Genomic DNA, 47,859 nt, shown 5'->3' on the forward strand with positions numbered 1-47,859 from the left:
CCTCGGAGTCGTCGGCCCACAGGTGCCCCCAGGGGCCGCGGCGCACATGGGCGGCCTGCAGGCCCGCGGACTTGGCGGGGAACAGATCGTTCTGCGGGTGGTCCCCCACGTACAGCACCTCGTGCGCCTCGCACCCGGCGGCGCCCACGACCTGGGCGAAGAACGCCTCCTCGGGCTTGGCGACGCCCCACTCGCCCGAGGTGGCGACGGCGTCCGCCGGCAGGTCGAGATCGCGCAGCAACTCCGCGGCCCGCGCGGTCTGGTTCCCCGCGACGAGGACCCGGATCCCGATCGCCTGAATAGCGCCCAGCGCCGGGCGGACGTCCGGGTACAGGTCCGCCTCGTCCAGTTGCTCGCCCCGCCCGGCTGCCTCCATCGCCGCCCGAGCGGCGTCCACGTCGATCCCGGGCCGGATCAGCCGCAGCGCGTCCGCGCTGTCGCGCCCCTGCGCCACCACCGCGCCGACGAGGGCCGACACGGTGTGTCTCGGCGTCCGCAGCCAGTCGGCCCAGGTCGCCCAGTAGCGGTCGTCGCGGGTCAGGGTCTCGCCGATGTCGAACGCCACAGCACGGATCATGACCAGCAGCGTACAGACACGGCACAGGCCGCCAGGGCCCCCGGCTCCGGCGGGGCGTACTGAGCCCCGAACGCGGACGCCGACCGGCACGGCGACCGGATTTCCGCCTGCCGCACGGTTCCTGACGGCGCGTCACCGAGTGACGTTGACCACTCGGCAACCGTTCGATCACAACGAATTCACGTTCGACATCTACCCGCGTAGCGCCTCATGCAGTGTCATGGACACGACCTCAGTGATCCCCTCTGAGCCTCACGTCCCGGGAGACACTCATGCGCACCATCGCTCGCATACCGGCCGCGGCCGGTTCGGCTCTCGCCCTCGCGTTCAGCGGCCTCGTCCTCGGCGTCAGCGCCGGCACCGCCCAGGCCAGCACCTGTTCCCACGCGTACCTGCCGCTGCCGGACGCCAGTTGTACGCCGGGGGCGTACAACTCAGCGGTCACGCAGTCGACGATCAACAGCACGATCTGCGTCTCGGGCTGGACGTCCACCGTCCGCCCGCCCACGTCGTACACCAACCCGCTCAAGGCGCAGGGCATCATCGACTACGGCTACTCCGACACCAACATGGCGGACTACGAGGAGGACCACCTGGTGCCCCTCGAACTGGGTGGCGCCCCCCGCGACCCCAACAACCTCTGGCCGGAACCGCACTACGGTACGCAGACCTCGTCCACGAAGGACGGGGTCGAGACCAAGCTCAAGAACGCGGTCTGCAAGGGCACCATCACCCTGTCCGCCGCCCGCAGCGCCATCAAGAACAACTGGACGACCGCGCTCCAGGTCACCGGAATCGGCTGACGAACCGCCCGGCGTCCGGCCGCCCCGGGACCGCGGTCCCGGGGCGGCCGCCGCCCGCGTTCAGCAGTCCTTGCCGTTCTGGCGGCGCCACGGGCCGGTGATGGCCAGCATGATGCCCGGCGTCTGGATGTTGGCGAACAGCGTCCCGCCGTCGGGCGAGAACGTCACCCCGGTGAACTCGCTGTACTCCGGCTCCGCCTCGGTGCCGATATTCAGCTCGTTGCGCGCCAGCGGGTACGTGCGGCCGTCGTCCACGGCGCCGAACAGGTGCTGGAGGCCGTTGCCGTCCTCGGCGATGATCAGGCCGCCGTGGGGAGAGACGGTGATGTTGTCCGGGCCGTCGAACGCGCCGTCCTTCTCCGGCTCGGCGTTGACACCGAGCAGCACCTTCAGCGTCAGCGTCCGCCGCGACGGGTCGTAGAACCACACCGCGCCGTCGTGCTGCACCGGGCTCTCCTCGCGGGCGAAGGACGACACCACGTACGTGCCGCCGTCCGCCCACCACATGCCCTCGAGCTTGCGCGCGCGGGTCACCTGGCCCTCGGTGAACTGCTTGCGCACCGACGTGGTCCGCGCGTCGCGGTCCGGCACGTCCACCCAGTCCACGCCGTAGACGGTGCCGATCCTGGTCGCGCGCGACAGGTCGTCGACGAACCGGCCCCCTGAGTCGAAGCAGCGGAACGCCTGCAGCACACCGGCGTTGTCGTCGAGGGTCGCCAGCCGGCCGCGGCCGTGGTGGAAGCCGTGGGGCGGAGTCCAGCGGTACAGCAGGCCGTTGGGTCCCGCGGCGTCCTCCGTCAGGTACAGGTGGCCGCGCTTGGGGTCGACGACGACGGCCTCGTGCGCGTACCGGCCGAGCGCCTTGACCGGGCGGGGGTGACGGTTGGCGCGGCGGTCGTGCGGGTCCACCTCGAAGACGTAACCGTGGTCCTTGGTCATGCCGTTGGAACCGGCCCTGTCCTCGGTCTCCTCGCACGTCAGCCAGGTGCCCCACGGGGTGGCGCCGCCCGCGCAGTTGGTCGAGGTGCCGGCGATGCCGACCCACTCGCTGACGGTGTCCGCGTGGTGGCGGTCCTGCCAGTGCCGGGGCACCTCGACGACCGTGCAGCCGCCCGCGGCCGCCGGGTCGTACACCAGGTCCTCGGCCAGCGGCACGGGGTACGGCCACTTGGCGCGCGGGCCGCCCAGCTCGTGGTTGTTGACCAGCAGCGTGGCGCCGCGCTCGCCGGCGAAGGCGGCGGTGCCGTCGTGGTTGGACGGGGTGAACTCGCCGGAGTCCAGGGTGGTGGTGCCGGTGCGGGTGACGATGCGGTACGAGAACCCGGCGGGCAGCGCCAGCAGGCCGGCCGGGTCGTCGATCAGCGGCCCGTACCCGGGCGCGTGCGGCTCGGAGTGGCGGTCGTCCTCGCCGCGGCTCACGGCCAGCGCGCCGGGTGCGGTGGCCAGCACGTCGACGGCACCGGCAAGGGCGACGCCGGCGCCGGTGAGGGCGGAACGGTGAACGAAGTCTCTGCGGCTGAGCGGCACGGTGGCTCCTTGGCTGGGGCGGATTTCCCGTGGCAACGCTGACGCCGGTGGGCCAACCCCCGGTGAACGTTCGGCGTCGCCGCCACGACAACCCCAAGAATCCGTAAAGCCCAAGTCAAGCCCACCCCATGCCACAGGTGGACGAACGGCACGTGATTCCGGAGCGCGAGGTCCCCCAGGCTCCGCCCGGGAGGTGCCCCCGGCGCCACAGGCTCAGCCGACCAGCCGACGGCAAAGCGCCCGGGGGCACCCCGGAAGCCGAGGGCGCCCCCGCAGGACCAGAAGCGGAGCTTCAGGAAGAGGAAGCCCCGGCCCGCGAGCGGGCCTTGAAGGCCGCTTTGCGCGCCTCCTTCGCCACCCCCCGCTCCGGATGCAACCTCCCCATCGCCTCCAGCACGTCCGCCGTCGCGGGGTGCTCCACCCGCCAGGCCGCCTCGAAGAACCCCTCGTGCCGCGCCACGAGATCCCGCACCAGCTCCTGGAGCAGCTCCGGCTCGTCGTCCCCGGCGAGCTGCGCCGCCACCGTGTCGATGGTCAGCCAGAACACCATCGCCGCATCGGGCGCGGGCACGTCCGGCACACCGCGCTCGGTGAGCCACACCCGGGCGAGCCCGCCGAGTTCACGGTCGTCCAGCACGTCGCGCACCGCGGGCTCGGCGGCGGAGCCGAGCAGCGCCAGCGCCTGCTGGCTCATCAGCCGGCGGCGCGGCGCCTCCGCGTCGTCGCCGCGGCTCGCGGCCAGCAACTCACCTGCCGCGTCGGCCTGGTCGCGACCGGCCAGCCACGTCTCCGCCTCGGTGCGCGCCGCGTGGTCCGGGTATCCGCCCAGCGCCGCGAGCAGTTCGGCGGCGGGCCGCTCCCGGAGGTCGCCGAGCGCGGGCGCGTACGCACCCGAGTCGTTGAGCCGCTCGCGCATGCCGTGGACCCCGAGCGGGGTGAGACGGACCATGCCGTAGCGGGAGATCTCGTCGGCGTCGAGGTCCTCCGGGCCGGCGCCGGCGGCCTCGCCCTCGCCCTCCTCCTCGATCAGCGCCTCGTCGACCGGCTGGTAGTCCAGCAGTCCGGTCGGGGCGAGCAGCCGGAAGTGGTCGTCCAGCCGCATCATGACCTCGGTGACCTCCTCCAGCACCGCGTCGCTGGGCTGCTCCATCTCGTCGGGCACGACGAGCGACGCGGCCAGCACCGGCAGCGGCACCGCCCCGGCCTCGGGGGCCTGGTCGGCGCCCGGGTCCATGGCCATCAGCGCGTAGAGGTTGGCCAGCGCGGTGTCGATGAACTCGGCCTCCTCCTCCGGGTCCCACTCCATTTCGTCCAGCACCAGCCGGTCGCCGTCGTCCAGGACCTCGCGCAGGCTCTCGAAGTCCGGGGAGGCGGCCTCGGCCAGGGCGGACTCGGCGGCCGCCAGCCACAGGTCGAGGACGTCGTTCGGGTCGCCCTTGCCGATGCGGGTCAGCGCCTCGCCCGGGACGGCCCGCCCGGCGACCTCACCGGTCTGGGTGGCCTCCGCGGCATCCTCGGGGATCTCCAGGCTCAGCAGCCCGGTGTCGACGGCGACGCCCCACGCCTGCGCGGTCCGCGCCAGACCTTCGTCCGCCTCGTCCGTGCCCTCCTCGCCGGTCAGCCCCAACTCGGCGGCGGCCAGAGCCAGATCGTCGTCGAGCAGTTCTCCCATGGCGTCGACGTCGCGGTGCGGGGCGGCCCACCGGGCCAGCCGCACCGCCCGGTCCAGCAGCGGCACGGCCAGTGCCAGTCGGGCCAGGTCGTCCGCGGGCAGCAGCCGTACGGGCGGCAGGACGAGAGGACTTGCGGACATCGGGCGGGCTCCCATTCGGCGTTCTTCTGGTGGAGGTCTCGCGGGGAGACCTCGACGGCGGTCCCGGGACGCCGGGGCGCGGCGGTGTGCGGGCGCACAGCCGCGGCCGGGTCGCGCCGGTGAGGGCGCGGAGGCGCCGCGTTGCTCCCAGCGTATTGCCTGAACGGGTCGGGCCGGTCGCGCCCGCGCATACAGGACACGGCGGGGCGCTGTATTCCGGCCGCCCGCGGCCCCACGGCCCGACCGCCGACCGCACGCGGAACGCGGTGAGCGCCCGGGCGACGCGGCCGCGCGACGCGCCCGCGGGGGTCAGCGCACCCCGTCCCACAGGGCGCGTTCGGCCGGCAGCGGGTCGTCCACGAGGCGTGGCACCGCGGGGTCGGGACCGCCGAAGTGCAGGGTCGCGCGCCGCTCGGCGGTGTAGGCGGGCCAGCCGGGGTCGCCGGTGGTGGCGAAGGCGACCCACGCGCCGTGCATGGCGTCGGCGAGGGCCTGCGGGGCGGGGGCGGGACCGAGCAGGGTGCCCGCGCCGCTGATGCCGAGGTTGTCGAAGACGAACGGGAGCTCGCTGCCGTGGCAGGCGCCGAGTTTCCCCTCGTAGGCGGACGAGCGCCAGCCGAACTCGTAGACGTGCGCCCGCCGCACGGACTCGGCCAGCCGCACCGCGGGAATGCGGAAGAACCAGTCGGTGAGGAGGGCGGAGATCAGGTCCCCCGGGCCCGCGCCCGGTCGGGCGGCCGCGTACACCGGCAGGGCGGTGTCCGGATCGAGGCCGTAGACGGCGGCGACCTGACGCAGCCGTGCCTCGCCGACCGCGTCGACGGCCCCGGTGGGGACGGTGAACAGCCGGTACTCCTCGGTGGTGCTGCCGACGAGCAGCGGGACCTCGGGGTCGGTGGCCGCCGCCATGGCCGCCGGGTCGTCCGCGACGGGCGCGAACGGGATCATGGTGCGGACGGCCTCGCCCCAGACCGCGGGGTCGGGGTGGGCGGCGAGGTCGGCGCGCAGCGCGGTCTGCGCCTGCCCCAGCCGGTCCGGCGGCACCGCGGCGAACGCCTCCGCCGTCGGCTCGATGCCGAGGGTCCCGGCGAAGTGGGCGGCGATACGGCGGGCCGTGCCGGGCCGCACGGTCAGGCCGTGCGCGCCGCTCTGCAGGATCGCCCGGTGGAACAGGCCGCGGGCGGCGGGCTCCGCGAGCAGGTACGCGATGCTCATCGCGCCCGCCGACTCGCCGAAGACGGTGACGCGGCCGGGGTCGCCGCCGAACGCCGCGATGTTGTCGCGGACCCACCGCAGCGCGGCGATCTGGTCGAGCACGCCGCGGTTGTCCGGGGCGCCGTCCAGGGCGAGGTAACCGTCGGTGCCCAGGCGGTAGTTGGCGGAGACGAGGACGACGCCGTCGCGGGCGAAGGCGGCGCCGTCGTACGTCGGGACGGCACTGGAGCCGTTGAGGAACGCGCCACCGTGCAGCCACACCATCACGGGGGCGCGGCCGTCCAGGGACGGCGTCCAGACGTTGAGGTTGAGGCAGTCCTCACCCGGGACGACGGGGTCGGGCAGCAGGACGTCGAACGGCGGCGCGTAGCCGCCCTTGGGGGCGGTGGGGCCGAACGCGGTGGCGTCGCGTACGCCGTCCCAGGCGGGGGCGGGCCGCGGAGCCCGGAAGCGGAGGGGGCCGAAGGGGGGTGCGGCGTAGGGGATGCCGCGGAAGACGGCGAGGCCTTTCGCGGTCTCGGTTCCGCGGATCCGGCCGTGCCGGGTGAAGGTTTCCGGTGCGGCTCCTGCCATGGTGTGCGGCTCCCTTCGCGGTCCGGGTGGGCTCGGCCCCTGGGGTCACTCTGCGGGTGGGGCTCCGCCCCTGGGTTCACTCTGCCCGTGGGGGTGGGGCTCCGCCCCTGGGTTCACTCTGCCCGTGGGGGCTGCACCCGGGCCAGGGTTCGCGGGCGGTTGCCCGCGCCGCGCTTGCGCCCTTGCGGGGTTCGGGCTGCGCCCGCCGCTCCGTACCCGGCCACCGGTCCGCGGTGGTTGCCCGCGCCGTTCCCCGCGCCCCCACGGGACACGAACTGCCCCACCCGCTCCATACCCGGCTCACGGTCCGCCGTGGCCGCCCGCGCCGTTCCCCGCGCCCCTACAGGGCACGAACTGCCCCGTCCGCTCCGTACCCGGCCCACGGTTCGCCGCGCGCCGCTGGGGACCCGGGCGTTGCGAGGCGGGTGGGGCGGGGGGAAGAGTGAGGGGGTGAGCAGATCCGCGGGGGAGGTACGAAGGCTGACCGGCGTCTTTCTGGCGGCGACCGGGACGCGCCAGGCGTTCACCGTTCTGGTGCCGGTGCGGATGCCGCAGGACCCTCCGTGGGCGGCGGGCCCCCTCCCGTTCGGGCCGAACGACGGAGCGGCCGAACGGGAGGCGCGGGAACGGCTGTTCACTCCGTCCGCGGCCCGCGTGCTGTACGGCCGCCGCTGGCATCTCCAAGCCGTCCGGGAGCAGGGCCCGTTACGCCTCGACGCCATGGAACTGCTGCGCACCCCCACCGCCCGCTCCCCCGAACAGGTGCTGGCCGCCCTGCACTTCACCGTCCTCGACGCACCGATGCTGCCGCTGCTGCGGGCGTTCAGTGGTCGGCGCCAGTCCCCGGACCCCGATCCGCTGACGGGCGACGTCGCCCCGACGGCCCTGCTCGCGGGGGTCGCCGACACCACCGCGCCCTCGGCGCCGTTCGCCCTCGCGCGCCCCTACACGGTGGCGTTCCTGACGCCGGACGCGCGCCTGGTCGAGGCGCTGCGGGACCCGGACACCGGGGAGCTTCCGGCGACGGCCGACTGGCTGCTGCAGTCGCTGGCGTCGCGCGCCGCGCCGTCCGACATCCCGATGGCGCCGGAGTACGTTCCCGATCTCGCCGCCGAGACGCGCCGGGTGTCGGCCGACTGGAGCGCGCTGGTCCTGCGTCAGGGTGCCGCGTTCCTGGGCCACCGCGCGGACACCGGGCCCGGCGACTTCTACGACTACGCCGAGCGCAACGCTCGCGGGGTCTACCTCGACGCCCTCCTGCTGGGCGCGGCGCAGCGCGATCACATCGACGAGCTGACGGACGACCTGTCCGCGGTGTTCGACGGGCCGGGTCCGGCCCGCCGGGTGGCCGCGCTGGAGCAGCGCATCGCCCGGTTCCGCAGCACCTACTGGCGGCAGCACCTGAGCGCCCACGGCCCGGCGAACGAACTGCTGCTGGCGTTCCAGGCGAAGCACCGGCTGCCGGAGCGGTTCGCGGAGATCCTGGCCGAGGCCGCCGACCAGGCGCGGCTGGTTCAGACGCAGGAGAGCCAGCAGATCGCGGGCGCGCTGGGCGTCCTGACCGTTCTGGGCCTGCCGCTCGCCACCGCCCTGTCGATCCTGCAGGTGCTGGGCGACAAGAGTCCCTGGCATCTCGTCGCGGCCCTGGCCGCGGCCTTCGCGGCCACCGGTGCGGCCCTGCTGACGCGTTACGGACGGCTCGTCCTCAACTCGCTGCGGGGCGGCCTCCGCTGACCGCGCCCGCGCCGTCAGCGTGCACGGCTAGCCCCGCTGGACCCGTCCCATCCGGGTCAGCGCCTCCCGAAGAATGTCCGGCGACGTACCGAAGTTGAGGCGGACGCAGCCCGCGCCGCCGCTGCCGAAGACATGGCCGGAGCTGAGCGCGACGCGCGCATCGTCGAGAAACATCCGCGCCGGGCCCGCGAGTTCGCTGACGACGCCGGGACCGGCGGCCGGGCCGCCGTCGTGCAGGCCGAGCGCCGTGCAGTCCAGCCAGGCCAGATACGTCCCCTCCGGCGGGATGTACCGCACGTAGGGCAGGTGTTCCTCGATCAGCGAACCCAGCAGGGTCCGGTTCGCGGCCAGGCCCACGAGGAGGTCGTCGAGCCAGCCGGTGGCGTCGCGGAACGCCGCGGTGTGGGTGAGGATCCCGACGTGGCTGGGGCCGTGGCCCACCTCTTCCGGCATCCGGGCGAGGTCGTCGGCCGCCTCGGTGCCGGCCACCGCTACGGCGGCCTTCAGGCCGGCGAGGTTCCAGGCCTTGGACGCGGACAGCAGGGCGAAGCCGTTCTCAGCGCCGGGGACGCTGAGGAACGGGGTGAAGCGGGCGCCGGCCATCACCAGCGGCGCGTGGATCTCGTCGGAGACGACCCGCACGCCGTGGGTGCGGGCGAGCGCGGCGACCGTCTCGAGTTCGGCGCGGGTGTGGACGACCCCGGTCGGGTTGTGCGGGTTGCTCATCAGGAACACCGCGCGCCGGCCGCGCCGCCGGGCCTGACGGAAGGCCTCCTCCAGAGCGTCGGGGTCCATGCGCAGGCGGGGGCCGAGCGGCGCCTCGACGACGTCCCGGCCGCTGTGCGCGACGAACGCGTAGAACGGCGGATAGACCGGTGAGCAGACGACGACGGCGTCCCCCGGGTCGGTGATCAGCCGGAGGATCTCGACGATGCCCATCATCACGTCGGGGACGATGGTGGTGCGCTCCACGTGCAGGCCGTCCCACCCCCAGCGGTCGGCGGCGAACGCGGAGATCGCCTCGGCGTAGGCGGTGCCGTACGGGTAGCCGGTGTCGCCGAGGTCCGCGACGCGGTGCAGGGCCTCGGCGACGGCGGGTGCCAGCGGGACGTCCATCTCGGCCACCCAGAGCGGGAGGACGTCCGCCGGGTGCTCGTGCCACTTCATGCTGCTGCGCCGGCGCAACTCCTCCAGGGACAGGCGCACGAGCGGATCCGTCCGCCCGCCGCCGTCGGCCGCTGCCGCGGACGCCTGGTTGCCGGGTTCACTCATGCGGTACTCCCCTGTCCGATGGATGGGCCCGATGGATGGGCCCGATGGATGGGTCCGGTGGATGCGCCCGGTGGCTCCCGACAGAACATCTGCCCGCTCTGTCGGCTCCGCCACCAACTCGGCGGCGCCCGGCCCGTTCCCGGGAGTACTGTGTGAGTTCCCGTCGGGGACTCACTGGGGATGCCCCGGAGGCACGAAGGGCGGTGCGCGCGATGCAGGAGATCGCGGGACAGGAGTCCGAGGAGCGGGAGAGCGCGGGGAGCGGGACCACCGGGCCGGACACCACGGCGACCGGGCCGGACGTCCGGGCGCGGGACATGCCAACGCGGGAGATGGCGGCGCGGGACACCGCGGGGCGCGACTTCGCCGTACGGGAGATCACCAGCGAGGCCGAACTGGACGACCTGATCGGCGAGCCCCACCCCCGCGACGCCCACAAGGTGCGCCACGCCCTGGACGCGCTGGACCGCGAGTGGCTCGCGGCGGCGCCGTTCTGCCTGGTGGCCACCGCGGACGGCACGGGCATGTGCGACGTGTCGCCGAAGGGCGACCCGGCGGGCTTCGTCCTGGTGCTGGACGACCGGACCCTGGTGATCCCGGACCGGCCGGGCAACCGGCGCGCGGACGGGTTCCGCAACGTCCTGGCCAACCCGCACGTGGGGCTGATCTTCCTCGTCCCCGGCCGCGGCGACACGCTCCGGGTCAACGGCCGTGCGCGGCTGCTGCGCGACGCCGGCTTCTTCGACCGGCTGACGGTGCGGGGCCACCGGCCCGAGGTCGCCCTCCTCGTCGAGGTCGAGGAGGTGTTCTCGCACTGCTCCAAGGCGTTCCTGCGCAGCGCGTTGTGGAAGCCCGACACCTGGCGGCCGGACGCGGCGCCGTCCCGGGCACGGATGGCCGCGGGACAGGAACGCCGGGGCCAGTCCGTCGAGGAGCTGGAGGTCTACTACGGCGCCGGCTACGGCACCCGCCTCTACGGCTGACCCCGCCGCGGACCGGACCACGCGGACGGGCGCCGCCGACGGCACCCGCCCGCGCGAGGCGGTCAGTTGTGGCTGTGCAGGACGGCGTTGAGGCCGCCCCAGGAGCCGGTGCGCTGGAGCACCTCGACCTTGCCCGTGGTGGAGTTGCGGCGGAACAGCACGTTGTCGGCGCCGGACAGCTCGACGGCCTTGACGATCTCGCCGTCGGGCAGGGTGACGCGGGTGCCCGCGGTCACGTACAGGCCGGCCTCGACCACGCAGTCGTCGCCGAGCGCGATGCCCAGGCCGGACTCCGCGCCGAGCAGGCAGCGCTCGCCGACCGAGACGATCTGGGTGCCGCCCCCGGACAGCGTGCCCATGATGGACGCGCCGCCGCCCACGTCGGAGCCGTCGCCGATGACGACACCCTGCGAGATGCGGCCCTCGACCATGGAGGTGCCCAGCGTGCCGGCGTTGAAGTTGCAGAAGCCCTCGTGCATCACGGTGGTGCCGGCGGACAGGTACGCGCCGAGCCGGACCCGGTCCGCGTCGGCGATGCGGACACCCGCGGGGGCGACGTAGTCCGTCATGCGCGGGAACTTGTCCACGCCGTAGACGGACAGGTGCAGGCCCTCCGCGCGGGCGGCCAGCCGGGCCTGCTCGATCCGCGGGACCGGCACCGGGCCGATCGAGGTCCAGGCGACGTTGGCCAGCAGCCCGAAGACACCCTCCAGGTTCTGGGTGTTGGGGCGGGCCAGCCGGTGGCTCAGCAGGTGCAGCCGCAGGTACACGTCGTGGGTGTCGAGCGGCTTGTCGTCCGTCGAGGCGATGGCGGTGCGGACGGCGATGACCTCCACGCCGCGGCGCGGGTCGGGGCCGACGGCCTTGGGGGCCGCGCTGCCCAGGGCCGCCGCGGCCTCGTCCGCGGTGAGCCGCGTGGTGCCCGCGGGTCCCGGCTCGTCGGAGAGCTCGGGGGCGGGGTACCAGGTGTCGAGTACGGTGCCGTCGTCGGCGACGGTGGCCAGGCCGACGCCGATGGCGCCACGGGCGCGGTTCTCAGTCATGACAGCACGCTAACGCGTGGGGCACGCGCCCACCCAACCGGCTCACCATGCGAAATCCGCCTCCCGCGCCTTGGCCACATCCCGCACGCGGACGGGTCGCGTCCGGCTCGCGTCATCGGCGGACGGCTGCCGCGGGGCTGGGCTCGGCGTGGGGCAGGGGCGCGCGGCGACGCGCGGTGCGGGTGGCGGACAGGCCGAGCGACGCGGCGAGGGCGAGCGCGGCGCAGACCGGCCACAACGCAGCGGGTGCGGCGGCGTACAGGGCGGAGCCCAGCGGGGGCGCCAGCACCGTGCCCGCCACCGACGCACCCGCGTACAGGCTCTGGAACCGGCCCTCCATGCCCGGCGGGCTGTGGTCGGCGACGTAGGCGGTGGCCGGGGTCTTGTAGAGGATCTCACCGGCGGTCAGCAGCACCATCAGCGCGAGGGCGGTCGCGGTCGAGGCGCCGAGGACAAGGGCGCCGTAGCCGAGGCCGACCAGGCCCAGCCCGGTGGCGATGATCCGCAGCGGGGCCGCGCGGCGCAGGGCGAGAGTCACCGGGATCTCCAGGCAGAGGATGACCCCGCCGTTGACGGCGAGCAGGGCGCCGTAGAAGGCGGCCGGGAACCCGTGGTCGCTCAGGTAGACCGGCAGGGTGCTGTACTGCTGGCGGTACACCGTGTCGGTGACGACGACCGCCGCCAGCAGGGCGAGAACGGCGGGCCGGGCCCGCAGCTCCGCGAACAGCCGCCCGGGGGCGGTCAGGGTCCGGGTGTCCCCCGCGCCGGGACCGGCGACGCCCGTCCCGGGCCTGGCTGCGTCGGAGGCCGCGCCCACGGGTTCGGCCCCGCCCGCCGACGGACCGGCCGCGCCGGCGAACGGACCGGCCGCACCCGCCACAGCACCGTCGGCACTGGTGGCCGCCGCCCCCGCCTCCCCCGCCGCGGCCGCGGCCGGACGCCCCGCCCCGCGGCCGCCGCCCTGCCCGGGCAGGATCCGCGCGGCGTACGCGGCGAAGCCCAGCGTGCCGGCGCCGTCGAGGACGAACAGCCAGCCGTAGGAGAGACGGGCGGCGAGCAGGGCGCCGAGCGGCGGGCCCAGCGTGAAGCCGGCGTTCGCGGCGAACCGCATCACCGCGTAGGCCTGGCGCCGGGCGCCCTCGGGGACCGAGACGGCGACCAGCGCGGAGTTGGAGGCGCGGACCGCGCCCGCCGCGTACTGGGCGACGGGCAGCACCAGCAGCAGTCCGGCGACCGGCAGCAGCGGCAGGCAGATCAGGCCGGTGCCGCTGACGGCCGCGGCGGCCACCAGGGTGCGGCGGTGACCGTGGCGGTCGCCGAACCAGCCGCCGGTGAAGTTGCCCGCCACCAGGCCCGCGCCGCCGGCACCGGCGACCAGGCCGGCCTGGGCGACGGGCAGGCCGCGCGGCCCGGTCAGGTACAGCACGAGGTAGACGAACGTGTACGAGACGACCATGTTCGCGAAGGAGCCGGCCGCGAGCAGCCGGACGGCCTTCGGTACCGCGCCCAGCCCCCGTCGCATGGCCCACCCCCGAGCGAGTCCGTTCCTTTTCGGAACTGACAATCCCAGCCGCCGGGGGTTATCGTCAACCGCACAGCGACGAGGCAGGAATGACATGACACACCGCAGCGGGCCCGCCGACCCGCACTGCGCCATCGCCGCCGCGCTCGACGTCGTGGGCGACGCGTGGACGCTGCTGATCGTGCGCGATGTCGCCCGCGGGGTGCGGCGGTTCGACGCGCTTCAGGCCGAACTCGGCGTCTCCCGCAAGGTGCTGGCCGAGCGGCTGAAAGCACTGGTGGCCGACGGCGTGCTGACCCGTGAGCCGTACCAGCAGCGCCCGACGCGCCACGACTACCTGCTGACACCGCGGGGCCGCGCCCTGCTGCCGGTGCTGGTCGGGCTGCAGGACTGGGGGGACGGCTGGGTGCTGGGCGACGGCACGACGACCGCGACCGCCGACCCCGGCTCCCAGGAGGCGGCGCGCGTACGGGAGTTGCCGGGGATCCGGCTGCCGGAGATGCTGCTGCCGAGCGCGGCGGGCCCGCTGGACCCGGTGAGCGCGGAGCAGCCGTTCACGGTCCTGTACTGCTTCCCGGGCGCCTACGCCCGGCCCGAGTCGTACCCGCCGGGCTGGTCCGCCATCCCGGGCGCGCCCGGCTGCACGCTGGAGTCGTGCACCTTCCGCGACCGGCTCACGGAGTTCACGGACGCGGGCGCGGCGGTGCACGGCGTGAGCACCCAACGACCGGACGAACAGGCGGAGTTCGCGACGAAGGAGAAGCTGGGGTTCCCGCTGCTCTCCGACGACGGCCTGGTGCTGGGCGCGGCCCTGCGGCTGCCCACCTTCCGGGCCGGCGGTGCGGCCCGCCTCAAGCGCCTGACCCTGGTCCTCGACCGGGAGCGCACCGTGCGGGCGGCGTTCTACCCGGTCACCGACATCGAGCAGAGCATCACCGCGGCCCTCCACGCCGTCCGGGACGCGGCCGCCTGACACCCGCGCCCGCGCCTGCCAGGACCGGGACGGCTCAGTGCCGCGCCTCCGGCGGCTGCTCGTCCCAGGCCGCCGCCTGCCCGGGTCCCGCGCCCAGTACGGCGCACCGCAACCAGTGCTCCCCCGGCGGGAGTTCGGCGGTGAGCAGCGGCAGCAGGGTGCGCCGGGCGAGCACATTGGTGCCGGGGAGCGGCTCGACGACCGTGCCGGTGCGGGCGCCGTCGAGGTCGCGCAGCCCGGTCAGGTCGCCGGCCGCGGAGACCGCCACCGCGAACCCCTCACCCTCGGAACGGGTCCGGGGTTCGCCGTCGCGGTCGACCGCGAAGCCGCCCTCGGCGGTGTGCAGGGTCCGGCCGGTGCGGATGCGGTGCGTGCGCAGGTGCCAGGGGGCGGCGGCGCTGATCCAGCTCGTGATCTCCACGTCCGGCCAGGGATGCCAGGTGCTCCACACCGTCCCGTCCGGAGCGGCCCCGACGTCGGTGCCGTGCTCCCGCACCCGGAAGTGCACCGGTTCGCCCGCGTCGTCGCTGACCGCCAGCACGGAGTCGTACGCGCCCTGGACCAGGCCGAGTTCACCCGCGGGCAGGCTGAAGCCGAATCGGGTGGAGTACGCGAACTTGGCGTACTTCGCCGATCCGCCCCGCGCCCAGGTGTTGTGCTGGCGTCCGCCGAGGAGGGTGACGTCGCCGCCGGAACGCAGGAGCACGGCCCCGGCGTGCGGCTGGACGAGGGTGTCGGGCAGGGGTGCCGGAGGCCGCTCCTCCGCGGTCCAGAACGGGTGCGTCTCCGGCAGGGCCAGCGGCAGGAACGCCTTCATCGCCCAGTACGGCGACCCGGGACCGTTGTACTGCTCGGCGACGGCGGGCTGCGGATAGGCGTAGCCGATGGACAGCAGTCCGCCGGGCGCGGTGTCGCCGGTGCGGTCCTGCCACCACCGCAGGTGCCGCAGCAGCAGGCCCTTGACCTCGCCGTACGGCAGGACGTCGACGTCCGCGTACGGCAGCGCGCCCCAGAACGCGCCCTGGGCGAAGCGGTAGGTGAGGCTGCGGCCGAACGGCACGGCGGCCCCGTCATCGGCGAACCAGTGCCGGAAGCCGAGCGCGAACTCGGCGGCGCGCTCCCGGAAGCGGGCGGCGCGGCCCGGGTCCTCCGCACCGGCCAGCGCGGCGTAGAGCAGGCCGTAGAAGTGCATCGCCCACGGGATGTAGTAGTCGCGCTGGGCGGTGTCGCCGTCGGCGTACCAGCCGTCGCCCAGGGCGTAGCCCTCGATGCGGTCGAGGCGGGCGTGCCGCAGTTCTCGCTCGTGCGCGAAGCCGACGCGGTCGAGGCCCAGGCTGACCAGGACCGGGAAGAAGTTCCAGTTGTTGGCGGCGGTGGTCCGGTGCAGGGCGCTCGCCAGCCATGCCCCCGCCCGGTCGCGTTCGGCGCCGCTGAGCGGGTCCCACAGGCGCTCGGGGACCAGGGCGAGGGCGAAGCCGATGGCGGCCATCTCGACCAGCCGCTGGTCGACGTCGCCGGGGCTGCCCCAGTAGTCGGGATGGCCGGGGTCGGTGCCGGCGGCCAGCCCGCGGGCCCACAGGTCCCAGTGGGCGAACTCCCCGCCGCCCGCGCCGAGCGGCGCCAGGCCCCACAGCGGGCGGGCGTACCCCTCCAGGTCGGCGGCCGCGTCGTCGTGGTGGGCGATGTTGACGCCGAGCCGGATGCGGGCGCCGCTCGCGCCGGCGTACGGCACCAGCGGCTCCACCAGGTCGCGCACCTGGCGCCGCAGGTCCTCGCGTGCCGTCGCCGGTTGTCCGTGCGCGTCCTGGGCCATGCCGGCCGCCTCCCCTGTCCGGGCTCCCGAGCGGAGTTGCGACAACTTTCGCAACTCGATCCCGGCAGCGTCAACGGCCCGCGCGAAGCACGCAGCCCTCAGCCCTCAGCACGCAGCACGCAGCACGCAGCACGCAGAGCACGGCCGCACCCCGTACGGCCGCGCGGGCACGCGAAAGCCGGCGGCCACCGCGTGACACGCGGTGGCCGCCGGCTGTCGGCTGTCGGCCCGGGCGAGCGCCAGAGAGGCGAACGCCAGGGATCAGACGTTGAACCCGAGGGCCCGCAGCTGCTCGCGGCCGTCGTCGGTGATCTTGTCCGGGCCCCACGGCGGCATCCAGACCCAGTTGATCTTCAGGTCGTTGACGATGCCCTCGGTGGCGGTCTTGGCCTGCTCCTCGATCACGTCGGTGAGCGGGCAGGCAGCCGAGGTCAGCGTCATGTCCAGCGTGGCGACGTTGCCGTCGTCGACGTGGATGCCGTAGATCAGGCCCAGGTTCACCACGTCAATGCCGAGTTCGGGGTCCACGACGTCGTACAGGGCCTCGCGGATCTCTTCCTCGGAGGCCGGCGAGAGGGCCGTTGCCTGGTTCTCAGCGGACTCGGTCATGCGGCGGTCTCCTTACTTTCCCGCAGCGCCGGACAGCGCCTGTGCGGTCGCGTCTTTCCACGCCATCCAGCTCAGCAGCGCGCACTTGACGCGTGCCGGGTACTTGGAGACGCCGGCGAACGCCACGGCGTCCTCCAGCACCTCCTCCATCGCGTCGTCCGGCTCGATCTGCCCCTTGGACTGCATCAGCTCCAGGAACGTCTCCTGGATCTTCTGCGCCTCGCCGACGTCCTTGCCCACCAGCAGGTCGTTGAGCACCGACGCGCTGGCCTGGCTGATGGAACAGCCCTGGCTCTTGTAGGACACGTCGCCGATCACGGTCCCGTCCATCCGCACCCGCAGGGTGATCTCGTCACCGCACGTCGGATTGACGTGGTGCACCTCGGCCTGGCCGTCGCGCAGACCGCGCCCGTGCGGGTGCTTGTAGTGGTCCAGGATCACGTCCTGGTACATCGAGTCGAGCTTCACAGCAGCACCACCATCAACCGAAGAAGTTCCGGACCTGCTCCAGACCCTCGACCAGGGCGTCGACCTCGGCCGGGGTGGAGTACAGATAGAACGACGCCCGCGTGGTCGCAGGAATTCCGTACCGCAGGCAGACCGGCCGGGCGCAGTGGTGGCCCACCCGGACCGCGATGCCCTGCTCGTCGAGCACCTGGCCCACGTCGTGCGGGTGGATGTCGCCCAGCGTGAAGGAGATCGCGGCGCCGCGGTCCTCGCCCGTGGCCGGGCCGACGATCTGCAGCGTCGGGACCTCGAGCAGCCGGCGGACGGCGTACTCGGTGATGGCGTGCTCGTGCGCGGCGATGTTCTCCATGCCGATCGCGGTCAGGTAGTCCACCGCCGCGCCCAGGCCCACGGCCTGCGCGATCGGCGGGGTGCCAGCCTCGAACTTGTGCGGCGCCGGGGCGTAGGTGGAGGAGTGCATCGAGACGGTCTCGATCATCTCGCCGCCGCCGAGGAAGGGCGGCAGGTCCTCCAGCAGCTCCTGGCGGCCCCACAGCACGCCGATGCCGGTCGGGCCGAGCATCTTGTGGCCGGTGAAGGCCACAAAGTCGGCGCCGAGCGCCTGCACGTCCAGCACCATGTGCGGCGCGGCCTGCGAGGCGTCGATCAGCACCAGCGCCCCGACGTCCTGGGCGCGGCGCACGATCGCCTCGACCGGGTTCACCGTGCCCAGGATGTTGGAGACCAGCACGAAGGAGACGATCTTCGTCTTCTCGGTGATGACCTGCTCGATGTCGGACAGGTCGAGCCGGCCGTCGTCGGTCAGGCCGAACCACTTCAGCTTCGCGCCGGTGCGCTGCGAGAGCAGCTGCCACGGCACGATGTTGGAGTGGTGCTCCATCTCCGTGATGACGATCTCGGTGTCGCGGTCCACGCGGTAGGGCTCGTCGGCCCAGCCCAGCATGTTGGCCACGAGGTTCAGCGACTCCGAGGCGTTCTTGGTGAAGATGACCTCGTCACGGCTCGGCGCGTTGATGAACGCCGCGACCTTGTCGCGGGCGCCCTCGTAGAGCGCGGTGGCCTCCTCGGCGAGCACGTGCACACCGCGGTGGACGTTCGCGTTGTGCCGCTCGTAGTACGCGTTCACGGCGTCGAGCACCTGGCGCGGCTTCTGCGAGGTCGCCGCGTTGTCCAGGTACACCAGCTTGCGGTCGTCGTGGACCAGACGGTCCAGCACCGGGAAGTCCTTGCGGATCGTCTCGGTGTCGAGGAGGCCCGGCAGCACCAGGCCGGTGGAGGCAGAGGTCACGCTGCAGCGCCACCCTTCACATAGGACTCGTAGCCCTCTTCCTCCAGCTTGTCGGCCAGCTCGGCGCCACCGGACTCGGCGACCCGGCCGCCGACGAAGACGTGCACGAAGTCGGGCTTGATGTAGCGCAGGATGCGCGTGTAGTGGGTGATCAGCAGGGTGCCGACCTCGCCGGTCTCACGTACGCGGTTGACGCCCTCGGAGACCACGCGCAGCGCGTCGACGTCGAGGCCGGAGTCGGTCTCGTCGAGGATCGCGATGTGCGGCTTGAGCAGTTCGAGCTGGAGGATCTCGTGGCGCTTCTTCTCACCGCCCGAGAAGCCCTCGTTGACGTTGCGCTCGGCGAAGGAGGGGTCCATGTGGAGGCGCTCCATGGTCTCCTTGACCTCCTTCACCCAGGTACGCAGCTTGGGGGCCTCGCCGCGGATCGCGGTGGCCGAGGTGCGAAGGAAGTTGGAGACGGAGACGCCGGGGACCTCGACCGGGTACTGCATGGCGAGGAAGACCCCGGCCCGGGCGCGCTCGTCGACGGTCATGGCGAGGACGTCCTCGCCGTCGAGGGTGACGCTGCCGCTGGTGACGGTGTACTTGGGGTGACCGGCGAGCGAGTACGCGAGGGTCGACTTGCCCGAGCCGTTGGGGCCCATGATGGCGTGCGTCTCGCCCTGCTTCACGGTCAGGTCGACGCCCTTGAGGATCTCCTTCGTGGCGTTGTCGGCCTCGACGGTGACGTGCAGGTCGCGGATTTCAAGCGTGGCCATGGGTGACTCAGGACTCCTGGGTGACGGAGACGAGCACGTCGTCCCCAACGATCTTGACGGGGTAAACGGGGACGGGCCGCGTGGCGGGCAGCCCGGACGGCTTGCCGGTGCGCAGGTCGAAGCTGGAGCCGTGCAGCCAGCACTCGATCTGGCAGTCCTCGACTTCGCCTTCGGACAGCGAGACGTTGGCGTGCGAGCAGATGTCGTTGATCGCGAACACCTCGCCCTCGGCGCGGACGACCGAGACCGGCACGTCGCCGACCTCCACCCTGCGCGGGGTGTCGTCCTCCAGCTCGCTGAGCGCGCAGACGCGGACGAAGCCCGACACCGCGCTCCGCTCGGTACTGGTCATCCGACCGACGCCTCCAGTTCGGCGTCGATGCTGGCCATCAGCCGCTCCTCCAGGTCGGCCAGGCCGATCTGCTGGACGAGTTCGCCGAAGAAGCCGCGGACCACCAGACGGCGGGCGTCCTCGGCGCCGATGCCACGGGACATCAGGTAGAAGAGCTGCTCGTCGTCGAAGCGGCCGGTCGCCGAGGCGTGGCCGGCGCCGACGATCTCGCCGGTCTCGATCTCCAGGTTCGGCACCGAGTCGACCCGCGCGCCGTCGGTGAGGACGAGGTTCCGGTTGAGCTCGTAGGTGTCGGTGCCCTCGGCGGCGGCCCGGATGAGCACGTCGCCGATCCACACCGCGTGCGCGTCCTGGCCCTGCAGCGCGCCCTTGTAGGCGACGTTCGAGCGGCAGTGCGGGGTGTCGTGGTCGATGAAGAGCCGGTGCTCCTGGTGCTGGCCCTTGTCGGTGAAGTACAGGCCGAACAGCTCGGCCTCGCCGCCGGGGGCGCCGTAGATCACCCGCGGGTGCAGCCGGACGACGTCGCCGCCGAAGGTGACGACCACGGACTTGAAGCTGGCGTCCCGGCCGACCAGCGCGGTGTGCTGGGCGACGTGCACGGCGGTGTCGTCCCAGTCCTGGACGGAGACCACGGTGAGCTTGGCGCCGTCGCCGAGGAGGAACTCCACGTTGGCGGCGAGGGTGCCGTCACCGGTGTGGTCGATGACCACCACGGCCTCGGCGAACGCGCCCAGCTCCACGACCTGGTGGCCGTAGACCGTGCCGCCCTCGCCGTGCACCGCGATCCGCACCGGCTCGGTGAGCACCGCGTCCTTGGGGACGCTGATCACCGACGCCTTCTCGAAGGCGCTGAACGCCTGCGCGGCGACCCGGTCGGCCGGCTTGCCGGCCTTGCCGACGCGCGGGTCGGTGCGGTCCACGGTCTCCACGGTGACGCCGTCGGGGGCCGTCACCTCGACCCGCAGGCCGCCGGTCGCCTCGGCGGTGCCGTCGTGCAGGCCGCGCAGCCGCTCCAGCGGGGTGAACCGCCAGTCCTCCTCGCGGCCGTGCGGCACCGGGAAGTCGGCCACGTCGTAGGACGGGGCCGCGCTGACCCGGGCGTCGGTGGGCTGAGCCGGCTGGTCGGCCGGCCGCCCCACCGTGATGGCACCGTCGGTGGTGCTGCCCGCAGGGGTGTTCTCAGCCATGGCGTGTCGTGCTGCTCTCTTTCGGGATACGTCGTGGGTGATCGGAGGGGGGAGACGCGGCGGGGACTAGCCGACGGCGCCTTCCATCTGCAGCTCGATCAGGCGGTTGAGCTCCAGGGCGTACTCCATCGGGAGCTCCTTGGCGATCGGCTCGACGAAGCCGCGCACGATCATCGCCATGGCCTCGAACTCGGTCATGCCGCGGCTCATCAGGTAGAAGAGCTGGTCGTCGGAGACCTTGGAGACGGTCGCCTCGTGGCCCATCGACACGTCGTCCTCGCGGACGTCCACGTAGGGGTAGGTGTCGGAGCGGGAGACGGTGTCGACGAGCAGGGCGTCGCACAGCACGTTGGACTTCGATCCGGCCGCGCCCTCACCGATCTCGATCAGACCGCGGTAGGAGGTCCGGCCGCCGCCGCGCGCCACCGACTTGGAGACGATGTTCGACGACGTGTTCGGCGCCATGTGGACCATCTTGGCGCCGGCGTCCTGGTGCTGGCCCTCGCCGGCGAACGCGATGGAGAGCGTCTCGCCCTTGGCGTGCTCGCCCATCAGGTAGACGGCCGGGTACTTCATGGTGACCTTGGAGCCGATGTTGCCGTCGATCCACTCCATGGTCGCGCCCTCGTACGCCACGGCGCGCTTGGTGACCAGGTTGTAGACGTTGTTCGACCAGTTCTGGATGGTCGTGTAGCGGCAGCGGCCGCCCTTCTTCACGATGATCTCGACGACCGCGGAGTGCAGCGAGTCCGACTTGTAGATCGGCGCGGTGCAGCCCTCGACGTAGTGGACGTAGGCGCCCTCGTCGACGATGATCAGCGTCCGCTCGAACTGGCCCATGTTCTCGGTGTTGATCCGGAAGTAGGCCTGCAGCGGGATCTCGACGTGCACGCCCTTCGGCACGTAGATGAAGGAGCCGCCGGACCACACGGCCGTGTTCAGCGAGGCGAACTTGTTGTCGCCGGCCGGGATGACGGTGCCGAAGTACTCCTGGAACAGCTCGGGGTGCTGCTTGAGCGCGGTGTCGGTGTCCAGGAAGATGACGCCCTGCTCCTCCAGGTCCTCGCGGATCTGGTGGTAGACGACCTCGGACTCGTACTGCGCGGCGACACCGGCGACCAGGCGCTGCTTCTCCGCCTCGGGGATGCCGAGCTTGTCGTACGTGTTCCTGATGTCCTCCGGCAGGTCCTCCCAGGACTCCGCCTGCTTCTCGGTGGACCGCACGAAGTACTTGATGTTGTCGAAGTCGATGCCCGTGAGGTCCGAACCCCAGGTCGGCATCGGCTTCTTGTCGAACAGCCGCAGGCCCTTGAGGCGCAGCTTCAGCATCCAGTCCGGTTCCGACTTCTTCGCGGAGATGTCGCGGACGACGTCCTCGGAGAGGCCGCGCTTGGCGGCGGCCCCGGCGAGGTCGGAGTCGGCCCAGCCGTACTCGTAGTTGCCGATGCCTTCGAGCTCCGGGTGAGTGGTCTCCGTGGGAGCAGTCATGCGGGGTTCCTCCCGGACGTGCTGGCAGTTTCTGGTGCTGGTGCGTGGTCTGGTGCGGGCGCGGCCCGGTGGGGCCGCTCGGCCCGGCCGGCCTTGCCCGGCGGTGCGGGGCCCTCGGTGCCGGCCCGGGGGATGTACGTGGTGCACACCCCGTCGCCGTGGGCGATGGTGGCCAGCCGCTGGACGTGCGTCCCGAGCAGGCGGGAGAAGACCTCGGCCTCCGCCTCGCAAAGCTGCGGGAACTGCTCGGCGGTGTGGGCCACCGGGCAGTGGTGCTGGCAGAGCTGCTCGCCGGCGGGACCGGCGGTGCTCGCGCTGCGCGCCGTAGCAGCGTACCCGTCCTGGGTCAGGGCACTCGCCAGCGCCTGGGCCCGGTCCTGCGGGGCGGCGGCCTCCACGATCGCGCGGTACCGCTCGGCCTGGGCGGCGACCCGGGCGCGGGCGAACGCGGTGACCGCGGCCTGCCCGTCCTCACCGCCGCCGGCCGATTCGGCTATCCAGCGCAGCGCGTCGGCGGCGAGCTGGTCGTACGCCTGGTCGAACGCGTCCCGGCCGCAGTCGGTGAGGACGAAGACCCGGGCGGGGCGGCCACGGCCGCGGTGGCCGTAGACGCGCTGCTCGCGAGCCTCCACCACGTTTTCCGCGGCGAGGGCGTCCAGGTGACGGCGTACCGCCGCCTGGGTGAGTCCGAGGCGCTCGGCGAGGTCGGCGGCGGTGGAGGGCCCGTGGTCCAGGATGGACCGCACGACCCGGTTGCGGGTGCGCCGCTCCCCGGTCGTCTGCTCCTCCGCCGCCCCCTGGGCGGCGCCACCGACGTTTTTCACAAGGCCATTGTTGCGTAATTCGCGGGAGACGGGCAAGCGACCCCCCTCGCCGACACGGTGTGCTGCATCACTAAGGGTCACCTAATTCCGCCCTGCCGCCGATCGCACCGCACGCGCTCCCTAGACTCGTGCGCATGCGAATCGAGCCCGCGGTCGAGGTGACCGGACTGGTCAAGCGGTACGGCACCAGGACCGCGGTCGACGGCATGGACCTGACGGTGCCCCGCGGGTCCGTGACCGCGGTCCTCGGCCCCAACGGCGCCGGCAAGACCACCACCGTCGAGGTGTGCGAGGGCTACCGGCGGCCGGACGGCGGAAGCGTCCGGGTGCTGGGCCTGGACCCGGTGACCCAGGGTGCCGAGCTGCGGCCCAGGATCGGCGTGATGCTGCAGTCCGGGGGCGTCTACCCCGGCGCGCGGGCCGCCGAGATGCTGCGGCACGCGGCCACCCTGTACGCCGACCCGGTGGCCCCGGAGCTGCTGATCGGGCGGCTCGGCCTGGAGGCGTGCGGCCGCACGCCCTACCGGCGGCTGTCCGGCGGGCAGCAGCAGCGGCTGGCGCTGGCCATGGCCGTGGTCGGCCGCCCCGAGCTGGTCTTCCTCGACGAGCCGACCGCCGGCCTGGACCCGCAGGCCCGGCACGCCACCTGGGACCTGGTGCGCGAGCTGCGCGCCGACGGCGTCACCGTCGTGCTCACCACGCACTACATGGACGAGGCCGAGCAGCTCGCCGACAACGTGGTGATCATCGACCGCGGCCGGGCGATCGCCGAGGGCACCCCCGAGGAGCTGTGCCGGGGCGGCGCCGAGAACACCCTGCGCTTCACCGGCCGGCCGGGCCTGGACGTCGCGTCCCTGCTCAACGCGCTGCCCGCGGACGCACTCGCGGCCGAGCTGACCCCCGGCAACTACCGCATCGAGGGCAAGATCGACCCTCAGCTGCTGGCCACCGTCACCTCCTGGTGCGCCCAGCACGGCGTCCTGCCCGACCGGCTGTCGGTGGAGCGCCGCACCCTGGAGGACGTCTTCCTCGAGCTGACCGGCAAGGAGCTGCGCGCATGAGCACTGCGACCACGGACACGGCGTTCGCCCAGGGCGCGTTCACCCCGCGGCCGGGCGCCGCGCCGCTGCCGCGGATGATCCGGGCGCAGGCGCTGCTGGAGACCAGGATGCTGCTGCGCAACGGCGAGCAGCTGCTGCTCACCGTGGTGATCCCGGCACTGCTGCTGGTGCTGTTCAGCGCGGTCGACATCGTGGACACCGGGGCGGGCAGGTCGGTGGACTTCCTGACGCCCGGCATCCTGGCGCTCGCGGTGCTCTCCACCGCGTTCACCGGGCAGGCCATCGCCACCGGGTTCGAGCGCCGCTACGGCGTGCTGAAGCGGCTGGGCGCCTCCCCGCTGCCGCGCTGGGCCCTGATGACCGCGAAGACCTGCTCGGTGCTGGTCACCGAGGCACTCCAGGTGGTGCTGCTCACGCTGATCGCCCTGGCGCTGGGCTGGTCCCCGCACGGCGACCCGCTGGCCATTGTGCTGCTGCTCCTGCTCGGCACGGCCGCCTTCTCCGGCCTCGGGCTGCTGATGGCCGGCACGCTCAAGGCCGAGGCCACGCTCGCCGCGGCCAACCTGGTGTTCCTGCTGCTGCTGGTCGGCGGCGGCGTCATCGTTCCGCTGGACAAGTTCTCCGGCGGTGTCCAGGACGTGCTGCGGCTGCTGCCCGTCTCGGCGCTCTCCGACGGTCTGCGGGACGTGCTCCAGCACGGCGCCGGGATGCCGTGGGGCGACCTGGGCATCCTCGCGGTGTGGGCGGTCGTGGGGCTCGCCGCGGCCGGCCGCTGGTTCCGCTGGGAGTGACGCCACGCCCCCCTCGTGAAAGCGTGCACAAGGCGGGCGCCTACCATGGCTCCGTGCCGAAGCTGCCCGAAACCGCGCGAAACCCGCTCGCCTTCATCGCCGCCAGGTGGACGCCGAACCCGGTGACGGTCCGCCGGGCGGCGCTCGCCGCCCTGGTGATGTCGGTGCTCATCGTGGTCACCGGAGGCGCGGTCCGGCTGACCGCCTCCGGGCTCGGCTGCCCGACCTGGCCGACGTGCAGCGGCGACAGCCTGCTCGGCACGCGCGAGATGGGCATCCACCACGCCATCGAGATCAGCAACCGGATGCTGACGTACGTGCTGTGCGCGGCCGTCGGCTGGGCGATCATCGCGATCCGTGCCATGGAGCCGCGCCGCACCGGCCTGTACCGGCTGGCCTGGGCGCAGTTCTGGGTGGTCGTCGGCAACGCGGTCTGGGGCGGCCTGACCGTCCTCACCAAGCTCAACCCGTACGTGGTCTCGCTGCACTTCCTGCTCTCCGCCGCGCTGATCACCGTGGCGGTGCTGACCTGGCAGCGGGTGCCGGAGGGCGACGCCTCGCCCCGGCCGCTGGTGGGCAAGCCGGTCCGGCAGCTCGGCCAGCTGCTGGCCGCCGCGGCGGCGGTGCTGATCGTCGTCGGCACCCTGGTCACCGGCGCCGGCCCGCACCCCGGGGACTCCAGCGGCACGTACAAGGTCCAGCGGATCGACGTCGACTGGAAGACGATCGCGCAGCTCCACGCCGACTTCGCGTGGATCGTGGTCGGCCTCACCATCGCGCTGTGGTTCGTGCTGCGCGCGGTGGACGCGCCCCCCGGGCCGCAGCGCCGGGCCGCCGAGCTGTTCGCGGTGCTGATGGGCCAGGGCGTCATCGGCTACGTCCAGTACTTCACGCACCTGCCGGCGGTGCTGGTCGACCTGCACATGTTCGGCGCCTGCCTGGTGTGGATCGCGACCCTGCGGGTGCTGCTGTCCTTCCGCGAGCGGCCGCTGGCCGAGCCCGGCGAGGGCGCCGCGGTCACCTCAGCGGTCGCCCCGGCCCAGGGTGTCGGCGCAGGGCAGGCGGGGGTGCGGGACACGGCCGGCGGCCGTGACCGGCAGCCCGTAGACGCGGCGCGCGTTCCCCTCGCCGACCAGGACGGCGACCCGCTCTCCGTCCGCGGCTGACCACTCCCCCGCCGCCACCCGCTCGTCCACCAGCCGTCCCAGCCCGGCGCGGAACGCCCGGGCGCCGGTGACGTACAGCTCCGGCAGTCCCGCCGCGCCGCTGGCGTAGAGCACCTTGCCGAACGGGGTGCGGGCCAGCACCGCCGACGGGTCGCCGCCCAGCGCGACATAGACGTGCGGCAGCGCGGTGGCGAGCTCCGCCGCGGCCGTCTCGTGCCGGGCGCCCGGCATCAGCACGACGTCGGTGCCCAGCCCCGCCGTGGCGTGCAGGAAGTCCACCGCCGCCCGCGGCCCGGGGCCGGCCTCCTCGTAGCCCAGGGCCAGCGGCAGACCGGTCGCGACGGCGTGCCACACCAGGTGCCTTCGCAGCACCTCGTCGGTGAGCCGGCCGCCGACCGCGCGGGTCGCCAGCCAGCGCGCGGCGGCGTACCGCACCACGTGGGCGCCGGGCGGTCGCGGGCCGCCGCCGCTGCCCGGCGCGTCCGGGCACGCGGCGTACTCGGCGTACTCGGCGTGGAGGGCGTACTCCGCCGACTCCTCGTCCCACGGCCGGGCGTGGCGTCCGCGCAGGGCAGGGCCGAGGTCGGGGGCCGGCCAGGGCGCCGGGACACCCGGAGTCCCCGCCCGGGCGTGCCGGCCGCCGGGCGCCGGGAATCCGGTGCCGCAGGAGAAGCCCGCCGCCTCCTGCGCCGCGGCGTGCACCGCCTCGGCGAGGTTGGCCAGGAAGCCGTCGACGGTGCCCGAGGTGTCGGCCACCTGCTGGGCGAGGGGTTCCAGGCGGACGATCTCGTACGTGGCGGCGCCGCCGACCGCGCCGAGGTCCTTGGGCGGGGTGAGGTCACCGGGCTCGCCGGTCTCCACCAGATAGGTGGAGACGCCGGTGCCGCGCAGCAGCCGGCGGGCCGCCTCGTAGGCGCCGAGCTCACGCCGGCGGGCCAGGTAGCGGGCCGGGGGGCAGTGCGGCTCCAGGCCGAGCAGCGGCGGGCACCAGCGGCGCACGGCGAACCCGGCCGGGCTGTCGAACAGCGTGGTGTGCGGCGCCGGTGTGCCCGGCAGCCGGGCCTCGAACGAGCCGAGGCCGAGTTCCCCCTGGAGCACCCCGTGGCACTGCGCGTCCACGAGATGTCCCTGCGCCCCGTCCATGGCTGCCCCTGTTCCCGCGTCACGACCCTGCCATGGTCCTAACGGCCGGGGGTGCCGTCAGGTGTTGGCGGGACCGCCCATCTGGAAACCGGCCATCCGGGTCCACTCGTAGCGGCCGGTGCGGATCCGGGCGGCGAACTCGCCTTCGAAGTCCTCGTGCACGGTGACGCCGGCGCGGGTCACCGCGTCCTGGGCGACGGCCGGGGTCGGCGCGACGAGGTCGCCCCAGGCGCCGTCGCCGCCCACCAGCACGATGCGGGAGCCGCGGGCGCCGATGTACTCGACGGTGGCCTCGGCGCTGCCGCCGTGCGCGGTGGCGAAGGCGGTGATCTGCCGCGCCAGCCGGTCCGCCCGGCGGTTCGCCCGGGCCTCCTCGCGGGTCGGGTTCGCCGGGGCGTCGTCGCTGGTCTGCTGCGTGTCCGTCATGGCCCTATGCTACCCATCGGTAACTCATGTCGGCGACCCGCTCACGGCCGGAATCGCCGCCGGAATCGCTGTCGTCGTCGCTGTCGTCGCTGTCGTCGTCGCGGTCGGACTCCCCGCCGGGAACCCACGGTAGGGCCCGGCGCGCGCGTCGTCGTAGTCGGCGACCTGGACGGTCACCGTCAGCCGCACCGGGGGCGCGTCTGCCTGGCCGCGGACGGTGAGCGGCACCTCGTAGGAGCCGGCGGCGGTGCCGGCCGCTGCGCTCACCCACAGCCGTGCGGTGCCCGATCCGGTGGCCGGGTCCAGTGCGAACGGCCCGGCCGCGGCGACGGTGATGCCCGCGGGCGGGGCTGCGGAGACCGACAGCGCGTCCTCGTGCCCGGCGAGCCGCTGCGCGTGCACGACGAGCTCGGCCGCCACCCCGCCGGCCGCCACCGACGGCCGGTTCGGGGTGGCCGACGCCAGGACGTCGTGCTCGCCGGTGCGGAAGGAGGGCGACGCGGCGCTCGGGGACGCGGCCCACCGGGTGTCGGGCGTGGCGGACAGGGTGAAGTCCAGCCGCCCGCCGTGCGCCACCACCGACGGCGGCAGGTAGGTGCGGGCCCAGGTGTGCCCGTCGAGGGTGAGGCGGTGGACGTAGGGCGTGCCGTCCGAGGCCCCGGGGGCGCGGATGTCCAGGTCGCCGGCGCCGGGCAGGTCGATCACCGCCCACTCGAACAGCGGGCTGTGCAGGGCGAGGTCGGCGGTTCCCGGCGTGGCCGGGTACATGCCGAGCGCGGCCCAGACGTACCAGGACGACTGCGCCCCCAGGTCGTCGTTGCCGGGCTCGCCGTCGGGGGTGGGGCTGAACAGCGTCGTGGCGATGTCGCGGACGGTCTTCTGCGCCTTCCACGGCCGGCCGACCTGGTCGTAGACCCACGGCGCCCCGAAGTCGATCTCGTTTCCCGCCCACATGTACGGGGCGTTGGGGCCTGCGTTCAGCCGGCCGAAGAACCTGTCGAGCCGGTCGGCGGCGGCCGCGGAACCGCCCATCGAGGCGATCAGCCCCGCCATGTCCTGCGGGACGAGCCAGTTGTACTGGGCGGCGTTGCCCTCGTCGTAGCCGTCCTGCCCGAATTTCCCCGCCGCCGGCGGCTGGAAGCCCGCCTTGTCGGGGAACCGGCCGTCCTCGCCGCGCGGTTCGAGGTAGCCGGTGGCCGGGTCGAGGACGTTCTGCCAGTTCTGGCCGCGCTCGGCGAAGGTGCGGGCCACGTCGTCCTGCCCGGCCGCGGCGGCGAGCCGGGAGATCGCGAAGTCGTCGATGGCCCATTCCAGGGTCTCCGAGGCGCCGACGTGGCCGTGGTCGCCCCTTGCCGTGTCGCCGTCGGGCATGTAGCCGCGCTCGGCGTACTCCGCGATGCCGGGCCGCTCGTGGTAGGCGTGCGGATCGGGGTCCACCGAGGTGGCGCCCTTGACCAGGTACGTCAGCGCCCTCTTCAGGTCGAAGCCGCGTGCCCCGTACGCGTACAGGTCGGCGATGAGCGGCACGGAGTTGTCGCCGGACATCTGCCCAGTGGCGGAATTGGCCAGCGGCCAGCGCGGCCACCAGCCGCTCTGCTGCGCGTCGTTGACCAGGGACTGGGCCATGTCGCCGGCCTGCCGCGGGAACAGCATCGCCTGGAGCGGCGCGAGCGAGCGGTAGGTGTCCCAGTCGGAGAAGTTGGTGTACTGCGCGTGCCCGGCGGGCAGGGTGCGGATCCTGCCGTCGAAGCCGATGTAGCGGCCGTCGGCGTCGTTGAAGGTGTTGGGGTGCAGCAGGGAGTGGTAGAGCGCGGTGTAGAACGTCTTCAGCTCGCCGGTGTCCCGGCTCGCGACGCGCACCTCGCCCAGGGCCCGCGTCCACTGGTCGCGGGTCTGCCGGTGCAGCGCGTCCAGGTCCCAGCCGGGCACCTCGGCCGCCATGTTGGCCCGGGCGCCGGCCGCGGACACGTACGACAGGGCGACCTTGGCCCGCACGGTGCGGCTGCCGCCGTCGCCGAAGGTGAGGTAGGCGCCGGCGCCGGCCGCGGTGGCGGAGTCGCCGCCCGCGGTCACGGTGGTGCCGTCCCAGGTGCCGTGCGCCGTGAAGGGCTGGTCGAAGGTGATCGCGTAGTGGACCGTGTACTGGTTGCCCTTGCTGCAGAAGTTGCCCGTGGTCACCGAGCCGGTGACCTCCCGGTCGCCCACCACCCGGACGTCGGCGGTCTTGACGACGCTGAGGCTGCCGCCCGCCTTGACCAGCAGCTGGGCCGGGCCGGCGCCCGGGGGGAAGGTGAAGGAGGCCAGCCCGGTGCGGGTGGCGGCAGTCAGCTCGGCCCGGACGCCGGAGTCGTCGAGGGTCACCGCGTAGTAGCCGGGCTCAGCCTGCTCGCCGGTGTGCGTGAAGTGCTCGGTGAGCTTCCAGGGCGCGTCCCCCACCGGCCCCGCGACGGGCAGGATCGGCACGTCCCCGAAGGCGCGGCAGCCGACCGAGGCGTGGTCCATGCTGAAGCCGCGGATCCGGTCGCCGTGGTACTGGTAGCCGGCGTAGGAGCCGGCGGTGTCCGGGGAGAACTGCATCATCCCGAACGGGGTCGCCGGGCCCGGGAAGTCGTTGATCTCACCGACGGTGGAGCCGCCGCGTCCCGTGCCGATCAGCGGGTCCACGTAGCTCGCGGGGTCGGAGACCAGGGCCGCCCCCGAAGCGCGCGCCGACAACGTTATCGGACCATCGGACAGCAGGGCCGTGCCGGCCGAGGCAGATCCGGCGGTCACCAGCGCCACCACCACGCCGAGCACGGTCACCAGCGCGTCGCGCACGGTACGCCGCCTTCTCACACGTACCTCCGATGGTGGACGGGAAGAGCCCACATCCTGGAGGCCGCACAGGCCGGAAATCAACCGTCCCGGCCCGAAGAGCGACGCAGGTAACAGCGTGTGGAGCAGCAGGTCAGCCGCTCGTGGCCGGCCGATCCTAGTGCAGGAAGGGGTCGACCGCGACGGCGACGAACAGCAGGGTCGCGTAGGTGATCGACCAGTGGAAGAGCCGCATCTCCTTGAGCTTGGCCCCGGTGATCCCGGCCTTGGCGCGGGCGTGCAGCCCGTGCGCCTCCTTGAGCCAGAACGCGCCGAGCGCCGCCGCCACCACCGGGTAGAACCAGGACGTCTGGCCGAGCGGCCACCACAGCGTGAGCGAGGTCAGCACCATCACCCAGCTGTAGAGGACGATCTGCTTCGCCACGACCTGGTTGCCGGCGACCACCGGCAGCATCGGCACGCCGACCCGCTCGTAGTCGTCCTTGACCTTCATCGACAGCGGCCAGTAGTGCGGCGGCGTCCAGAAGAAGAGGACGAGGAACAGCACGAAGGGCGCCCACGCCAGCTCGTTCCGCACCGCGGACCAGCCGATGAACACCTGCAGACAGCCGGCCACCCCGCCCCAGACGATGTTCTGGGCCGTGCGGCGCTTGAGCCACAGCGTGTACACGAAGACGTAGTAGAGGATCGCCGCGAGTGACAGCGCCGCCGACAGCGGGTTGACCAGCACCGCGAACCAGACCGTGGAGACCACCGAGAGCGTGATGCCGAAGACCAGGGCCTCGGCCGGCGAGACCATGCCGGTGACCAGCGGCCGCTGCTCGGTCCGGTGCATCAGCGCGTCGATGTCCCGGTCGATGTACATGTTCAGCGCGTTCGCGCCGCCGGCCGACAGGTAGCCGCCGACGACCGTGGCCAGGACCAGCCACAGGGAAGGCACTCCGCCGGCCGCCAGGAACATCACCGGAACGGTGGTGATGAGCAGCAGTTCGATGATGCGCGGCTTGGTGAGTGCCACGAACCCCATCACACGGGCCCGAAGCGGCCGGTGCGCTGAGCCCGCCCCGAGGACCCCTGCGGGTCGGGTTTCGACGGCCGTCACGAACACCCCAAGAGAGATGAGTCAGCAAGCACGGGCCACCGGCGGAATCAGCGGGGCCTCGCGAGGCTTGCGCGTACCACGCCACTCTAGAGGTAGGGAATACCCGGCTTTCGCCCGGGGGTGGAACGTGTCCACCGTGGCGTGAAGGCGGGCCCGGAGCGGGTTCACCGTCCGTTCACGGTGCTCGGCAGGCGAAGCGGGCTGCTGGGGGGCAGGATCGAAAAGGTGAGCGCCCTGCGGCGGTAGGCTCGACCGCGTCGGGTAGGCACACGTCACCGGCGCTTTTCGAACATGTGGAGAGGAGCCCTGACTCAGGGTGAGCAAGCAGCCGACCACCACAGATCTCGAGTGGACCGAACTGGACGAACGCGCGGTGGACACCGCCCGTGTCCTCGCCATGGATTCCGTGCAGAAGGTCGGCAACGGCCATCCCGGCACGGCGATGAGCCTGGCCCCCGCGGCCTACCTGCTCTTCCAGAAGGTCATGCGGCACGACCCCGCGGACCCGGACTGGACCGGCCGCGACCGCTTCGTGCTGTCCGCCGGGCACTCCAGCCTGACCCTCTACACGCAGCTCTACTACGCCGGGTACGGGCTCGAACTGAGCGACCTGGAGGCGTTCAGGACCTGGGGCTCCAAGACCCCGGGCCACCCCGAGTACGGCCACACCACGGGCGTAGAGACCACCACCGGCCCGCTCGGCCAGGGCGTCGCCAACGCCGTCGGCATGGCCATGGCCTCCCGCTACGAGCGCGGACTGTTCGACCCGGACGCGGCGCCCGGCACCTCCCCCTTCGACCACACGATCTGGGCGATCGCCGGTGACGGCTGCCTGCAGGAGGGCATCTCCTCCGAGGCGTCCTCGCTCGCCGGCCACCAGAAGCTCGGCAACCTCAACCTGCTGTGGGACGACAACCACATCTCGATCGAGGGCGACACCGAGACCGCGGTCTCCGAGGACACCTGCAAGCGGTACGAGGCCTACGGCTGGCACGTGCAGCGGGTCGACATGCTGGAGAACGGCGCGCTGGACGTGCACGCGCTGTACGCGGCGATGCAGGCCGCCAAGGCCGAGACCGAGCGCCCGTCGTTCATCGCGGTCCGCTCCATCATCGGCTGGCCGGCGCCGCACGCGCAGAACACCGAGGCCGCGCACGGCTCCGCGCTGGGCGAGGACGAGGTCCGCGCCACCAAGGAGGTGCTGGGGTTCGACCCCGACAAGCACTTCGACGTGGCCGGCGATGTGATCGCGCACACCCGCGCGGTCGGTGAGCGCGGCCGCGAGGCGCGGGCGGAGTGGGACAAGTCCTTCGCCGCGTGGCGCACCGCCAACCCCGAGCGCGCCGCCCTGTTCGACCGGGTCGACGCGGCCGAGCTCCCCGAGGGCTGGGAGAACGCGCTGCCGGTCTTCGAGACCGGCAAGTCCCTTGCCACGCGCGCCGCTTCGGGCAAGGTGCTGGAGGCGCTGGGCGGGGTCATCCCCGAGCTGTGGGGTGGTTCCGCGGACCTGGCGGGCTCCAACAACACCACGTTCGACAAGAACTCCTCGTTCCTGCCGGTCGGCAACCCGCTGCCGGGCGCCGACCCGTACGGCCGCACGATCCACTTCGGCATCCGCGAGCACGCGATGGCCGCCGAGCTCAACGGCATCACGCTGCACGGCAACACCCGTGTCTACGGCGGTACGTTCCTCGTCTTCTCCGACTACATGCGCAACGCGGTGCGGCTGTCCGCGCTGATGCACCTGCCGGTGACCTACGTGTGGACGCACGACTCGATCGGCCTGGGCGAGGACGGCCCCACGCACCAGCCGGTGGAGCACCTGGCCGCGCTGCGGGCCATCCCGGGGCTCAACGTGGTGCGCCCGGCGGACGCCAACGAGACCGTGATCGCCTGGCGGGAGATCCAGCGGCGCTGGACCAAGGAGTTCGGCAAGGGCGCTCCGCACGGCCTGGCGCTGACCCGGCAGGGCGTGCCGACCTACGAGCGCAACGAGGCCGCCGCGCGCGGCGGTTACGTGCTGCTCGACGCCGAGGGCGCGGACGGCGCGGCCGCCGAGCCGAAGGTGCTGCTGATCGCCACCGGTTCCGAGGTCCAGCTGGCCGTGGGCGCCCGCGAGGAGCTGCAGGCCGCCGGCATCCCCACCCGCGTGGTGTCGATGCCGTGCGTGGAGTGGTTCGAGGAGCAGGACCAGGCGTACAGGGACAGCGTGCTGCCGCCGTCGGTGAAGGCGCGTGTCTCGGTCGAGGCCGGCATCGGCCTGACCTGGTACCGGTACGTCGGCGACGCGGGCCGGACCGTCAGCCTGGAGCACTTCGGCGCCAGCGCCGACGCGAAGGTGCTGTTCCGTGAGTTCGGGTTCACCGCCGAGGCGGTGGCCGCCGCGGCCCGGGAATCTCTCGCCGCCGCAGATCGCTGATCCGGGTAACGACTAGTAGGAGATGCAATTCCGATGACAGACGCACTCAAGCGCCTCTCCGACGAAGGCGTGGCGATCTGGCTGGACGACCTGTCCCGCAAGCGCATCACGTCCGGCAACCTGGCCGAACTCATCGACCAGCAGCACGTGGTGGGTGTCACCACGAACCCGTCGATCTTCCAGAAGGCGATCTCCCAGGGCGACGGCTACGACAGCCAGCTCCAGGACCTGGCCGTGCGCCGGCTGACGGTCGAGGAGGCGGTGCGGATGATCACGACCGCCGACGTCCGTGACGCCGCGGACATCCTGCGTCCGCTCTTCGACTCCAGCGAGCACCAGGACGGCCGGGTCTCGATCGAGGTCGACCCGCGGCTGGCGCACAACACGAAGGCGACCGTCGCCGAGGCCAAGCAGCTCGCGTGGCTGGTGGACCGGCCGAACACGCTGATCAAGATCCCGGCCACCAAGCCGGGCCTGCCGGCCATCACCGAGGTCATCGCGCGCGGCATCAGCGTCAACGTCACGCTGATCTTCTCGCTCGAGCGCTACCGCGAGGTGATGGACGCGTACCTGACCGGTCTGGAGAAGGCCAGGACGGCGGGCCTGGACCTGTCCGAGATCCACTCGGTGGCGTCGTTCTTCGTGTCCCGCGTGGACACCGAGATCGACAAGCGCCTGGAGAAGATCGGCACGGACGAGGCCAAGGCGCTCAAGGGCAAGGCCGCCGTCGCCAACGCGCGGCTGGCGTACGAGGCGTACGAGGAGGTCTTCTCCTCCGACCGCTGGCTGGCCCTGGAGAAGGCGGGCGCCAACAAGCAGCGGCCGCTGTGGGCCTCGACGGGCGTGAAGGACCCGGCCTACCCGGCCGACCTCTACGTCTACGAGCTGGTCGCGCCGAACACGGTCAACACCATGCCGGAGGCGACGATGGACGCCGTCGCGCAGCAGGACCGGATCAGCGGTGACCGGGTGCACGGCACGTACGAGCAGGCGCGTGCGGACATCGACGCCCTCGAGGCGCTCGGCGTGTCGTACGACGACGTGGTCCAGGTGCTCGAGGACGAGGGCGTCGAGAAGTTCGAGGCCTCCTGGAACGAACTGCTGGACTCCACCAAGGCGGAACTCGAACGGCTTTTCCCTTCGGAGGCCTGAGGTGACCACCACCGACTCTCCGGCGCATGCCGGCAACCCACTGCGTGACCCACAGGACCGGCGCCTGCCGCGTATCGCGGGTCCGTCGGGGCTGGTCATCTTCGGCGTGACCGGTGACCTGTCCCGCAAGAAGCTGATGCCCGCGGTCTACGACCTGGCCAACCGCGGCCTGCTGCCGCCGGGTTTCGCCCTGGTGGGCTTCGCCCGCCGCGACTGGGCGGACGAGGACTTCGCGCAGGTCGTGCACGACGCCGTCAAGGAGCACGCGCGCACCCCCTTCCGTGAGGAGGTGTGGCAGCAGCTCGCCGAGGGCATGCGCTTCGTCCCGGGCGAGTTCGACGACGACAACGCGTTCGAGACGCTCAAGTCGACGATCGAGGACCTGGACAAGGTGCGCGGCACCGGCGGCAACTTCGCGTTCTACCTGTCGGTCCCGCCGAAGTTCTTCGCCAACGTCGTGCAGCAGCTCAAGAAGCACGGCCTGTCGCAGGGCAGCGGCGACTCCTGGCGGCGCGCGGTGATCGAGAAGCCGTTCGGCCACGACCTGAAGAGCGCGCAGGAGCTCAACAGGACCGTCCACGACGTCTTCCCGCCCAACGAGGTCTTCCGCATCGACCACTACCTGGGCAAGGAGACCGTCCAGAACATCCTGGCGCTGCGGTTCGCCAACACGATGTACGAGCCGATCTGGAACCGGTCCTACGTGGACCACGTGCAGATCACCATGGCCGAGGACATCGGCATCGGCGGCCGGGCCGGCTACTACGACGGCATCGGCGCGGCGCGCGACGTGATCCAGAACCACCTGCTGCAGCTGCTGGCGCTCACGGCGATGGAGGAGCCCGGCTCCTTCCACCCCAAGGCGCTGACGGCGGAGAAGCTGAAGGTGCTGGGCGCGGTCGTGCTCCCGGAGAACCTCGGCGAGTACACCGTGCGCGGCCAGTACGCGCACGCCTGGCAGGGCGGCGAGGAGGTGCTCGGGTACCTGGAGGAGGACGGCATCGACCCCAAGTCCAAGACCGACACCTACGCGGCGATCAAGCTGGAGATCAACAACCGCCGCTGGGCGGGCGTGCCGTTCTACCTGCGCACCGGCAAGCGGCTCGGCCGGCGTGTGACGGAGATCGCGGTGGTCTTCAAGCGCGCCCCGTACCTGCCCTTCGAGTCCGGCGCCACCGAGGAGCTGGGGCAGAACGCCCTGGTCATCCGGGTGCAGCCGGACGAGGGCGTCACGGTCAGGTTCGGGTCGAAGGTTCCGGGCACCTCCACCGAGGTGCGGGACGTGACGATGGACTTCGCCTACGGCGAGTCGTTCACCGAGTCCAGCCCGGAGGCGTACGAGCGGCTCATCCTGGATGTGCTGCTCGGTGACGCCAACCTCTTCCCGCGCCACCAGGAGGTCGAGCTGTCCTGGACCATCCTCGACCCGATCGAGGAGTACTGGGACAAGCACGGCAAGCCCGCGCAGTACGCGTCGGGCACCTGGGGCCCGGCCGAGGCGGACGAGATGCTCGCACGAGACGGCAGGAGCTGGCGCCGGCCATGAAGATCGATCTGACGGACACCACCTCGTCGCGTATCAACGCCGGTCTGATCCAGGCCCGGCGGGCCATCGGCACCCCGGCCGTCGGCATGGTGCTGACCCTGGTCATCGTCACCGACGAGGGCAGCGCCTACGACGCGCTGAAGGCCGCCACCGAGGCCTCCAAGGAGCACCCCTCGCGGATCCTGGTCGTCATCAAGCGGCCCGGCCGCTCGCCGCGGGACCGGGCGCTGGCCCGGCTCGACGCCGAGGTGCTGGTCGGCTCCGAGGCCGGCACCGGCGAGACCGTGGTGCTGCGGCTCCACGGTGAACTGGCCCAGCACGCCGAGTCCGTGGTGCTGCCGCTGCTGCTGCCCGACGCCCCCGTGGTCGTCTGGTGGCCGGAGGCGGGCCCGGAGAACCTGGCGGCGGACCCGCTGGGCCGCCTCGGCCAGCGCCGGATCTCCGACGCCGCGTCGGCCGAGGACCCGGTCGCGTCGCTGGGCCTGCGGGCCGAGACCTACGCGCCCGGCGACACCGACCTGGCCTGGACCCGGATCACCCCGTGGCGCTCGATGCTCGCGGCGGCCCTGGACCAGAAGCACTCCACGATCTCCTCGGCCGTGGTCGAGGGCGAGGCGTACAACCCGAGCACCGAACTGCTGGCCCTGTGGCTGGCGGACCGCCTCGGGGTGCCGGTGGAGCGCAAGATCTCCCGCGGTCCCGGCATCACCGCGGTGCACCTGGCCAGCGCGGACGGCGAGATCTGCCTCGACCGGCCGGACGGCGCCCTGGCCGAGCTGGCCATGCCCGGCCAGCCGGACCGGCACGTCGCGCTCAAGCGGCGGGAGACGTCCGAGCTGATCGCCGAGGAGCTGCGGCGGCTGGACCCGGACGACATCTACCGCTCGACCGTGCAGTTCGGCGTCAAGCACCTCATCCCGGAGTCGGGGAAGGCCGCCGCGGCCGAGGGCGAGCCCTCCCGCGGGGCGAGCAAGGCGACGCCGTCCCGGAAGGCCAGCCCGGAGCAGAAGGAGGCGCAGGCCGGAAAGACCGCGGCGACGCAGGCCCAGAAGGCCGCCTCCGGTACCGGGAGCGCGGGGAAGGCGTCGTCGAAGTGAGCACACCCCAGGTCGTGGTCCACCGGGACAAGGAGCTGATGGCGCAGGCCGCGGCGGCCCGGCTGATCACGAAGGTGGTCGACGCCCAGGCCGCCCGGGGCACCGCCTCGGTGGTGCTCACGGGCGGCCGGAACGGCAACGCGCTGCTGGCGGCGCTCGCCGGGTCCCCGGCGCGCGACGCCGTGGACTGGGCGCACCTGGACCTGTGGTGGGGCGACGAGCGGTTCCTCCCCGAGGGGGACCCGGAGCGCAACGTCACCCAGGCCCGTGAGGCGCTGCTGGACGCGGTCCCGGTCACCCCGTCGCGGGTGCACGCGATGCCCGCGTCGGGCGGCGTCCACGGTTCGGACGCCGACGCCGCGGCCGAGGCGTATGCCGCGGAGCTGGCGGCCGCGGCAGGCGCCGAGGACCACGTGCGGGTGCCGTCGTTCGACGTGCTGATGCTCGGGGTGGGGCCGGACACGCATGTGGCCTCGCTCTTCCCCGAGCACCCGGGGGTGCGGGAGCGGTCCCGCACGGTGGTCGGCGTGCACGGCTCACCGAAGCCGCCCCCGACCCGGATCTCGCTGACGCTGCCGGCGATCCGGGCGGCACGCGAGGTGTGGCTGCTGGCGGCGGGCGAGGACAAGGCGGGGGCGGTCGCTCTCGCGCTGTCCGCGCCGGGCGAGCTCCAGGCACCGGCCTCCGGCGCGTACGGGCGCTCGCGCACCCTGTGGCTGCTCGACCGGGCGGCCGCGGCCAAGCTCCCGCCGCAGCTCTACCCGCCCGCCTCCTCGTAGGCGGCCGGCCACGACGGTGGCCGCAGACCGTGCGCGAAGGGCGCGCCCCGCTCGGGGCGCGCCCTTCGTGTGCGTCCGGCGCGCCCCGTCCGGGTCCCCCAGTCAGCGGCAGCCGGCGGCAGTCAGCGCGCGATCGGCGGCGGTCAGCGGCCGCGCAGCTCGCGGTACCTGGCCACCAGCGCCTTGGTGCTCGGGTCGAGGCCGGGCACGTCGGCACCCTCGGTCAGTGCGGGCTCCACGCGCTTGGCCAGGACCTTGCCGAGCTCGACGCCCCACTGGTCGAAGGAGTCGATGTTCCAGATCGCGCCCTGCACGAACACCTTGTGCTCGTAGAGCGCGATGAGCTGGCCCAGCACCGACGGCGTCAGCTCGGTCGCCAGGATCGTCGTGGTCGGGTGGTTGCCGCGGAACGTCTTGTGCGGCACCAGCTCCTCCGGCACCCCCTCGGCGCGGACCTCGTCCGGGGTCTTGCCGAACGCCAGCGCCTGCGTCTGCGCGAAGAAGTTCGCCATCAGCAGGTCGTGGTGGCCGGCCAGCGCGCCGAGCTCCTCGACCGGCCGGGCGAAGCCGATGAAGTCGGCCGGGATGAGCTTGGTGCCCTGGTGCAGCAACTGGTAGTACGCGTGCTGCCCGTTGGTGCCCGGCGTGCCCCACACCACCGGTCCGGTCTGCCAGCTGACGGGGTTGCCGTCGCGGTCCACGGACTTGCCGTTGGACTCCATGTCGAGCTGCTGGAGGTAGGCCGTGAACTTGCTCAGATAGTGGCTGTAGGGCAGCACGGCGTGCGACTGCGCGTCGTGGAAGCCGCCGTACCAGACGCCGAGCAGGCCGAGCAGCAGCGGGACGTTCTGCTCGGGCGGCGCGGTCCGGAAGTGCTCGTCGACCAGGTGGAAGCCGGCGAGCATCTCGCGGAACGCGTTGGGGCCGATGGCCAGCATCAGCGACAGGCCGATGGCCGAGTCGAAGGAGTAGCGGCCGCCGACCCAGTCCCAGAACTCGAACATGTTCTGCGGGTCGATGCCGAAGTCGGAGACCTTCTCGGCGTTGGTGGACAGCGCGACGAAGTGCTTGGCCACCGCCTCGTCACCGGCGCCGAGCTCCCCGAGCAGCCACTGCCGGGCGGAGGTGGCGTTGGTGATGGTCTCGATGGTGGTGAAGGTCTTGGAGGCGATGATGAACAGCGTCTCGGCCGCGTCCAGGTCGCGGACCGCCTCGTACAGGTCGGCGCCGTCGACGTTGGAGACGAAGCGCACGGTCAGGTCGCGGTCGGTGTGGGTGCGCAGCACCTCGTAGGCCATCGCGGGGCCGAGGTCGGAGCCGCCGATGCCGATGTTGACGATGTTCCGGATCCGCCTGCCGGTGTACCCGGTCCACTCCCCGGAGCGGATCCGGTCGGCGAACTGCGTCATCTTGTAGAGCACCGCGTGCACGCCGGGCACCACGTTCTGGCCGTCGAGGTCGATCGTGGCGGACTGCGGGGCGCGCAGCGCGGTGTGCAGCACCGCGCGGTTCTCGGTGACGTTGATCCGCTCGCCGCGGAACATCGCGTCGCGGAGCGGGAACACCCCGGTCGCGGCGGCCAGTTCCCGCAGCAGCCGCAGCGTCTCGTCGGTGACGAGCTGCTTGGAGTAGTCCAGGTGGAGGTCGCCGACCTGGAGGGTGTAGCGGCTGCCCCGGTCGGGGTCGCGGTCGAACAGGTCCCGCAGGTGTACGTCGGCCAGCTCCTCGCGGTGCTTGGCGAGCGCGTGCCACTCGGGACGCTGGTCGAGCCTGGTGGAGGCCTGCGCGTTGGTTTCGGACATCAGTCCACTTCTCCTCGTCCTCGCTGCGACACCAACGCTAGTTGATGACGCAGCGGGACGAGGTGAGGGGAGATCAGAACCCTCCGCGGTGCAGCCGCCCGGCGTAGCGCTCCTCCAGGACGACGTTGCGCTCGTGGCCCCCGGGCAGGTTCGCCGAGATGTACACCGGCGCCTCCTTGCCCTCGGCCTGCAGGATCCCGACGGCCTCGGCGAGGACCATCTGCACCAGCAGCGCGGAGGTGATGGTCGACACGCCGCACAGCGCGCCGCCGTTCTCCAGCGGGAGGATGGCGTCGCCGGCCGGGGCGCAGTTGTCCAGCACGGCGTCGGCGACGTCGGCCAGCCGGCGGCCGCTGGGATGCAGGGCGGGCACCGCGCGGGTGTGGGTGAGCGAGGTCAGCGCGATCAGCTGGTGGCCGGCTTCCTTGACGTGCAGCGCCATGTCGACGATCGAGTTGTTGACGCCCGAGTTGGACACGATGACGAACAGGTCCTGCGGGCGCGGGTCGGCCAGCTCGTACAGCCGCCGGGCCAGGCCCGGGGAGCGCTCCAGCAGCGGGTCGCCGAGCACCGAGCGGTCCTCGCCGCCGCGCAGCACCAGGTCGGACAGGCCGATGCGGTTGGTGGGGATGAGGCCGCCGGCCCGGCCGACGATCTCCAGCACGGTGGCCTGGGAGTGGCCGGTGCCGAAGCCGTGGATCACGCCGTCGGCGGCCACGCAGTCCGCGAAGAGCCGGCCGGCGGCCGCCACGGAGTCCTTGTTCGCCTCGATCGCGCGCTCCACGGCCGCGCGGCCCTCGTCGGCGAACGCTGCGGCGCTGATCTGTCCTGCGGCCATGGCCGGGGCTCCTTCGCAGAGCGGTGATCTTCGGTGATCAACTGGGATGATCTTCGGTTGAGCCAACCACACTGTCGGCACTGCGATGAAACAACGAACCAAGGAGTGCCGTCAAGGCACCGTGGAGAGCCCGCCGCGCGGGTCAGAGCAGGGTCCGGGCCAGCGCGGCGGCACCGGGCGCGCCGTCCGCCGTGGGATACAGCCGCAGCCCCAGACCGGACAGCCGCGCCGAGACCCGGGACAGCAGCGGTCCCCCGGGACCCAGCAGCCCGCCGGTGAGTACCAGCGGCTCCCCCGCCAGCGGGTGCAGCGCCCCCACCGAGGCCGTCAGCAGCGCCGCCGCCTCGTCCAGCAGGCGCAGCGCCACCGCGTCGCCGGCGTCGGCCGCCGCCACCGCGGCGGGGCTGAGCAGGGCGAGCTGCGGGGGCGGCTGGCCGTAGGCACGCGTGACGACGGCCTCGCTGAGCTGCCACCGCTCCTCGAAGTCCGGCAGCCGGCCCGCGGGCAGCAGTGCCGTCTCCCCCAGGTAGTGCGCGGTGACGGCGGCCACCAGCGCGGTCCAGGGCCCGCGCCCGTCCAGTGCCTCCAGCGCCGCCCGCACGGTGCGGCCGCCCAGCCAGTAGCCGCTGCCCTCGTCGCCCAGCAGCCAGCCGTGGCCGTCGATCACGGCGGCCCGCTTGCGCCCGGCCAGCCGGGTGGCGATCGCGCCGGTGCCGGCGATGAGCACCAGCCCGTCGACGGGCGCACCGGGGGCGGCGGCCAGCGCCACCTCCGTGTCGCCGCCGACCCCGACGGCCGCGCCGGAGATCCCGTTGGCGGTCAGCGCGTCCGCCAGGCAGGACAGGGCGAGCCCCTGCCCGCGCTCGCTGCCCAGGCCCTCGGCCGCGCCCGCGAAGCCGCCGAACGCGGCGACCACCCGCCCCCGGGCGGCGGGCGGCACGGCCTGGGCGATCGCGTCGGTCAGGTGCCGGGTCAGGTCGGCGCGGCCGACGCTCAGGGCGTTGCCGGGGCCGCCGCTGCCGCGGCTCAGCACGGCGGCGGCGGGATCGACGGGGGCGGCCCCGGAGCCGGAGGCGGCGCCGGAGCCGGTTGCGGGGCCGCCGCCGGGCTCGGGAGCCGGTTCGGCGAGGGCCAGGCACGCGCGGCTGCGGGTGCCGCCCGCGTCGATACCGATCACCAGCGGCTGGCTGTAGATTTCACTCATCAACCCGCATGGTGGTTGATGGATTCACTCCTGCACAAGACCCGACGGGACGCGTGTCATGATCACCGCTCTGATCCGCTCCGAACTTCCGCGGATGTCCGGTTCCCTGCGCAAGGTCGGCGAGCTCGTGCTGGCCGACCCGGTGGCGGCCACCCACGGCTCGGCGGCGGAACTGGGCCGCAGGACCGGCACCTCGCAGGCCACGGTGACGCGTTTCTGCCGGGCGCTGGGCCTGGAGTCCTACCAGCAGCTGCTGATCGAGCTGGCGCAGGAGCAGGGCCGGGCCGAGGCCGAGGCGCGCGGCGCCGCGCTGGGGCCGCGGATCGGCCCGGACGACGACCTGGAGCAGGTCATCGCGGTGGTCGCGGAGGCCGATCTGCAGGCGCTGCGGCACACCGCCGACCTGCTGGACCGCGAGGCGCTGGAACGGGCCGCGCAGGCCCTCGCCAGGGCCCGCAGGATCGACGTCTACGGCGTCGGAGGCTCTGGCATCGTGGCGCACGAGACGCAGGCCCGGCTGTTCGGGATCGGCTGCCAGGCCCACGCCTGGACCGAGGTGCACGCGGCGGAGACCTCAGCGGCCCTTCTGACGCCCTCGGACGCCGTGGTGGCCGTCTCGCACTCGGGTGCCACCCGGGAGGTCCTGGAGCCGCTGCGGATGGCCGCGGAGCGCGGCGCCACCACGGTCGCCGTCACCGGCGATCCGCGCTCGCCCGTCGCGCAGGCCGCGGACGTCCGTCTGACGTCGTTCTCCGGCGAGACCAGCTTTCGGCAGGGCAACTTCGGCACCCGCCACTCCGTCCTGCTGATCGTGGACTGCCTGTACGCGCGGGTGGCCCAGCTCACCTACGAACGGGCCACCGCGTCGATCGCGTTGACGTCCCACATCGCCCAGGGGCACAGCACGAAAAGAGCCCCCGGCCGCCGGGCCGGCTCAGCGGGCTGAGCCTGACCCCGGACCGGGGGCGCTTCCGTCAGATCTCGCCGCGGAGCTTCGCGAGGGCCTCGGCGAGGATCGCCTCGCCGTCGGCGGCCGAGCGGCGCTCCCGGACGTAGGCCAGGTGCGTCTTGTAGGGCTCGGTCCGCGGCGGCGCCGGCGGGTTCTCCTCGTCCTGCCCGGCCGGGAAGCCGCAGCGGGGGCAGTCCCAGGTCTCCGGGATCTGCGCGTCGCTGGCGAAGCTCGGCTGGGTCTCGTGCCCGTTGGAGCACCAGAAGGAGATGCGCAGCCTGGGCGCGGACTCGCCGCGCTCCGCCTCTCCCATCGGCCCCGCTCCGACCCGACTGCCACGGATCGCGTTGCCACTTGCCACGGTCGTAACTCCCTGCGTGATGGTGCTGCGAGGTCGCCCATTGCCGGAGACCGGTTCGCCCCCGCGCCTGGCGGGAAAGGGCACGGTATCCCAAGACGCGCTTCCATGATAAGTCGTGGATGCGCCGCTTTGGCGACGAGCCGTCAGTTCGGCCTGAACGACGGCTTTTTCGGGACGTTACTTCTGGTACTTCATCACCAGGCCGAGCGTGACGATGCACGCGAACCACAGCAGGCCGACGACCACGGTGATGCGGTCGAGGTTGCGCTCGGCCACCGAGGAACCGCCGACGGAGGACTGCATGCCACCGCCGAACATGTCCGACAGGCCGCCGCCCTTCCCCTTGTGCATCAGCACGAGCAGCAGGAGCAGCAGGCTGAAGATGATGAGGGCGATGGAGAACCCGATGACCACGGCTGGACCAACTCTCTCGACTACACGACGGCACTGAATGACTACGGCGCGGGGCCGGCGGCGGTCACCTGCACACCGCACCGGCCCCGACAGGGTACTTCACACGTGTCCGGACTTCACTGGTCCCGGAAGCGGACGATCCTCACGAACTCGTCGGCGTCCAGCGACGCACCGCCGACCAGGGCACCGTCGATGTCCGGCCTGGCCATGATCTCGGCCACGTTGCCGGCCTTCACCGAGCCGCCGTACTGGATGCGAACCTGGTCCGCCACCTCCTGCGAGTACAGCTCGGCGAGCTTGCCGCGGATCGCCGCGCAGACCTCCTGCGCGTCGTCCGAGCCGCAGACCTTGCCGGTGCCGATGGCCCACACCGGCTCGTAGGCGATCACCACGGTCGCGGCCTGCTCGGCCGGCAGACCCTTGAGGCCGCCCTCGACCTGCGCGAGCGTGTGCGGCACGTGGTCGCCCGCCTCGCGGACCGCCAGCTCCTCACCGACGCACATGATCGGGGTCAGGCCGTGCTTGAAGGCGGCCTTGACCTTGGCGTTCACCTGCTCGTCGGTCTCGTGGTGGTACTGGCGCCGCTCGGAGTGGCCGACGGCCACGTAGGAGCACTTCAGCTTCGACAGCATCGGCCCGGAGATCTCGCCGGTGTAGGCGCCGGAGTCGTGGGCCGAGATGTCCTGGGCGCCGTACTTGATCCTCAGCTTGTCGCCGTCGACCAGGGTCTGCACCGACCGCAGGTCGGTGAACGGCGTCAGCACCGCGACCTCGACCGCGTCGAAGTCCTTGTCGTTCAGCCCGAAGGCGAGCTTCTGGACGTGCGCGATGGCCTCGAGGTGGTTGAGGTTCATCTTCCAGTTGCCCGCCATCAGCGGCGTGCGGGTGTTCTGTTCGGTCATGGTGTTTCAGCCCTCCAGCGCGGCGAGCCCCGGCAGGGTCTTGCCTTCCAGGTATTCCAGACTGGCTCCGCCACCGGTCGAGATGTGGCCGAAGGCGTTCTCGTCGAAGCCCAGGATGCGGACCGCGGCGGCCGAGTCGCCGCCGCCGACCACGGTGAAGGCCGGGGCATCGATCAGCGCCTGGGCGACGGCGCGGGTGCCGTCGGCGTAGTCGGGGTGCTCGAACACGCCCATCGGGCCGTTCCAGAACACGGTGGCGGTGTCGGCCAGCTTCGCGGCGAACAGCTTCCGCGACTCCGGGCCGATGTCCAGGCCGATCATGTCGGCCGGGATGGCGTCGACCGGCGCGGTGGCCGGCGAGGACGGCGCCTTGGTCTTCAGGTCGGGGAACTCGGTGGCGCCGACCACGTCGACCGGCAGCACGAACTCCACGCCCTTGGCCTCGGCGCGCTCCAGGTACTCCCGGACGGCCGGGAGCTGGTCCTCCTGCAGCAGGCTCCTGCCCACCTCGTGGCCCTGGGCCTTGAGGAAGGTGAAGACCATGCCGCCGCCGACCAGGATGCGGTCGGCCTTCTCCAGCAGGTGGTCGATCACGCCGAGCTTGTCGGACACCTTGGAGCCGCCGAGCACGACCGCGTAGGGACGCGAGACGTCCTCGGTGAGCTTCTTCAGCACGCCGACCTCGGTGGCGATCAGGCCGCCCGCGGCGTGCGGCAGCCGCGCCGGGAGGTCGTAGACGGAGGCGTGCTTGCGGTGCACCGCGCCGAAGCCGTCGCCGACGTACAGGTCGGCGAGCGCGGCCAGCTGGTCGGCGAACGCGCCGCGCTCCGCGTCGTCCTTGGCGGTCTCGCCCGCGTTGAAGCGCAGGTTCTCCAGCAGGGCGACCTGGCCGTCGGCCAGGCCCGCCACCGTGGCGGTGGCGCTGTCGCCGACGGTGTCTGCGGCGAACGCGACGTCGCGGCCGAGCAGTTCACCGAGCCGCGCGGCGACCGGGGCGAGCGAGAACTGCGGGTCGGGCGCGCCATTGGGGCGGCCCAGGTGCGAGGCGACGATCACCTTGGCCCCGGCCTCGGCGAGTCGGGAGATGGTCGGGGCGGCGGCGCGGATGCGGCCGTCGTCGGTGATCGTGCCGTCGGAGAGAGGGACGTTCAGGTCGGAGCGGACGAACACCCGCTTGCCGGACACCTGCCCCTCGGCGAGGAGGTCGTCGATCGTCTTCATGAAGGGGTCTCCTGAGGTCTGAACGGGATGTCGGCATGCGGACAGGGCCCGGGGGGTGCGTGCTCGCACCCCTCCGGGCCCTGTCCGTCACATCACGGTGCGCTGCGGGCGCGCGGTCAGAGCTGGCCGCCGACGAAGACCGCGAGGTCCACGAGGCGGTTGGAGTAGCCCCACTCGTTGTCGTACCAGCCGATGACCTTGACGGTCTTGCCCTGGACCATGGTCAGGGAGGCGTCGAAGGTGCAGGACGCCGGCGTGTTGACGATGTCCGAGGAGACGATCTGGTCCTCGGTGTACACCAGCAGGTTCTTCAGCTGGCCCTCGGCGGCCTTCTGGAAGGCGGCGTTGACCTCGTCCTTGGTGACCTCGCGCTCCAGGTCGACCACCAGGTCGGTGACCGAGCCGGTCGGGACCGGGACGCGCATGGCCATGCCGTCCAGCTTGCCCTTGAGCTCCGGGATGACCAGCGCGGTGGCCTTGGCGGCGCCCGTGGTGGTCGGGATGATGTTCTCCGCGGCGGCCCGCGCGCGGCGCAGGTCCTTGTGCGGGAAGTCCAGGATGCGCTGGTCGTTGGTGTACGCGTGGACCGTGGTCATCAGGCCCTTGACGATGCCGAAGTTCTCCAGCAGCACCTTCGCCATCGGCGCCACGCAGTTGGTGGTGCACGAGGCGTTGGAGATGATGTTGTGCTTCGCGGGGTCGTACTTCTCCTGGTTGACCCCCATGACGATGGTGATGTCCTCGTCCTTGGCGGGCGCCGAGATGATGACCTTCTTGGCGCCGCCCGCGAGGTGCTTGCCGGCGTCGGCGGCCTTGGTGAAGATGCCGGTCGACTCGATCACGATGTCGACGCCCAGCTCGCCCCACTTGATGGCGGCGGGGTCGCGCTCGGCGAGCACCTTGATGGTGTGGCCGTCCACGGTGATGGTGTCGGCGGTGTGCGTCACCTCGGCCTTGAGACGGCCGAGGATGGTGTCGTACTTCAGCAGGTGCGCGGTGGTCGCGGTGTCACCGAGGTCGTTGACCGCCACGACCTCGACGTCGGCGCCCTGTTCCAGGATGGCGCGGAAGAAGTTACGACCGATACGGCCAAAGCCGTTGATGCCTACCCGGATCGTCACGAACCGATCTCCTCGCTCAGATGCCGGAGTCCCTCTCCGGCTGCGAAATATGGGATGTCCCCGACCACTGCTGAGCCTACCCGCCCCGCGACGCGGTCGCGTCACGGGGCCGCGCCGCGCCGCTCTGGCAGGTTCGCTCCACGCTGGGGATTCCGTCCCCGGCGGCCGCCTCGGGCCCCTCGGGAGGCCGCCCCACAGCGGTCAGGGGGCGGTCCCTGCGGGAGACCGGCCGAGGATCAGCCGACCATCTCGTCGGTGAGGTTCGCCTCGGTCCCGGGCATGCCCAGATCGGACGCCCGCTTGTCCGCCATGGCCAGCAGCCGCCGGATCCGGCCGGCCACGGCGTCCTTGGTCAGCGGCGGCTCGGCCAGCGAGCCCAGCTCCTCCAGCGACGCCTGCTTGTGGTCCATCCGCAGCCGGCCCGCGGCCGCGAGGTGCTCCGGGACCTCCTCGCCGAGGATCTCCAGCGCGCGCTGCACACGGGCGCCGGCCGCCACCGCGGCCCGCGCGGACCTGCGCAGGTTGGCGTCGTCGAAGTTGGCGAGCCGGTTGGCGGTGGCCCGCACCTCGCGGCGCATCCGGCGCTCTTCCCAGGCCAGCACCGAGTCGTGGGCGCCGAGCCGGGTCAGCAGCGCGCCGATCGCGTCGCCGTCGCGCACCACCACGCGGTCCACGTTGCGGACCTCGCGCGCCTTGGCCGGGATCTGCAGCCGGCGGGCCGCGCCG

At 72.7% G+C, this 47,859-nt stretch carries 41 protein-coding genes and 1 pseudogene; 13 read left to right on the forward strand and 29 right to left on the reverse strand.

The genetic code is table 11. From position 1 onward, the window contains the following. The coding region (locus tag K7862_RS31135) for an HAD family hydrolase (RefSeq protein WP_222968207.1) at positions 1–577 on the reverse strand (577 nt) is incomplete at its 3' end. Positions 578–849: 272 nt separating this feature from the next. Between K7862_RS31135 and K7862_RS31140 the strand changes: the two genes are divergently transcribed. Then, positions 850–1,380 (forward strand): hypothetical protein, encoded by a 531-nt coding sequence (locus K7862_RS31140; protein WP_222968208.1) that lies wholly within the window; start codon positions 850–852, stop codon positions 1,378–1,380. A 60-nt stretch (positions 1,381–1,440) separates the two neighbouring features. Here K7862_RS31140 and K7862_RS31145 read toward each other — a convergent pair whose 3' ends face one another. The 3 genes from K7862_RS31145 to K7862_RS31155 all read right to left on the reverse strand — a co-directional run bounded on the left by K7862_RS31145 (position 1,441) and on the right by K7862_RS31155 (position 6,508). Further along, positions 1,441–2,907, reverse strand: a complete 1,467-nt coding sequence (locus K7862_RS31145; RefSeq protein WP_222968209.1) for an alkaline phosphatase PhoX — start codon at positions 2,905–2,907, stop codon at positions 1,441–1,443. 292 nt (positions 2,908–3,199) lie between these two features. Continuing rightward, a complete protein-coding gene (locus K7862_RS31150) occupies positions 3,200–4,720 on the reverse strand; it encodes a hypothetical protein (protein ID WP_222968210.1) in 1,521 nt (506 codons plus the stop codon). A 309-nt stretch (positions 4,721–5,029) separates the two neighbouring features. Continuing rightward, on the reverse strand, positions 5,030–6,508 hold the full coding sequence (locus K7862_RS31155; RefSeq protein ID WP_222968211.1) for a carboxylesterase/lipase family protein: 1,479 nt from the start codon (positions 6,506–6,508) through the stop codon (positions 5,030–5,032). Positions 6,509–6,958: 450 nt separating this feature from the next. Between K7862_RS31155 and K7862_RS31160 the strand changes: the two genes are divergently transcribed. Beyond that, positions 6,959–8,242, forward strand: a complete 1,284-nt coding sequence (locus K7862_RS31160; RefSeq protein ID WP_308012289.1) for a hypothetical protein — start codon at positions 6,959–6,961, stop codon at positions 8,240–8,242. A gap of 27 nt (positions 8,243–8,269) precedes the next feature. On the opposite strand, the gene K7862_RS31165 is transcribed toward K7862_RS31160, so the two are convergent. Further along, on the reverse strand, positions 8,270–9,514 hold the full coding sequence (locus K7862_RS31165) for a MalY/PatB family protein (RefSeq protein WP_222968213.1): 1,245 nt from the start codon (positions 9,512–9,514) through the stop codon (positions 8,270–8,272). A 332-nt stretch (positions 9,515–9,846) separates the two neighbouring features. Between K7862_RS31165 and K7862_RS31170 the strand changes: the two genes are divergently transcribed. Beyond that, complete coding sequence (locus K7862_RS31170) at positions 9,847–10,497, forward strand: pyridoxamine 5'-phosphate oxidase family protein (RefSeq protein ID WP_222968253.1); 651 nt, start codon at positions 9,847–9,849, stop codon at positions 10,495–10,497. A gap of 62 nt (positions 10,498–10,559) precedes the next feature. On the opposite strand, the gene dapD is transcribed toward K7862_RS31170, so the two are convergent. After that, a complete protein-coding gene (dapD, locus tag K7862_RS31175) occupies positions 10,560–11,540 on the reverse strand; it encodes a 2,3,4,5-tetrahydropyridine-2,6-dicarboxylate N-succinyltransferase (RefSeq protein WP_222968214.1) in 981 nt (326 codons plus the stop codon). Positions 11,541–11,652: 112 nt separating this feature from the next. After that, complete coding sequence (locus K7862_RS31180; RefSeq protein ID WP_222968215.1) at positions 11,653–13,062, reverse strand: MFS transporter; 1,410 nt, start codon at positions 13,060–13,062, stop codon at positions 11,653–11,655. Between the two features lie 94 nt (positions 13,063–13,156). On the opposite strand from K7862_RS31180, the gene K7862_RS31185 reads away from it, so the two are divergent. Next, complete coding sequence (locus K7862_RS31185; protein WP_222968216.1) at positions 13,157–14,035, forward strand: winged helix-turn-helix transcriptional regulator; 879 nt, start codon at positions 13,157–13,159, stop codon at positions 14,033–14,035. A gap of 34 nt (positions 14,036–14,069) precedes the next feature. Here K7862_RS31185 and K7862_RS31190 read toward each other — a convergent pair whose 3' ends face one another. From K7862_RS31190 to K7862_RS31230, 9 genes are all read right to left on the reverse strand, one after another. Continuing rightward, entirely contained in the window at positions 14,070–15,848 is a 1,779-nt protein-coding gene (locus K7862_RS31190) for a DUF2264 domain-containing protein (RefSeq protein ID WP_222968217.1), read from the reverse strand. A gap of 261 nt (positions 15,849–16,109) precedes the next feature. Beyond that, positions 16,110–16,457, reverse strand: coding sequence for a metal-sulfur cluster assembly factor (locus K7862_RS31195; RefSeq protein WP_222968218.1), 348 nt, complete (start codon positions 16,455–16,457; stop codon positions 16,110–16,112). Positions 16,458–16,469: 12 nt separating this feature from the next. Further along, complete coding sequence (sufU, locus tag K7862_RS31200) at positions 16,470–16,925, reverse strand: Fe-S cluster assembly sulfur transfer protein SufU (protein ID WP_222968219.1); 456 nt, start codon at positions 16,923–16,925, stop codon at positions 16,470–16,472. A 13-nt stretch (positions 16,926–16,938) separates the two neighbouring features. Further along, positions 16,939–18,213, reverse strand: a complete 1,275-nt coding sequence (locus tag K7862_RS31205) for a cysteine desulfurase (RefSeq protein ID WP_372461703.1) — start codon at positions 18,211–18,213, stop codon at positions 16,939–16,941. Further along, positions 18,210–18,974 carry a Fe-S cluster assembly ATPase SufC gene (sufC, locus tag K7862_RS31210; protein ID WP_222968221.1) on the reverse strand — a complete coding sequence of 255 codons (765 nt, stop codon included), beginning with the start codon at positions 18,972–18,974 and terminating at the stop codon, positions 18,210–18,212. The genes K7862_RS31205 and sufC overlap by 4 nt, the downstream gene beginning before the upstream one ends. Before the next feature lie 7 nt (positions 18,975–18,981). Next, a complete protein-coding gene (locus K7862_RS31215) occupies positions 18,982–19,326 on the reverse strand; it encodes a non-heme iron oxygenase ferredoxin subunit (RefSeq protein WP_222968222.1) in 345 nt (114 codons plus the stop codon). Beyond that, on the reverse strand, positions 19,323–20,513 hold the full coding sequence (sufD, locus tag K7862_RS31220) for a Fe-S cluster assembly protein SufD (protein WP_222968223.1): 1,191 nt from the start codon (positions 20,511–20,513) through the stop codon (positions 19,323–19,325). The genes K7862_RS31215 and sufD overlap by 4 nt, the downstream gene beginning before the upstream one ends. Positions 20,514–20,579: 66 nt before the next feature. Beyond that, positions 20,580–22,001 (reverse strand): Fe-S cluster assembly protein SufB, encoded by a 1,422-nt coding sequence (sufB, locus tag K7862_RS31225; RefSeq protein WP_222968224.1) that lies wholly within the window; start codon positions 21,999–22,001, stop codon positions 20,580–20,582. Then, positions 21,998–22,825, reverse strand: a complete 828-nt coding sequence (locus K7862_RS31230) for a helix-turn-helix transcriptional regulator (protein WP_308012291.1) — start codon at positions 22,823–22,825, stop codon at positions 21,998–22,000. The genes sufB and K7862_RS31230 overlap by 4 nt, the downstream gene beginning before the upstream one ends. Positions 22,826–22,959: 134 nt before the next feature. Here K7862_RS31230 and K7862_RS31235 point away from each other — a divergent pair, with 134 nt between their 5' ends. From K7862_RS31235 to K7862_RS31245, 3 genes and pseudogenes are all read left to right on the forward strand, one after another. After that, a complete protein-coding gene (locus K7862_RS31235; protein WP_222968226.1) occupies positions 22,960–23,886 on the forward strand; it encodes an ABC transporter ATP-binding protein in 927 nt (308 codons plus the stop codon). Then, a complete protein-coding gene (locus K7862_RS31240; RefSeq protein WP_222968227.1) occupies positions 23,883–24,677 on the forward strand; it encodes an ABC transporter permease in 795 nt (264 codons plus the stop codon). The genes K7862_RS31235 and K7862_RS31240 overlap by 4 nt, the downstream gene beginning before the upstream one ends. 53 nt (positions 24,678–24,730) lie before the next feature. Further along, positions 24,731–25,711, forward strand: a pseudogene (locus tag K7862_RS31245) (COX15/CtaA family protein); the annotation flags it as partial. Here the strand turns inward: K7862_RS31245 and K7862_RS31250 are convergent. The 4 genes from K7862_RS31250 to K7862_RS31265 form a co-directional block, all read right to left on the reverse strand. Beyond that, complete coding sequence (locus K7862_RS31250) at positions 25,700–26,986, reverse strand: amidohydrolase (protein ID WP_308012292.1); 1,287 nt, start codon at positions 26,984–26,986, stop codon at positions 25,700–25,702. The pseudogene K7862_RS31245 and the gene K7862_RS31250 overlap by 12 nt on opposite strands. A gap of 57 nt (positions 26,987–27,043) precedes the next feature. Further along, positions 27,044–27,412, reverse strand: a complete 369-nt coding sequence (locus tag K7862_RS31255) for a hypothetical protein (RefSeq protein WP_222968230.1) — start codon at positions 27,410–27,412, stop codon at positions 27,044–27,046. Between the two features lie 24 nt (positions 27,413–27,436). Then, a complete protein-coding gene (locus tag K7862_RS31260; RefSeq protein ID WP_308012293.1) occupies positions 27,437–30,229 on the reverse strand; it encodes a GH92 family glycosyl hydrolase in 2,793 nt (930 codons plus the stop codon). Positions 30,230–30,383: 154 nt separating this feature from the next. Beyond that, positions 30,384–31,334 carry a heme o synthase gene (locus K7862_RS31265; RefSeq protein WP_222968231.1) on the reverse strand — a complete coding sequence of 317 codons (951 nt, stop codon included), beginning with the start codon at positions 31,332–31,334 and terminating at the stop codon, positions 30,384–30,386. A 310-nt stretch (positions 31,335–31,644) separates the two neighbouring features. On the opposite strand from K7862_RS31265, the gene tkt reads away from it, so the two are divergent. From tkt to pgl, 5 genes are read left to right on the forward strand one after another with little or no spacing between them, the layout of a single operon-like run. Next, entirely contained in the window at positions 31,645–33,747 is a 2,103-nt protein-coding gene (gene tkt, locus K7862_RS31270; RefSeq protein ID WP_222968232.1) for a transketolase, read from the forward strand. A gap of 33 nt (positions 33,748–33,780) precedes the next feature. Continuing rightward, the gene (gene tal / locus K7862_RS31275) at positions 33,781–34,899 is read left to right on the forward strand and encodes a transaldolase (protein ID WP_222968233.1); all 1,119 of its coding nucleotides are present in this window, start codon (positions 33,781–33,783) and stop codon (positions 34,897–34,899) included. Between the two features lies 1 nt (position 34,900). After that, complete coding sequence (gene zwf / locus K7862_RS31280; protein ID WP_222968234.1) at positions 34,901–36,445, forward strand: glucose-6-phosphate dehydrogenase; 1,545 nt, start codon at positions 34,901–34,903, stop codon at positions 36,443–36,445. Continuing rightward, complete coding sequence (opcA, locus tag K7862_RS31285) at positions 36,442–37,542, forward strand: glucose-6-phosphate dehydrogenase assembly protein OpcA (RefSeq protein ID WP_222968235.1); 1,101 nt, start codon at positions 36,442–36,444, stop codon at positions 37,540–37,542. The genes zwf and opcA overlap by 4 nt, the downstream gene beginning before the upstream one ends. Beyond that, complete coding sequence (gene pgl, locus K7862_RS31290; RefSeq protein ID WP_222968237.1) at positions 37,539–38,321, forward strand: 6-phosphogluconolactonase; 783 nt, start codon at positions 37,539–37,541, stop codon at positions 38,319–38,321. The genes opcA and pgl overlap by 4 nt, the downstream gene beginning before the upstream one ends. A 143-nt stretch (positions 38,322–38,464) precedes the next feature. On the opposite strand, the gene pgi is transcribed toward pgl, so the two are convergent. From pgi to K7862_RS31305, 3 genes are all read right to left on the reverse strand, one after another. Further along, the gene (gene pgi, locus K7862_RS31295; protein ID WP_222968239.1) at positions 38,465–40,123 is read right to left on the reverse strand and encodes a glucose-6-phosphate isomerase; all 1,659 of its coding nucleotides are present in this window, start codon (positions 40,121–40,123) and stop codon (positions 38,465–38,467) included. Between the two features lie 73 nt (positions 40,124–40,196). After that, positions 40,197–40,961 carry a sugar isomerase domain-containing protein gene (locus K7862_RS31300; RefSeq protein ID WP_222968241.1) on the reverse strand — a complete coding sequence of 255 codons (765 nt, stop codon included), beginning with the start codon at positions 40,959–40,961 and terminating at the stop codon, positions 40,197–40,199. Between the two features lie 142 nt (positions 40,962–41,103). Continuing rightward, on the reverse strand, positions 41,104–42,165 hold the full coding sequence (locus tag K7862_RS31305; protein ID WP_222968242.1) for a BadF/BadG/BcrA/BcrD ATPase family protein: 1,062 nt from the start codon (positions 42,163–42,165) through the stop codon (positions 41,104–41,106). Between the two features lie 58 nt (positions 42,166–42,223). On the opposite strand from K7862_RS31305, the gene K7862_RS31310 reads away from it, so the two are divergent. Beyond that, positions 42,224–43,111, forward strand: a complete 888-nt coding sequence (locus K7862_RS31310; protein WP_222968244.1) for a MurR/RpiR family transcriptional regulator — start codon at positions 42,224–42,226, stop codon at positions 43,109–43,111. A 28-nt stretch (positions 43,112–43,139) separates the two neighbouring features. Here K7862_RS31310 and K7862_RS31315 read toward each other — a convergent pair whose 3' ends face one another. The 6 genes from K7862_RS31315 to whiA all read right to left on the reverse strand — a co-directional run. Further along, the gene (locus tag K7862_RS31315) at positions 43,140–43,475 is read right to left on the reverse strand and encodes an RNA polymerase-binding protein RbpA (RefSeq protein ID WP_073497103.1); all 336 of its coding nucleotides are present in this window, start codon (positions 43,473–43,475) and stop codon (positions 43,140–43,142) included. Between the two features lie 177 nt (positions 43,476–43,652). After that, a complete protein-coding gene (gene secG / locus K7862_RS31320; RefSeq protein WP_222968246.1) occupies positions 43,653–43,889 on the reverse strand; it encodes a preprotein translocase subunit SecG in 237 nt (78 codons plus the stop codon). A gap of 116 nt (positions 43,890–44,005) precedes the next feature. Beyond that, complete coding sequence (gene tpiA, locus K7862_RS31325; RefSeq protein ID WP_222968256.1) at positions 44,006–44,761, reverse strand: triose-phosphate isomerase; 756 nt, start codon at positions 44,759–44,761, stop codon at positions 44,006–44,008. 36 nt (positions 44,762–44,797) lie between these two features. Continuing rightward, positions 44,798–46,012, reverse strand: coding sequence for a phosphoglycerate kinase (locus tag K7862_RS31330; RefSeq protein ID WP_222968248.1), 1,215 nt, complete (start codon positions 46,010–46,012; stop codon positions 44,798–44,800). A 116-nt stretch (positions 46,013–46,128) separates the two neighbouring features. Then, on the reverse strand, positions 46,129–47,133 hold the full coding sequence (gene gap / locus K7862_RS31335) for a type I glyceraldehyde-3-phosphate dehydrogenase (RefSeq protein WP_222968250.1): 1,005 nt from the start codon (positions 47,131–47,133) through the stop codon (positions 46,129–46,131). 236 nt (positions 47,134–47,369) lie between these two features. Then, positions 47,370–47,859, reverse strand: a 490-nt coding sequence (gene whiA, locus K7862_RS31340) for a DNA-binding protein WhiA (protein ID WP_222968251.1), incomplete at its 5' end; no start/stop codon positions are given.

This window comes from Actinacidiphila acidipaludis (assembly GCF_019890725.1).
Taxonomy (GTDB): Bacteria; Actinomycetota; Actinomycetes; order Streptomycetales; family Streptomycetaceae; genus Actinacidiphila; species Actinacidiphila acidipaludis.

Coding starts and splice junctions, on each gene's coding strand:
- K7862_RS31140 (WP_222968208.1), top strand. CDS start 850: ATGCGCACCATCGCTCGCATACCGGCCGCGGCCGGTTCGGCTCTCGCC.
- K7862_RS31150 (WP_222968210.1), bottom strand. CDS start 4,720: ATGTCCGCAAGTCCTCTCGTCCTGCCGCCCGTACGGCTGCTGCCCGCG.
- K7862_RS31155 (WP_222968211.1), bottom strand. CDS start 6,508: ATGGCAGGAGCCGCACCGGAAACCTTCACCCGGCACGGCCGGATCCGC.
- K7862_RS31165 (WP_222968213.1), bottom strand. CDS start 9,514: ATGAGTGAACCCGGCAACCAGGCGTCCGCGGCAGCGGCCGACGGCGGC.
- K7862_RS31170 (WP_222968253.1), top strand. CDS start 9,847: ATGGCGGCGCGGGACACCGCGGGGCGCGACTTCGCCGTACGGGAGATC.
- dapD (WP_222968214.1), bottom strand. CDS start 11,540: ATGACTGAGAACCGCGCCCGTGGCGCCATCGGCGTCGGCCTGGCCACC.
- K7862_RS31180 (WP_222968215.1), bottom strand. CDS start 13,062: ATGCGACGGGGGCTGGGCGCGGTACCGAAGGCCGTCCGGCTGCTCGCG.
- K7862_RS31185 (WP_222968216.1), top strand. CDS start 13,157: ATGACACACCGCAGCGGGCCCGCCGACCCGCACTGCGCCATCGCCGCC.
- K7862_RS31190 (WP_222968217.1), bottom strand. CDS start 15,848: ATGGCCCAGGACGCGCACGGACAACCGGCGACGGCACGCGAGGACCTG.
- K7862_RS31195 (WP_222968218.1), bottom strand. CDS start 16,457: ATGACCGAGTCCGCTGAGAACCAGGCAACGGCCCTCTCGCCGGCCTCC.
- sufC (WP_222968221.1), bottom strand. CDS start 18,974: ATGGCCACGCTTGAAATCCGCGACCTGCACGTCACCGTCGAGGCCGAC.
- K7862_RS31215 (WP_222968222.1), bottom strand. CDS start 19,326: ATGACCAGTACCGAGCGGAGCGCGGTGTCGGGCTTCGTCCGCGTCTGC.
- sufD (WP_222968223.1), bottom strand. CDS start 20,513: ATGGCTGAGAACACCCCTGCGGGCAGCACCACCGACGGTGCCATCACG.
- sufB (WP_222968224.1), bottom strand. CDS start 22,001: ATGACTGCTCCCACGGAGACCACTCACCCGGAGCTCGAAGGCATCGGC.
- K7862_RS31235 (WP_222968226.1), top strand. CDS start 22,960: ATGCGAATCGAGCCCGCGGTCGAGGTGACCGGACTGGTCAAGCGGTAC.
- K7862_RS31240 (WP_222968227.1), top strand. CDS start 23,883: ATGAGCACTGCGACCACGGACACGGCGTTCGCCCAGGGCGCGTTCACC.
- K7862_RS31250 (WP_308012292.1), bottom strand. CDS start 26,986: ATGGACGGGGCGCAGGGACATCTCGTGGACGCGCAGTGCCACGGGGTG.
- K7862_RS31255 (WP_222968230.1), bottom strand. CDS start 27,412: ATGACGGACACGCAGCAGACCAGCGACGACGCCCCGGCGAACCCGACC.
- tal (WP_222968233.1), top strand. CDS start 33,781: ATGACAGACGCACTCAAGCGCCTCTCCGACGAAGGCGTGGCGATCTGG.
- opcA (WP_222968235.1), top strand. CDS start 36,442: ATGAAGATCGATCTGACGGACACCACCTCGTCGCGTATCAACGCCGGT.
- pgi (WP_222968239.1), bottom strand. CDS start 40,123: ATGTCCGAAACCAACGCGCAGGCCTCCACCAGGCTCGACCAGCGTCCC.
- K7862_RS31300 (WP_222968241.1), bottom strand. CDS start 40,961: ATGGCCGCAGGACAGATCAGCGCCGCAGCGTTCGCCGACGAGGGCCGC.
- K7862_RS31305 (WP_222968242.1), bottom strand. CDS start 42,165: ATGAGTGAAATCTACAGCCAGCCGCTGGTGATCGGTATCGACGCGGGC.
- K7862_RS31310 (WP_222968244.1), top strand. CDS start 42,224: ATGATCACCGCTCTGATCCGCTCCGAACTTCCGCGGATGTCCGGTTCC.
- tpiA (WP_222968256.1), bottom strand. CDS start 44,761: ATGGCGGGCAACTGGAAGATGAACCTCAACCACCTCGAGGCCATCGCG.
- K7862_RS31330 (WP_222968248.1), bottom strand. CDS start 46,012: ATGAAGACGATCGACGACCTCCTCGCCGAGGGGCAGGTGTCCGGCAAG.